Consider the following 44826-nt stretch of genomic DNA (forward strand, 5'->3'; position numbering starts at 1 on the left):
GAAATAAAACGACTAACAACAGGTATTTAAGAAAAAGTGTCAGAAGTAATAAATTTAGCTTTTAAAATTGCACTTCTTCTTAAATACCCCGAAGTCAAACTGTCGAAAAACCCCAAAAAGACTTTGAAAATTCCATATTTTTAAATTTTTGTCAGATAATAAGTCCGAATAGAAAAACTCATAACGAAGATTTTTAGACAAACTGACGTTACCGCTCATAACTAAAAAACGCTCCTACTGGTTTTAAACGTTGTGCACTATCTAGATATGGTAGCACCCGAGCGATAAACTAACGTAGTAAATCCGAGCTATCTTTAAGACCTTTGCTGTTTTCCCAAAGAATTCCTATTTGAACGCTTTAAATTTACTAGCAATATGGTACTAGAAAAATACAACCCTATCTGGATTAACCATTTCAACGCGATAAAAAAAGTAATAGAACAAATGCTGGGAAAAAACCAATATGAAATAGAACATATCGGTAGCACAGCAGTTCCAAACTTAGATGCAAAACCCATTATCGATATTGATATTATTTATAACGACCTCAACGATTTGGCATTCATACAATCGAGATTAGAAACAATAGGGTATTACCACAATGGTAACCAAGGCATTGAAGATCGTGAGGTTTTCAAAAGAAATCAAGATGCAACACATCCAATTTTGGACAGCCTAAAACACCATCTTTATGTGTGTTCTGCTGAAAGTAAAGCTCTTCAAAGACATATTTTAAGTCGGAATTATCTAAGAAAAATCGACGAGGCTCGCCTTCACTATCAGCAGCTAAAGTACGAATGTGCTGAGCGCGCGAATCAAGACAGAAAGATGTATCAACTTCTAAAAGAACAACTAGTAAATGAGTTTATAGACGATATCATTGCAAAAGAAAAAAAGGAATCCACTAAATATTGACCACAAAAAAAGCCCAACGTACTGTTGGGCTTTTTGCTTTTTTAATTATTTCGATTACCAAATTTTAACACGCTTTTCTGGTGCTAAATACAAGGAATCTTTAGGTTGTACCTTAAACGCTTCGTAGAATTCAGGTAGGTTACGCACCACACCGTTTACTCTAAATTTAGCTGGCGAATGTGGATCCGTGGCGATTTGGTTGCGTAAAGAAGCTTCACGCGATTTCTCCAACCACACTTGTCCCCAACCCAAAAACACACGTTGAACACCAGTAAAACCATCCATCACTGGAGCTTCCTTGCCGTTTAGCGACATTTTGTACGCTTTTAAGGCAATGGTTAATCCACCCAAATCTCCAATATTTTCTCCCAAAGTAAACGCTCCGTTTACATTCAAATCTGGAAAAACTTTGAAGGTATTGTATTGTGCTACTAAAGCATTGGTTTTGGCTTTGAATGCAGCCAAATCAGCTGGCGTCCACCAGTTTTTCATCACACCATCTCCGTCGAAAGTGCTTCCTTGATCGTCAAATCCGTGACCAATTTCGTGACCGATTACAGCCCCGATTCCACCATAATTTACGGCATCATCAGCTTCTAAATTAAAGAAAGGCGCTTGCAAAATAGCCGCTGGAAATACAATCTCATTTAGCGTTGGATTGTAATAAGCGTTTACCGTTTGTGGTGTCATTCCCCACTCGGTTCTGTCTACAGGTTTGCCTAATTTGGCAATCATTCTGTTGTATTCAAAGGCTTTTGCGCGGGCACGATTGCCATACAAATCATTCTTCGCTACTTTCATAGAAGAATAATCTTTCCATTGGTCTGGATAACCAATTTTAATCATAAATTTATCCACTTTAGCCAAGGCTTCTTTTTTGGTTTTGGCACTCATCCAATCCAAATTTTTAATGCTTTCGGCATAGGCTTTCAACAAGTTTTTCACCAATTCGGTCATACGTTCTTTGGCTTCAGGTGTAAAGTGTTTTTTCACATACACTTTCCCGATGATTTCGCCCAAACCACCATTTACAGCATTCACAGCTCTTTTCCAATCCTCTTCTTGCTCTGGTGTGCCGTATAAAACTTTGTCATAAAACTCAAAATCCTCTTTATCCAATGCTGTGGTCAAACTACTCGCACTCTTATTGATCAATCCCCATTTCAAATAAGTTTTCCAAGTATCAATTGGTGTATTTTTGATCAAGCCGTTCAAGTTTTTAGTATAAGCCACCTGCGATAACACAAGGCTTTTTTCTTTATCCATTCCCGCTTTTTTGAGCATCGCCGACCAATCAAAATCTGGCATCACAGTTTTCAAGTCTTTGATGGCGTATTTGTTGTACAAAGCTGCGGTATTTCTTGTTTCTTCTTTGGTCATTTGGATCTTCGCGATAGCCGTTTCCAAAGCCATAATTTTTGCTGCATTTTCTGTTGGATTAGCAATACCGCCTAATTGTAACATTTTCTCAATATGCGCCACATATTTCTTACGAATATCCGCTGTTTTGGCATCGCTTTGAAGATAATATTCACGCTCTGGTAAGCCCAAGCCACCTTGCCAAGTCATCAAAGTGTATTGTTTTGGATCCTTAAAATCCTCGGTAACTGCAATCGAAAACGGCACAGAAAGCCCCGTTCTATTGGCTTCTCCAAAATAAGCCGCCAAATCCGAATAGGTAGCAATCGCGTCTATGGCTTTTAATTCGGGTTGAAGTGGTGTAATCCCTTTGGCGTCTCGGTCTTTTCGGTTCAAAAATGAATTGTAGAAGTCACCGATTTTTTGCTCATCCGAACCTTCAGAAAAATTCCCTTTCGAAGCTTCTTCGATAATCGCTTTTACGTCTTTTTGAGCTTGTTCGTACAGCATATAACCCGCACCATAATTGGATTTATCGGCAGGAATTTTGGTGTTTTTTACCCAAGTTCCGTTAACATAAGCCGCAAAATTGTCTCCCGGTTTCACTAAAGTATCCATATTTTTTTGGATTATTCCCGAAACCAGCTCTGGTTTTTTATCGCAAGAAGCCAAAATCAATGTGGCCGCCAAAAGCGATAGTTTGATGTTTTTCATAAAGTGTTTTTTTGATTAAGGCTAATCTAATGGTTATTTAATTATTGGTATTGGTATGCTTTCCTAACGATTTGTTACATTATTTTGAAAATGAAAGCCTTGAATTGGTTTTTGTAACAAAAAATTACTTTTTTCCGTATTCCGAAGCGATTAGATTCGCTACCAATCGACCGGATTTCATTGCGGCATTGATGGAACCGTTAAGCAAATAATCCCCACAACAGTATAGATTGAGAGCCAATTTCAGTTCCGATTCCGAAACCTCATCTTGGAGTACCGGTAACTTCGGTAACGCATACGCAATGGTATAAGTTTTCAAATGCGACCAATTTTCGACTTGATTTCCAAACCAAGGTCGCAATTCTTCTTTGATATTTTGAGACCATTCGGCATCGCTGAAATCATTAGCTCCATTGCAAGACACCGAAATCAAAACCTTCCCTTCAGGAGCATAGGCTTTGCTTATGTTGGTCATCACCGTGAGGTTATTCACCCATTGTTTGTTTTCAGAAGCATTCAAAATAACCACCGCTTGATCAGAAGGCGCTACCGTAGCTTGAAAATAGACATTGGTTACCGAATGATGTTCTGTAATTGCATTTTCTTTATGTTTCGAAAGCAAAGCATTGGCCTCAGTCGCAATCACAATAACATCCGATGTGATCTCCAAACCTTCACTGGTCACGATTGTAGTATCTTGAATAGCAGTGACATTGGTATGAAACATAAAAGCATCCGAAGGCAATTGACCCGTCAATTGTTTTGAAATTTCCTCCATACCCAAGGCCGGAATAGCCGCATCGCCCTCGGAAAACATTTTCATTACAAAATCAAACATTCGGTTGGGTGTCGAAAGTTCGTTTTCTAGAAAAATCCCAGAGAAAAACGGTTTATAAAAACGACTGATCATTTTGGCACTGAAACCGTAGTCCGAAAGTTGCGCCAAACTGGATTGTTGCTCTTGCGAAAAAATCTTCTGAATCGATTTGCCTAGCAATTTTTGCTTCAATACAAAAGTGTTGATTTTATCTTTAAGCGAACCCACAGGAGCCAAAACCGTTGAGATGGCAGCCGACGGTCTTCTGAACGGATCCGCAAGGTCAAATTGACCACCGTCATACAAAACGGTAGCGCCCGGCAAAAAAGTTTTGAGCTGCAACGCCTCATAATTCAAAAGACTTTGAGCCTCTGGATAAGAAGTTAGCAAGACCTGAAACCCGCGATCTAGCCTAAATCCCTCCACCATATCCGTCTTGATGCGTCCGCCGGGTCGATCACTAGCCTCTATAATTTTTACTGAAAATCCTTGACGGTGCAAATGCAAAGCTGCGGAAAGCCCCGAAATTCCTGCTCCAATAATGATTACCTTTGGTTTCATATTATGTAAAGTTATTTGTTTGCGGTCCTGTATGTAATGTTTCGCCAATTCGCTTCGCTCGGGTCGCCTTTTATTTATAGCTGTTTGTTTGCAACAAAGCTGTTGTTAATGGCGATTTCATAGTGCTGAATCTATTGATGTCCTCACAAAACTACGGTTTAATTTATTCGATCACAATAGTTTCGGCGGAACAAAAAAGTCAAGTTATTACTGCCACGAAAAGCATCCTACTGAAAAAATAAATGGGTCGACTAGACTCCAAAAATAGCAGTATTGGTCATAGCATTTGGAGCACACGAACGGTCTTTACCACACAACTCCTCCCGTGATCCGCTATATCTTTGCTGCCGAACCCCGTCAGCAAAGGATGCCGCTCCTCCCGGGGCTAATCGTGACGTATCGTTTTCATAACGCATAGTGTAAGCTACAAACCTAGCTCCTGCAAGGTTTTGAAAACCTTGCAGGTGTTTTAGTATTTGCTTATAAACTGCTATAAAGTAAACAGTTAAATTATGATTTGCAGGAATAATTAAATATATTTGAAAAACAATTAAGCGAAATAAAACTTCCCTTATCCTCCCGATTATTAGGTGTATACACGAAGGTTTTTTCGTATATATACTAGTTAGCAGATATTTTAGAGAAAAAATGAAAAATCCGACAAAATTGAACGATAAACCAACACACGAAGAAATTTATGAAAAATTGTCTTCTCTTTTTAATGTAAAATTTAAAGTTCAATTAAAAGATAGTCCAATTGTTTTTGACAATTTTTTGCAAGTGAAAAATGTCGTTTTAAAAAATGAAAATTATGTTATTCTATTTCGAAGTGAAAAAGAGATTTTAAAATTTAAAGACCGAAATGATTTCATTGATAATTTTATAAACTTTATTGACATTAAAATTAAAGAATTTGAGGAAGAATTTGAGGAATTGCAAAATTTTGAAAGAAGATCTATGGGAATTAAATATGATGAAAATGAGGTTTATATGCGACACGAAAGTATTGGTCATGGAACTATGAAACTTAATCAAATTAGAAATAAACTTATAAACTTAAAATAAAAAATGTCAAAATCAGAAACATCAAAACCAAAAGTATTCATCATTGAAAGTTTAGATTTTAAAGATGAAGAAAAAAATCGCTTTGAAGGTCACATTATATCTAATATTCTACAATTGAGTAAGATTGAAACCAAATATTACTACGTACGCACAAAAAGTGAATTTAAAGAAGTAATAAGCAAATTCTATGATAGTGATTATAGATATTTACACATTTCTTGTCATGGTGGTCAAAATCAAGATTCAATTTGGACAACTCTTGATGAAATTCACTTTGACGAACTCGCTGAAATTCTTGATGGTAATTTGTATAAGAAAAGACTTTTTATGTCATCTTGTTCCGTAGTTAACAATAAACTTGCAGAATCTGTAATTCCAAAAACAAATTGCTATTCAATAATTGGTCCAAAAAAAGACATAGAATTCAGAGATGCAGCAATTATGTGGGCTTCATTTTATCATTTAATGTTCAAAAAAAATAAAAGAAATATGTTTAGAGATGGACTTATAGAAAATATGCAGAAAGTTGTTGACACATTTGGACAACCATTAAACTACTTTTCAATTAGTCGCAGACAAGGATTTACTAACAAAACAATTTTGCCAAATAAATATATTGGACCAGAAGAACAATTGGAATAAAAACATCTGCTAACAGCAGTTACACAAGATGCAAGGATTTAGTGGAATTGCAGTTTCGCATTGAACTTTTTACTTAATTAGAAAATATGCAGTCACGATGCCTTGCCCCCCGCTAGTGCGAGCGTCACGCTCGTACTCTCTCATCGCTAGCGCGAGCATCTTGCTCGTGCCCGTAAAGTGTAAGTACTGAAATTAAACTAAAAGTACTACATTGTAGTTTAATTTTTATGTTTTATAAAAATGAGTAGAAAATATAAATTTGCAGAAAAAGACGGCGCATATTTTATCTCTTTTGCTACAGTTTATTGGATAGATGTTTTTACAAGAGAAGCCTATTTTGATACGATAATAGAATCATTAGATTTTTGTAGAAAAAATAAGGGAATGGAGATTTATGGATACTGCATAATGCCAAGTCATATTCATCTAATTTTCCGTTCATCACTTGGAGACCCCTCTGGCTTGATTAGAGATTTTAAGGGTTTTACATCCCGGAAAATGCTTAAACTAATTGAAGAAAACCAGCAAGAAAGCAGAAAGGATTGGATGCTTTGGATGTTTGAAAGAGCTGGAAAGAAAAATAGCAATGTCAAGGAAAAACAGTTCTGGCAACAAAATAATCAGCCAATTGAAATTTGGTCGCTAAAGGTATTTGAACAAAAATTGAATTACCTTCATAATAATCCTGTAGTAACTGGTTTTGTTACCGATGCTATCGATTGGAAATATAGTAGTGCCAGAAATTATGGTAATAATGACCAAACTATTTTAGAAATTGATATAAATTAGTTGCGGGCACGAGCGTGACGCTCGCGCTAGCGGGTGGGAGCACGAGCCAGAGGCATCGCGCTAGCGGGGAAATTAAAATAAAAAACATGAATGAGGAATTAGAAAATCAATTATATTTTCTTCGCAATTTTGTAGTTGAGGGTTTTGAAAATTACTCGTTAGATAAAATATTAACTTGTGAAAATTTAAAAACTAAATCTGTAATATTTGTATATCTAAAAATTTATGAAAAGAATTGGCAAAAATATTTTCTTGATGCTGGAGCTGGATTTTGGGAAGATACCAAAACAATAAATTATTCAGATTTAGGAGATATCGAAGATGATGAAAACTTCATATTTAAAGATTACTCAAACAAATTTAACATTAAAGACAATGAAATATCTAAAATATTTTGTGAACAAAAACAGAAAAATTCTCAAATAGTAATTGAACTTAAAAATAGAAAAAAAATAATTTTGAGATGTAAAAACTCAGAAGTATTTGATAGTGAATGTGAAATAGTACTTGAATAAAAAAAGCACACAACAAGCGTTTGTCAAGATTGCGAATTTTGTAAAAATCACGTTTACACATCGCCACAAATTTTATCTTTGATAGAAAATAATCGGTTCCGAAACCCGCAACCTCGCCAAGCACTAGAACGCCAAACTGTCTAAAACCTTAATCAAGTATCTGATAATTGATTATTTGTGATTTTTAAAAGATAGGAGTCCAAATATAAAAATTAATAATGAAGGTTTTGAGACAAACTGACGTTACCAGCAATTGGATAACCGAACGAATTAAATACTTGCAAAATGAAGTTAAACTTTCTTAAAATGAAAATTATATTTTGGTCTTTCATAACAGCTTTATTATTTATAAACTGCGATAGAAAAACTGATTTAGATAATCAAATTACTATAAAAGTAAATTCAATAGATAGTAAAACTAAACAACCTAGAAGAAATTTGTTTGATACTATTGATGTTAGAATAGAGTCAATAGGGTTTCCAATGAAGCAATTCCCTAAAATAGCGGAATATGTAACCGATTGTTCAGGATCGGTTAAAATTAAAATAAATCGTACCGAAAATTATATATTATTACTCGGCGCACCATATGTTTATGGTTCCGAAGACATAATTGGAGAGAAATTGAAAGACGGCCAAGAAGTAACTATAAAAGTAATTCATCTTGAATAATCTAAACAAGCAACTGCTACTGCTACAACGAATTTTAGCATTTGGCTTAATGGAAAGTTGGTTTTGTATTTGGCACTTTAGTGATAACCGAAAAATAAATCCTAATTTAGTTCCCAATCACGACTTATTAACAGAACGTTAGGCAAAAGTTTAAAAAAAATGGAAACAAAAGAAGTTAAAATATGGATTTATGACAAAAGAGAGAAATCTACAACTACTTTCTATGTAGAACAGTTATCTTATAATACATTCAGAATGACCGATAATGATATCTTCAATTGTAGCTTAACTAAAGGAACTGAATTTAAAACTAGGATAAATGATGATGGACATCATGAAATCATCAAAATTTTAAAAGATTCAGATTTTTTAACTAGACGCTTTTTTTTATCACCACAATACAAAGAATCAGATTACAGAGTATTGGGAGAAGAATTAACCAAGCGTGGTGGATTTTGGCAAATTGACTTTGGCGGAATAGCAACAGTAAATATTCCGAAAGACTTTGAATTTAATATTGACCAAGTTATGAAAGAATTAGGCTTAAATCTAACCGAAATAGTTGATTAAATATGAATTTTGAAATACAACAATTAATAGTTCCAAAAGACTGTCAAGTAATTAAAAATGATTTCACAACTTATGATCCAGAAACTGAATATTCTGAAAAACGAAGTCTATATAATCTAGCTGAAGATCTTTTACAAATTGAATTTAGAAATTCAAATATAGTTGTTGATTTAGGATGGTACGGAGATTTTGAAACAAATGATGGATGCTTCAAAATTATTGTTCTTAAAAATGATGATTGGGATAGTCCGTTAAGAATAGAAACCTCAAAATCTCAAAGAATCATTACAGAAAAATTAGAACAAATTTTAATAGGAATTAATAAAATGGAAATATAAAGCCAGAACCTAACAGGTACTACAACGGATTTAGGCAATAGGTTTAATGAGAAGTTAGTTTTGTATTTGGATCCCGAAACCTCGGGATGGAAATCCTAAAATAGGGTAAAGTTTAGTCCCAAACCACTAGTAGAAAGAGAACGTCAAACTGTATAAAAAACTGACGTTTGCATAATTAAAAATGAAAGAAACAACACATTTGACAAATGACTTGCAAGTTGAGCTTGATAAAATAGGCTCAACTGTTAGACTGAAGACCGAAAACAATTCTTTCATTAAAATGAACTATAAAGATTGGGCTGGGGCAATAGTAAATTCAAGATTTATTGAGGTATCTACTTATGTAGGCTTAAATGACAAACATTTGCAATTAGAAGAAAGGGGAATAATTGCTTGTAATTCTTATACGAATGACATCGTAGAAATTGCAACTATTATTGACAAATGGCTTGGCAAACAGCTTGACATATTTCAGTTGGCCGAACAACATAAAAGCATTAAAATCAACAAAACTTATCAGGACTTAAAAACACTGTCGGTTGATGAAATTCTTAAACATCGGTGGAAATATTTTAGCGAAGAAATTGCTAAAGGAACATTATGCTTTAAACTAGACGTTTTTGAAGAATTCAGAAAACACTTTTATCATCTATATCCGACTTTTAGTCACGACAATTTAATATTTAGCAATGTAATTGAACAAATAAATGATGACTTTAAATCACCAATTGTATTTTGCGACAAAGACGTAATTTGGATTGGTTTTTTTAAAGACAATTCTGAAGAAGAAGGTGAAAAAACATTTAAAACAAAAGACATTAAACAAGCAATAGAAATGACAAAAAAACTTTTACCAAAAGGCAAACACAAAATAATAAATCCGTGGACAAATTAACCACACCTAACAGCTAGAATTTCCAACGCTAATACTAGCTTCAAGTTCGTACACTCACAATCATTTACAAACAAACAATAAGCTCCTCGCAATAACGACGCTCTTGCTGTTTCACACCTGACAGGTTTTAAAAACCGGTCAGGTGTAAAGTTGCAGTATTTATAATCTCAAGAAACAGCAATAGTATCAAAACGATATTGCTGCTTTTTTTGTTATGAAAACAAAAAGTCCTCGCCTAGCCCCGATTGTAGTGGAAATCCTTATGGTCCGGGGTTCGGGGCATAAGATTGTAACGGAAAGCGGGACAACTCGTGTGGTACGCAAAGAAGTGCTGCTCCTAAAAAAATAAACACGAATGACACGAATGGGCACGAATTCGTAGTCAAATGGTAGTTCCTTCTCGTAAACCTTTCAGAAATTTGATAAAAAAAAGTCTAGCTTTCACTAGACTTTTTAAGGTATTTCGAAAAAATTATTTCACCTCCAAAATGTTGTTGGCGGGTTTTACATCGGCTAGTAAACCACTAGGATCGATGGTGATTTTTTTGATGGCTGATTTGGGTTTGCCAATCGTCAACTCATAGGTGGGATACGCCCAAGCCCAATCTTTGGCCACCGTTCTTTTGATGGCTGGCGTAGGATTTTCTTTTTCAAAACTCATCATTCGCAACGGAATATAGAAGCTTTCGGTAGTACCATCGGTGTATTCTACATACAAATCTATAGGCATTGGCATACGCCCGATACGTTCTAAAGTCACAACAGTTTTGTCGGCGGCGTCTTTGGCTTCTTTTACGCCATAATCAATTGTGTTGGTAGTTTGGGTCCAGTCGGTCAAATACCAGTCCAAATTGGCGCCAGAAATGCGTTCTGCGCTTCTTTTGATGTCATTTGGCGTTGGATGTTTGAATTGAAAGTCTTGATAGTACTTTTTTAGGGTTTTCAATAAGTTGTCTTTCCCAATCAAATAAATCAATTGCGTTAAGAAAACTTCGCCTTTGCTGTAAGAGGTAATGCTGTACCAACGGTTTTTGTCGAAACGATCGGCGTGCGTGCTTTGCGGCTGCTCTTCACCAGAATTGGCCATAGCAAGATAACCTTTATAGGCATTGATAAAAGGATTTTCAACGGGTTTATCGGAAATGGCATTCAGACCATAATCTTCTAAAAACGAAGTGAAACCTTCGTCCATCCATCCGTGCTTAGATTCGTTAGACGCTAAAACGTGTTGGAACCAAGAATGCGCCATTTCGTGACCGGTAACTCCCAATAATCCCTCGAAAGTTCCTTCGCCTAAAATCAAAGTACACATGGCGTATTCCATTCCGCCATCGCCACCCTGAATTACAGAATATTGCTTGTAAGGATAGTTGCCAACGGTTTCATTGTAGATTTCCATAAGCTTTGCCGTCTTGGGTTGCAAGGCTTTCCAATTGGCAATAATCTTTGGATTGTTTTTGTATAAAAAGTGCAAATCGACGTTGTTCGGTCCTTTTATCACATCGTGCAAATACTCTTTATCGGCAGCCCAAGTAAAATCGTGCACCTCAGGAGCATAAAAATGCCAAGTCAGCGTTTTGGCTTTTTTGTTGACTGGCACCGTAACGCCAGCATCTTGATAGCCATAGCCAATGCTGTTTTTGTTTTGCAAATAACCCGAGCCACCCAAAACGTAGGCTTTGTCAATCGTAATTTTCACATCAAAATTTCCCCAAACACCGTGAAATTCACGAGCGATATAAGGATCGGCGTGCCAACCTTCAAAATCGAATTCGGCCATTTTTGGGTACCATTGCGTCATCGATAATTCGACACCTTCTTTGTTATTGCGTCCAGAACGACGAATTTGAACCGGAACTTGTCCTTCAAAATCTAGTGTGAAAATCGTTTTTGCACCTGGTAATAAAGGCTTAGCCAAAGTAACTTCGAGTATCGTTCCTACTTCTTTCGCCGTAGCAGCTACGCCATCTTGTTTAAAATTAGCAATATGCAAAAAACCAATTTCGTTGGGTTTCAAATCTTTGATGCGGCTTTGTTTGGTTTCCACTCCATTTACCGTGGCTTTGTGCACCATACGTGCATCAGGATCTTTGATGCTCTGGATTCTCGCATCCATTTCGCTTCCAGGTGAAAAAGCATTGGGATACAAATGATAGAAAACTCTAGTCAAGGTCTCAGGCGAATTATTGGTGTACATCAATTCTTGTTTCCCTTTGTATTGATAGGTTTTCACATCCATCGTCACATCCATTTTGTAATCGACGTGCTGTTGCCAATAACTAGTATTTTGGGCGGAAAGCCATCCAAAATTGGAAAGTAAAATGGAGACTAAAACTATTTTTTTTATTCGCATAACTATATATTACATTAATTACTGAAAGGTTTTACCCTTGTATTGTCATTTTCGCTTTTGGGTTTTTACTCAATTGCTCTGCCATTTTATAAGCATTATAAGCATTAACCATAGCAGCTGATTTGCCTACTTCGGTAGCGTTTTTCAATTCTTTCTTTTCGCCAACAACTACTTTTGATGGTAACGGTGTTCCAGAACTCATCAAGATTTGTTTTACTTGTTTGGCTGATAATTTTGGGAAATAAGAACGAATCATTGCCGCTACACCCGCTACATTTGGAGAAGCCATTGAAGTTCCTTGCAAATATTTGTATTTGTTATTCGGGATGGTAGCATAGATTTCTTCCCCTGGAGCAAAAACATCTACATTAAAAGCACCATAATTAGAAAAACCAGCAATTACCTCTTCGCCATAGTTATAGTTTAAAGCACCAACCGTGATTACATTCGAAGCAAATTCTATTTTGTTATCGTCTGAATCATTCGGGAAATTAGCATTTTCGGCTAAATCTATATTAAGTCCATCATTGCCCGCTGCGTGTACAAAAAGCACATCTTTTTTCTCAGCATATTTGATAGCGTCATACACCCATTGTTTGTGTGGTGAAAAACTTTTTCCAAAACTTCCGTTAATGACTTTAGCGCCATTGTCTACTGCATAACGAATAGCCAAAGCAATGTCTTTGTCATATTCATCTCCGTCTGGAACGGCACGAATGGTCATAATTTCAACATTGTTAGCAATCCCATCTCCACCTAAATTATTGTTTCGTGATTGTGCAACAATCCCCGCAACGTGAGTCCCGTGTAAGGCCTCTTCTTTATCTGGACCAAAAACAATATTGTTCCCATATTTGATGTTTTTGATATCTTCTGGATTGTCTCCGACAACTTTACGTCCGTCCAACTCCAAATTCAAATTGTAGTTCAATTGATCGTACACATACTTACGGTATTCTTCGATTTGATCCTTAAAGTTCCCTCCAGCATTGGCCAAAATTTGAGTCATCACAGCTTTCGCATTGGTCAACTCAGGCGCTGTAGTTGAGATGGCTTTTACTTCATCTAGCGTATACACCTCTTTTTGCAAGTGTTTTTGCACCACTTTGTCAACATTGATAATAAAATCAACTTGTTGCTTGCCTTGCATCGCCTCTGCATATTTTTTATCATAGGCTGCTTTGGCTTGTTTGTAGGTAGCTGAACCATCGTCGCCTTTTTTCACAATACGCGTCATTTCAAGGGTTTCGTGTAAATCGTTGCCCAAGAAATTCCAACCGTGTACATCGTCGATATAACCATTTTTGTCGTCATCAATACCGTTACCAGCAATTTCTTTTTTGTTGGTCCAAAGCACTGATTTCAAGTCTTCGTGCTCGATATCCACTCCAGAATCGATAATACCTACGATAACTTTATTGCCTTTTTTATCTTTGATTAACTCCGCATACATTTTGTCAACACTCATACCAGGAATACTATCTGTAGCCAAATCTAAATGCGACCAACGTAGTAATTGTTGTTCGGTTAATTTTCCTTTTTTACCCGTAAATGTTTTGGCAGTTTGTGCATTACCCGATAAACAAAAAGCCAATGCCAATACTAATGCCCATTGGGTGTATTTTATTTTTTTCATTCGATGATCTATTTGAATTAGTTTTTCTGTCCAAAAATAAGAGAAGTGAATTAGATAGCGTACAATTGTTAACTGTTTTTTGTGATAAAGACGGATGTAAAGCCTATAAAATTTACAAAACAAAAAAATTGTTATTATCAATCAATTAATTAGTTAAAACAAAAGGGTTTTCATAAACTTGCAGTACTTTATTACAAAATACATTTTTAATATGAAAACAAAATTACTTTTGATGTTTTTGTTTTTGACGATTACCTTGCAAGCCCAAACCAGTTTGGTGCCCAATGGTAATTTCGAAAACTGGGCATCCTCCTCTCAACCAGATAATTGGTTTAGATATTTTAACGGATTAGTATTCCAAAGCACTTCGGCACAAAATGGAAGCTCGAGTACTAAAATGCAAATTACTAGTGGAACGTTTAATTACATCAATAGCGAATTTTTTCCGGTTGTAGCGGGCAAAACGTATCGCATTACGATGTATCACAAACTCGTTACAGGTTCTTTTTCGGCCATTGACTTAAGTTTGTATCACAAGCCAGGCACTTTTAAAACAGAAATTACCAAAAAAACAGATGCTGTAACTTCTAGTAGCGAATGGCGAAAAATAGAATTTGACTACACACCAACAGTAAGCGAATCTATTGAAGTAGATATCTGGACAACAGGTACGCTGAACTCAGAAATCTTGGTAGACAATGTTTCTGTGGTTGATGTTTCGTCTCTAGGATCACAATATACCTTGATCCCTGACCTTAATTTTGAGAAACAATTAATCGCTCTTAAATATGATTCAGGTGCTCCTGATGGTAAAGTATTGACAAACAACATTGATAAAGTGACAGATTTGAATGTTTCAATAAGTAATATTGCTGATTTAACAGGGATTCAGGGTTTTGTTGCGTTAAAAACTTTAAGTTGTTATAGTAATCAAATAACCTCTCTTGATCTTTCTAAAAATGTACTTTTAGAAACTTTAAACTGTAATTTCAATAAAATCAATAATATAGATATTTCTAAATGTACTTTATTGACTAATTTAACTTGTCGAATAAACAAAATAAATGCAATTGATCTTTCAAAAAACACATTACTTACATCTGTAGATTTATACAGTAACGAATTAACTGTTTTAAATCTTTCAACAAATTCAGCTTTAATAAATCTAGATTGTTCTTTAAACAAATTATCATCAATTGATGTCTCCAATAACCTGAATTTATCTGTTTTAAATCTTAACACAAATCTTATTAGTGTCTTAAATATTACAAAAAATACTGCTTTAACAAAATTAGATTTTGAGTATAATAAAGTCCAGACTTTAGACGTAAGTAATAATTTAAACCTTACTGGTTTATATTGTACTGCAAATCAATTAAAAAGTCTTGATGTAACATTAAATACAAATCTGCAATATTTGAATTGTGGTAATAATGGAGGTACAAACAAATATATTTTTTTAGATCTTTCAAAAAATACGAAACTTGAACAACTAAATATTAGAGACGTTAATTTATCCAATATCGATTTAACTAATAATATTCTTTTAAAATATTTAGATTGTAGCTATAATAACTTGACAACATTAGATCTGTCAAAAAACAAAGATCTTGAAAGTTTATTATGTTACAACAACAAAATAACTAACCTAGACGTAAGTATCAATAAATTACTAAAATATTTAGTTTGTAATAATAACCAAATTACACAACTTGATGTAAGTAACAACAATGCTTTACAAATATTAAACTGTCAATTCAATAAATTGACTAGTTTAAATTTAAAAAATAATAACAATAATTTTTTATTATCATCAGCTAACGTAGGTTATAAAAATATATATGGAAATTCTTTAGGTATCCCTTTTACGACATCTTTCTTAAATAACATGGATCTTCGATGCATTGCTGTTGATGATTTAACTTATTCCAACACGAATTGGGCAACTAAAAAAGATGCTTCAGCATTTTATTCCTCTTATGACTGCTCTTCAGTGACACAAATTCCAGATGCTAAATTTGAAGACAAACTAATTGCATTAGGCATTGATACAGACGGTAAAAATGGTTTAGTATTAAATTCAAGTATTGCAACTATTACAGCATTAGACGTTTCTAATAGCACTATTACCGATTTGAAAGGAATTGAAGGATTTGTAGCATTAGCTACTTTAAATAGCTCTGGAAATCAATTGAAAAAATTAGATCTTTCAAAAAATACGGCAATTACGACTTTAAACTGCTCTAATAATCCAACATTAGTTTGTATACAAGTTGCAAATCTTACTACAGCTGCTAGTTGGACGACTACCAAAGATGCTATAGCTAGTTTTAGTTTGGATTGTACTATTTATACGCTTATTCCAGATGCTAAATTCGAAGACAAATTAATTGCTCTAGGTATTGATAGAGATGGCAAAAACGGTAAAGTTGTTACAGAAAGTATAGCTACGATAACCTCACTTGATGTATCTTCTAGTTCAATAACGGACTTAACAGGAATACAGGATTTCATTGCTTTAACTACTTTAAACTGTTACAACAACCAACTAACCACTTTAGATGTTTCTAAAAATTTAGCTTTGAATTACCTAGATTGTGAAATTAACAAATTATCTACACTAGATCTTTCTAAAAATTTGGCTTTGAATTCTTTAATTTGTAATAACAACCTATTAACTACTTTAGATGTTTCTAAAAATTTAGCTTTAAAATATTTAAGTTGTTCCAACAACAAATTAAACTCTCTAGATGTTTCTAAAAATATTGATTTGAGGCATTTAGGATGTATCTCTACTCAATTAACTACTCTAGATGTTTCTAAAAATATAGCTTTAAATTATTTAAATTGTTCCAACAACCAATTAAACTCACTAGATGTTTCTAAAAATATAGCGCTGAACCAATTTTATTGTACTTCCAATAAACTATCTAGTTTGAATCTTAAAAATGGTAAAAACACCTTAATAGTAACCAATGCAATTAATCTTACTGGAAACTCAAATCTAAAATGTATTTTGGTTGATGATGAGACGTATGCTAATACCAATTGGTCTACTAGAAAAGATGCAACCGCTTCTTTTAATGCAACTGATTGTACCTCATATACTTTAATTCCAGACGAAAGTTTTGAGGATCAATTAATTTTACTAGGCATCGATACCGATGGTAAAAACGGAAAAGTAAAAAGTGCAAGTATAGAATTGCTTACTGATCTTAGTATTATGAATGCTGGGATTAAAGACCTAACGGGAATTCAAGATTTTAAATCCTTAAAAACATTAATATGCAGTTCTAACGAGCTCACGACCATCGATCTTAGTAAAAACATAGCTTTAACAGAGTTGTATTGTGACAATAATTTAATTACCACGCTTGATGTTTCTAAAAACATAAACCTTTCTTATTTGGCTTGTTTTGACAATCAGATAGCAGCTTTAGATGTCAGCAAGAATGTACTGCTCAAAACACTAAGCTGCAGAAATAATAAAATTGCTAGTTTAGACCTTTCTAAGAATGTACTTTTAGAAACACTTATTTGCAAGGACAATGTGCTGACTACATTGAACTTAAAAAATGGTAAAAATACATTATTGTCTATGCTGGATACAAGAAACAATAGTGCTCTTTCTTGTATTTTAGTGGATGATGTTGCTTATGCCGTAGCCAATTTTACACAAAAAGATACAACATCTGACTATTCTTTAAACTGCTCTTCTACTGTTGTTTATACCACTATTCCTGATGTTAAATTTGAAGAAAAATTAATTGCTTTAGGGATTGATAATGACGGTAAAAACGGAAAGGTAAAAACTACCAGTGTCGAATACTTAAAAGCTATTAATTTACAATTTTCGGAAATTAAAGATTTGACTGGAATTCAAGATTTTAAAAATTTAGAGGTACTTGATTGTGGTATCAATAGTTTAACACAGTTGGATGTCACTAAAAATTTAAAACTAACTGAACTCTACTGCCATTTTAATAATTTAACCTCTTTGGACGTTAGCAAGAACATCTTACTAACTATCATTCAGGCCAATAAAAATAGTTTACAAAAATTTGATGTCTCTACCAATAAAGTACTTGCAGACTTAAATGTGAAAGACAATCTTTTGACTATTTTGAATTTAAAAAATGGATACAACAATAACGCTCTTTACTATTTAACCAAAGGAAATCCTAATTTAACTTGTATTCAAGTAGATAGCAAAACGTATGCTGATGCCAATTGGTCTTTTAGTAAAGATGCCACTGCTTCTTATTCTGAATCTTGTGCTAATCTATCTACTTCGGATATTGTCTTTGAAAAACTAAGTGTGTATCCTAATCCAACTAAAGGATCTATTTTTATTGAAAACGTCACAGTTATCAAAGTGGTGGTATATGATGCTTTAGGTAAGCTAATGAACGTTCCATTTAGTAGTAATGGCACTAGTACTACCGCTAATTTGGAGCAATTCCCAAAAGGAATTTACTATATGTACATAGAAAGTGAAGGCGAAACTACTGTTAGAAAAGTAATAGTGGAATAAATAGAAAACCTCACTAATCTTAATTTTAAAAGCCCCTTTTCTCTACAAGAAAAGGGGCTTTTTTATACATATTAACAGTCTTTTATAAAACCTCCTCACATGTAAAAACCTCTTTTAATCGAACACCTTTTTCGGTGTGTTGTACCGTAATGATTTCGTTATGGGCATCGTGTTCTAAGAACAAAAAGTGGTTGTGATCGGCAGCAGCGGTGAGCACTTTATTTTTTTCTGGCATAGTCAACAACGGGCGAGTATCATAACCCATCACATAAGGCAATGGGATGTGACCTGCCGTAGCGAGCAAATCGGCACAAAAAACGATGATTTTTCCGTTGTAAGAAATGTGGGGTAGCATTTGCTTTTCGGTGTGGCCGTCGGCGTAGAAAATATCAAAACCCATTTCCGTTGATGCACCAAAATCGCCTTCGGGTCGCTGGATAAAATTCAATTGCCCACTTTCTTGCATGGGCAAAATATTTTCGGACAGAAACGATGCTTTTTCACGCGCATTGGGTTGTGTGGCCCATTGCCAGTGGTTTTCGTTGGTCCAGAATTTAGCATTTTTGAAAGCGGGTTCATAGCCCGTTTTGTCTTTATTCCACTGAATGCTTCCACCGCAATGGTCAAAATGCAAATGGGTCATAAAAATATCGGTAATATCTTCGCGATAGAAACCGTGCTTTGCTAAGGAAGCATCCAAAGAATGACTGCCCCAAAGCGAATAGTATCCAAAAAACTTCTCGGATTGTTTGTTGCCCATTCCTGTATCGATCAAGATCAAACGATTACCTTCCTCGATTAACAAGCAACGTGCGGCAATGTCTATCAAATTATTGGTATCTGCGGGATTAGTTTTGTTCCAAATGGTTTTGGGTACCACGCCAAACATAGCGCCTCCGTCGAGCTTAAAATTTCCGGTTTCTATAGCGTATAACTTCATTATTGATTTTTATTTCAAAAATATGATTTATTGTGAAGAAAAATGAAAATTATAAGTTAAGATCAGGATTCGCGTGAGGGCAATGTCATTAAATTAAGAGGGAAAAGAAAAAATAGCACGCAGATTCAGCAGATTTTCATTCATTTTTCTGCATAAATCTGCGTGAAAACAAAAAGAGCAATTCGTTAACTTAATGACATTGTGCGTGAGGGATGGTAGTGGAGCTCTTTTTAGTAAAGGCATTTTTCTTGCCTTTACTAAAAAAGCGGGAACGTACAGCCCGACCCGAAGTTTTTCACGTAGGGACACGCCCAAATTAAAAATTCTCATCTAAATCGCTTCAAACAATTTCCCTGGTAAAGGACGAATAACTCCTTTGAGTTCCATATTCAAGAGTAAACTTGAAAGTTTGAAAGTAGGCAATTGACAATCTATTGCAATACTATCGAGCATTTCTTTGCCAGATTGTAGCAAGTAGTCATAAATCTTTTGCTCCTCGGGATCTAAAGAAACGAACAATTGTTTTTGAACCGATTTGGTTTCAGTTTTCAAGTCCCAATTGAGGTGATATACCAAATCGGCAGCGCTGGTGAGCAGTTGGGCTTTTTGGGTTTTGATTAAAGTGTTGCAACCTTGACTGTATTTATCGGTAACGCGACCTGGAACGGCAAAAACATCTCGGTTGTAATCGTTGGCCATGTTGGCGGTGATTAACGAACCGCCTTTTTCAGCCGATTCTATGACAATGGTAGCTTCGCTCATTCCGGCCACAATACGATTCCGACGCACAAAGTTTTCTTTGTCAGGATTGGAGCTGCTCCAAAACTCGGTCAAAAAACCGCCATTTTGCTCCATTTTAGCCATATATTTTTTGTGGGTTTTGGGATAGATTTGATTTAAGCCATGTGCCAAAACACCAATGGTTTGTAAGCCGAATTCCATTGCCAATTGATGCGCTACAATATCCACTCCATAGGCAAAACCGCTTACAATAACTGGGTTTAGAGGGACCAATTCTTCTATGAATTTTTTACAAAACTCAGTTCCGTTGGAAGTGATTTGTCGCGTACCGACGATACTAATGATTTTCTGCTGACTCAAATTGATGTTACCCGCAGAAAACAACAACAATGGGCTATCGAAGCAATGCTTCAATCTTTCAGGGTAGATTTCGTCTTGAAAATAAGCAACCGAAATGCCGTTATTTTGAATAAAATTCATTTCACTTTCGGCTTTCTGATAAATACTGGAGTCTTTAATATTCTTGAGCAAAATGGCTCCTATTCCGTCAATAGCTGCCAATTGATGGGATTTGGCTTGGAGAACAGACTCTGCGTCACCAAAATGATGGATTAATTTTTTTGCGAGGATATCGCCTACTCCTTCTACACTTTGAAGGGCTAACAGAGAAAATAATGCGGTTTCGGTCATGCGTATACTTTTGATTTTGGCGTGTAAAAAATAAAATAACTGTTTCTTTTTATTTGGAAGTACCATTTTAAAACAAGATTTAACTTTAAATCTAAAAGCCAATCATTGCTTTTAGAAGAAGTTGAAATCGTTGCATTTAAATTATAATTCACTAAGTAATTGAAAGTGAAAAATATAAAATTTAATCCAATTTGTTAATAAAAATTGTGAATAAAATTTTGATAACTATTTTGGATAGCTAACTTTGTTAACATGAAAATCGAACAATACATCTCTCAGCTTTTGTACCGTTACCAATGTGTAGCTGTACCAGGATTTGGTGCTTTTTTAACCGAAACGCAGTCCGCACAATTGCAAGAAAGTACTACTTCATTTTTTCCACCCAAAAAAATGATTTCGTTTAATGCGAATTTAAAAAACAATGATGGTTTATTAGCCCATCATATTGCCCAAGCGGAAAAAACTTCTTATGATTATGCCGTAAGTGCTATTCAATTTGAAGTTTTTAATTGGAAAAAAAGATTGGAAACACATGGTGTTCTTTCCTTCAAAAACATTGGTACGTTTCGATTAAATGCCGATGCTAACTTAGTATTCACTGCCGAAGACAACAACAATTACTTGACGACTTCTTTTGGATTGAGTCCTTTTGTTTCTCCTATCGTAAAAAGAGAATTGTTTGAAAAAGCAGTAGAGGCCAAAACTCTAGTCCAAGAACCAGTTATTAAACACACCCTTGCTGTAACCACTGAAGAGGAAGAAACAAGTGGTCAACGCTATCCGTTTTTGCGTTATGCAGCCATTTTTGTTTTAGGTTTGGGTATAACCTCTAGTGTAGGCTATAGTATATATCAAAAACAAATTGAAAACGAGACTCTTTTGGTAGAGACTTCAGTACAGAAAAAGGTACAAAATAAGATTCAAGAAGCCACTTTTTTTATAGAAAGTCCTATTACAAACGTGACCCTTGCAGTGAACACAACTCCAAAGAAAGAAGTAGTGTCTCTTAAATATCATATCATGGCAGGATCTTACAGAAGTGAAGAAAATGCTAATAAAGAACTTAGAGCCTTAAAGAAACTGGGTTACGATGCCAGAAGAATTCCTGAAAACAAAAACGGTCTTTATCCAGTAGTTTATGGAAGTTATGCAACATTTGCTGAAGCTCAAAAAGCTCAAAAAGAAATCATTGAATATGAGAATCCTGATGCTTGGATTTTGATTCAGACCCTATAACAAACGAAACCTATTCCTAAAAGAATAGGTTTTTTTATAAGTATTCAGCACCTTTTAGGAATTCCAACTAGCTTTAAACATCCTTAATTCTTCCCAAGTAAAAGTATCGCCATGTTTCTCTTTTAATGGCGCTAAAGATTCTTCTTGATAGCCAAAGAAAGCCTCGGTTAAAGCGGAAATTTTTTCCTCAGATAAAACGGTATTTATTTGTATTTTTTGCTCAGCAATTAATTTAGTCAAATGAAGCATCACCGTTTCTTTGGTAATCATTCGCATTAAAGCAATTTCAGTAATCGATTTCTTCTGCAACCAAAGTTCGTAAGTTTGCTCAACGGTAGTTTTCTTTTTCTCTTTTGGCCCTTTTTTGGAAGTAGAATAGCGAACAATTTGTGCTTCTTCTTCGAGTAAAGAAGTGTTTTGTTCGTTAAAAGCAGCCTTTACTTTTTCTATTTTGTTACTTATGTAATTCTTTATTTCTGGTGAAGTTAGTTTTTCTTTTGAAATAGGTTCTCCTGGAACCACCGTAGCGACCAAAAGCTGGGCTTTCATGAGCTTTAAAACCGCTTTGGTTTGTAGTTCTTCTAATTGAGACAATTCTTCGAAAAAACCTTTGGCCTTTTTGCTGTGTTGAGTTTCTTCTAACTTCCAAAGCAATTCTTCCACCAAGGCATCCATCGGTTTCCAAAAATAGGCAAATGCTGCATTTATTCGTTCTAAAACGTAATTCAAATCAACGGTTTCAGTAGCAAATAATTTTTTCAAATGAAGAACAAATTTAGAGGCAGGATCTAAAAGTTGTTCCATAGTTTGAGCTTGCAATTTGGCCCATTGCGCATGTTTCGATTTTATAGAAGCTTCGGATACTTCGCCATAACTAAAAAAATGATTGCGCCATTCTTGTGCTAAATCCTTCCAATCGAATGTAGTACACAAATAATCTAAGATAAAATTCTTTGTTTCGAAATGCAATGCGGATTGTAAATACGTTTCGCTGGCTTTATTTTGAGCATAGTCCATTACTTCTTGATCGTTCGAAATACCATTCATCCGTAGCGGAGAAAGCAAAATAAGGCCATTTAACGAACGTAAACGCGACAGAGCAACATATGCTTGTCCAGGAAGAAAAACTTGCGACACATCAAGCGCAGCTTTGTCAAACGTTAATCCTTGACTTTTGTGAACCGTAATCGCCCATGCTAATTTGATGGGATACTGCACATACGTTCCCAAAACTTCTTCTTCAATTTCCTTGGTCAAAGGATCAACTTTATAACGAATATTTTGCCATTCATACTTTTCAACTTCGATAGTTTTATTTTCTTCAGCAAAATGTACCCGAATTTCTTTATCGGTTAATGAAGCAATTGTTCCCATTTTTCCATTAAAATATTGTTTATCAAATGATAAATCATTTTTGACAAACATAATTTGGGCTCCTACTTTAAGTTCTAATTGAGACTCCAATGGATAAATCTTCTCTGGAAAATCTCCCGTAATTTCAGGATAAAAACGATATAATTTCCCCGTTAATTCTTTTATAGATTCAGTATTAATAGCATCTGCTTTGACATTATGTGTCGTTAAACAGATATACCCTTCATTAGTTTTTAGATCAAAATTAGGCTGAACATATTGATTTAAAATTTCGATATCTTCTTTTGTTATTTCATTGTTTCTCAAGTGATTTAAAACAGAAATAAAACGATCATCTGTTTGGCGGTAAATATGAGATAACTCTATGTACAATGGAGGTTCTTGAACCAAAACATGCGAATGAAAAAAGAATTTTCCACGATAATAGTTACGCAAAACTCGCCATTCCTCATCTTTGACAACAGGTGGTAATTGTAGTAAATCTCCTATAAATAAAACTTGAGCACCACCAAAAGGCTTTGAATTTTTACGAACGGTTTGCATCATGAAATCCATAGCGTCTAACAAATCAGCGCGTAACATACTAACTTCATCAATAATAAGCAATTCCATATTACGAATAACCGCTTTCTTGAGTCCACCCATTTTAAAATGCCGCTTTAGAGTAGATTTGGTTTCGAACTTAGAATTTTCTAAAAACTGAGGTTCAGAATAATCAGGAATAAAAGCCCCAAAAGGTAATTGGAACATCGAATGAATAGTAACACCATTGGCATTTAGAGCCGCAATACCTGTAGGCGCAACGACCACGGTATTTTTATGCGTAGTTTGAATAATTTTCCTTAATAAAGTGGTTTTTCCGGTTCCTGCTTTTCCCGTTAGAAAAACAGAGCGATTCGTTTGATTAATAAACTGAAGTGTGTAAGCAGCGGCTTGAGAAAGAGTTTGCATAAGGCGTATAAATAAAGAACTAAAGTATTAAAAAATAGTAGAAGTAAACTATTGTAAATCAATAAAAAAATAAAATTATGAGACTTAAACAACAAAAAAACATATCTCATTTATCCAAAAAAAAAGCCTTCAATCTAAATAGATGAAGGCTTTTATAGCATTAAAAAAGCTTATTTCTTAACTTCTTTTTCTTCTTTAGTAGCACCTGCTTTGTACTTTTCATTCAAAGCTTTAATAATATCTTTAGTAATATCAAATTTATCTTCTGCATACAAAATAGAAGCTGCATCACCTGTACCATAGATGTAAGCATAACCTTTTTCTTTTCCGTAAGCTTTAATAAATTTCTTTACACCACTTACTAAAGAATCCATTTCTTTTCCACTTTCCATTTGTAATTGTTGAGATAATGCTTGTTGTGCATATCCTAATTGCTGCTCTCTTTTTTGCAATTCTGCACCTTTCTTCTGAGCCCATTCTTGACCATTAGCTTGTGCTTGTGCTTGAAAATTGGCAGCTTCTTGTTTAAAACGGCTAATTTCAGCTTCTAACTGACGACCTTTTTCTTGTGCTTGGGCTTTATATTTAGCTTCAAGATCTTTTGCTTCGGTATATTCTTTCATTAATTCAGAAGTGTCCACATATGCCGTTTTTACTTCTTTTACTTCTGCTTTTTTATCACAAGACACAAACGCTATTGCGATGGCAAGGATAAGTAATGATTTTTTCATTGGAGTTAATTTTATTTTTTATGATGTATGACAAAAATATAAAAAAATAGTTAGCATCAACAGAAAGTTTGTAAAATGCGTATTTTTAGTTATATCAATTTTTATTATAAGAGAAAACTATTCTATAAAAATACTTGATTAAAATTGAATTCAATAGCTTTAAAATGCGCAATTATTCTAAAAAAAACATGGTTTTGGCTAATCTTGATCAAAATTAACGCTTAAAAAGGCTTTAAATCAATTTTAGCTGTTTTTGAGCACATAAATATGTGAAGAATACTCATTATTTTGACTTCCTTTCCAATTTGAACGTAAACCAATAAAAAAAGCTTTTATAAAATTCATTTTTCCAGTTTTGTACTTTTCAGATAATAAACTCACATAAAAAGAATCAAACTTCATTGGAAGGATTTTCTTTAGCGACATATTCTCTTTTTGAAAAAGCATTTGGATCGATTGTTTTGAAAAATGCCAAAAATGAATCGGTACATCATAAGCCGCCCAAAAATTTTGATAATACTTGGCATCAAAAGATTTAAAATTGGGTACCGCTACAATTAAAGTTCCAGTTGTTTTTAATAAACGCTTTAACTCTTTTATTTGAAAATCCAAATCTGGAACATGTTCCAAAACATGCCACATGGTGATACAATCAAAACTTTTTGAAGCTAATTCGGTTGTATCTTTTACAAAAGAAATTCCTTTTCCTTCTGCAATGGTTTTGGCCTTCTGACTAGGTTCAATTCCAGTAGTCTTCCAACCATCGTTTTGAGCCACTAGCAAAAAATCTCCGGTTCCTGCGCCAATATCCAAAAGTTGTCCTTTTGAAGATTGTTCGGTATTAATTAATTGCAGTTTGTTTTTTAAAGCAATTCCTTTTACAAAATGATATGCTTTTTCAAATAAACTACGTTTTGAATCAGTATGCGAAATATAGTCTACACTTTCATAGTACTTTCCTAAATTGTCTAAACTAGGTTGCGGATGTGTAATCAACATGTCTAAAGCTTCGTCGTGATACAATTCGAAAACCTCTTGAGAAACTGAATAATCTGTTACGGTAAGAAAATGTTTTTTTGATAAAATATTCATGAGTAGGTTAATTTAATAAAAAACTATTCCTCTTTATAAGAGGAATAGTTATATAATACAATTTTTAGTTTCACGTGGAACAAAATAAACGCACATTGAAGATCAAATAAGTTTAGCGACCCATATAAATCAAAAGTACAGAAATATCACTAGGAGACACACCACTAACACGTGAAGCTTGTGAAATAGTAACGGGACGAATTTTTTCTAATTTTTGCCTTGCTTCAATAGACATAGATTTAATCTTCGAATAATCGAAATTTTCTGGGATCTTTACTTCTTCTAAACGAGTAAGCTTATCAGCATTATTTCTTTCTTTCTCGATATATCCTGAATACTTCACTTGAATTTCTGCTTGTTCTAAAATTTCTTGATCTAAATTATTTTGATCAATATAATATTTAACTTTATCAAACTTCAAAATATCCTCTAAATCAATCTGAGGACGAGAGAAAATTTTAAACATTTTATCTCCTTGAGAAATTAATGCTGTTTCTTTAGATTCTAAAATAGGATTTGCTTCTGCTACCGTTACACTAGTTTCTTTGAAAAAAGCAACCATCTTTTCGGATTCATTTAATTTATGCTCCATTCTTCGTAAACGCTTTTCAGAAGCTAAACCAATTTCATAAGATAAAGGCGTTAATCTAAAATCTGCATTATCTTGACGAAGTAACGTTCTATACTCTGCACGAGAAGTAAACATACGATAAGGTTCCTCTGTTCCTTTAGTAATTAAGTCATCAATAAGCACTCCAATATATGCTTCGTCACGTTTTAAAATTAAAGGCGCTTTTTCTTGAATTTTTAAATGGGCATTGATTCCAGCCATTAAACCTTGCGATGCTGCTTCTTCATAACCTGTCGTTCCATTTATCTGCCCAGCAAAATACAAGCCATCAATTAATTTAGTTTCTAAGGTATGTTTAAGTTGAGTAGGTGGAAAATAATCATACTCGATAGCATATCCTGGTCTAAAGAATTTTACATTTTCAAAACCTGCAACAGAACGTAATGCTTTGAATTGAATATCCTCTGGCAAAGAAGTAGAAAAACCATTTACATATACTTCACAAGTATGCCAGCCTTCTGGTTCAATAAAAAGCTGATGTCTTTCTTTATCAGCAAAACGATTAATTTTATCTTCAATAGATGGACAATAACGTGGACCTAGACTTTTAATGCGTCCATTAAACATTGGAGAACGATCAAAGCCTTCTCTTAAAATAGAATGTACTTCATTAGAAGTATACGTCATATAACAAGAGCGTTGATGTACAAGTGGAGAAGTTTCATCTGAATAAGAAAACTTATCTGGCTTTGCATCCCCTTTCTCCTCATTCATTTTCGAATAATCCAAAGAGCGTCCATCCACTCTTGGGGGCGTACCTGTTTTCATTCTTCCTGATTGAAAACCCACTTTAACCAAATCTTCTGTTATACCATAAGCAGCACTTTCACCTGCTCTACCACCACCAAATTGTTTTTCTCCAATATGAATTAAACCATTTAAAAATGTACCATTAGTTAAAACCACAGCCTTTGATCGAATTTCTACACCAAGTGAAGTTCTAATACCTTTGATACTTCCAGACTCAATTATTAAACCGCTAACCATTTCTTGATAAAAATCAAGATTAGGAGTACGCTCTAACATCAATCTCCATTCTTCAGCAAAACGCATACGATCACTTTGAACACGTGGTGACCACATAGCCGGCCCTTTAGATTTATTCAACATTTTGAACTGAATTGCTGTCTTGTCAGAAACAATACCTGAATAACCACCCAATGCATCAATCTCGCGAACTATTTGGCCTTTAGCAATTCCGCCCATTGCAGGATTACATGACATTTGCGCAATATTCTGAAGACTCATGGTAACCAAAAGCGTTTTTGATCCCAAATTAGCAGCCGCAGCCGCAGCCTCAGAACCTGCGTGTCCAGCACCAACAACAATTACATCATACTCGTTTAAAAACATTGTAAAAATTTAAAAGTAAAATAAAATTAAAATATTTAAAGTGAAACAAACAATAAACTTTACAAGGTATAAGTGTTCCACGTGAAACCAAAAATAACTTTTGTAAAGTTTATGATAATTTACAAAAACAACAACCTTTATAAAACTTAAAAATGTTCCACGTGAAACTATAAAAACTTTTATAAATCAAAAGTGTTTCACGTGAAACAAAACAACAACCTTTATGAAAAGTAAAAGTTTCATGTAAAATAAAATGTATTTTTTTATAAAAACACTGTTCCACGTGAAACTATAATGAATTTTAAAAAGGTGTTGAGCTTAAATCTTATTGAAATGCATATTCATCATTGTTTCACGTGAAACAATTTGATCTTTTCATCTTCTTTTGCCCTCATTAATAATTCATCTTCTTCGGTTTTATCTTTATAACCACAATAGTGTAGAATACCGTGAACCATAACTCTTTTTAATTCTTCATCAAAAGACACACTAAAATCTAAAGCGTTATCTTGTACACGTTCTATTGAGATAAAAATATCACCATTCAGTTCATTGCCTAGAGAATAATCAAAACTTATAATATCAGTCAAAGTATCATGGTTTAAATACTCAACATTAATATTGTGAAGATATTCATCATTGCAGAAAACATAAGAAATATCACCTTCCTTCTTGCCTTCGGAAAGAATTACTCTAGACAACCAAGAAGAATACTCTGGTTCATTATCTAAAGTAAAATCTGTTTCAAAATTAAAATCAATCATTTTTATTAAAATATTCTTGAACCTTTTGGTTAAAATTGGAGCGCAAAGGTAGTGATTGTCTATTTAATATTTCAATACTATTTATATATTCCAATAAGTTATTAGGCAATGACTTAGAAGGATTATTAAAAGTTTTAGTATTAGTTTCAGATTGACGTTTTGAATCTTGTCCTTGTTGTTGTAATGCAGTTTCAAGCTTTAATAATTCATGATTTAAATTAAGGATTCTTTGCAGTACTTCATTCTTAAAACCTTTATTCAAAAGTTGCTTCTCGACTTGTTTCATTTGCTCCAAAGCATTATTTCCTTTACCGTTCATGCCCGCTTTATTTAATTCATTTTGCAAAGCATCACGTAAATATTTCTGCTCTTTATAAATCTCCATAATAGCTTTAGCATCCCCTTCACCATCGTTACCTCCATCACCTTGATTACCTTTTGAGTCATTCTTACTACCTGGTTTACTACCTCCAGAACTCTTACCTTCACCTTTTATTTGTTGTTTCATTTTTTCTCCTAAACCTTTTTGTCTGGATATAATGTCTGGTAATTGCATTCCTTGGCCTTGGCCTGGCTTTGGATTACCACTGCTCATACCTGATAAATCCATCTGCATGTTGTGCAAAGATTCACTTAAAAAATCAGCAAGTTTATTAGCTGAAGCAATACTAAATTGTTGATGTGAGACACCTTTAGCAACTATACCATTACCTAATTTATCAATTGCATTGTCTACATTGTATTGAACATTACCAATCTCTTTAGTAACTTCTTCAGCTATTTTAGGATTACGCAGTGACATAGCAAACAAAGAATCATCAACATGTTTAAATTGAATTTTTAAATTTTGCTGAGTTTTTAAATTCTTGTTGTAAGTTGATGAACCCACCTTTGTGGATTTAAATAATTTCATAACATCTTCTTGAGAATTAGAAAAAGCTAATAAATTATCTAGAACTTGGCGTAGCATTTTGATGTCTTCTTGTAATTGTTCTTGTTCACCACTAGCCATAGCTTCTTTTAATTTACTACTCATTTTCTTCATATTCTTGGCAGCATTCTTTTGTGAATTATTAGCTTTCGTTCTACTATTTTTACTTAATTGTTCCTTAGCATTATTTAAATCTTGCTTAATATTTTGTTCTATATCTTTAGTGTTTGGAATATCCATAGGAGATTTTAAACTCTTATTTTCATTTAAAACATCTTTCAACTGTTCTTCTAAAGCATCAAACTCTTTATTAATTTTATCTTGAGATTCAAAATTATTCTCTTTATCATTAGCTAACTTATTTTGCTCGTTAGATAATTTTTCTAGTTTTTCAGCAATCTGTGCAGCCTTTTTGTCAACATAATAACGCTTGGTAAGCTCTACCAATTGTTCTAAAGTCTTTACTTGATTTTTACTAGATTGCTTAAATTGTTGTAGTTTATCTTGAAGATCTTCATTGTTCAATTTATCATTTAACTCTTTAAGATCATCCAATAATTGTTTGTTTTTATCAATAGACTCAGTAACTTTATCCAATCTTTTTTCTAATGTTTGACTAATTTTATCTTTATCAGCAGACTTATCTTTATTTAAATTTTCTTTAATTTTTTCAGAAAAAGATTTCATTAATTGATCTTGCTGTTCTTGCTTTTTAATAAAATCATTAACCAATTGTTGGTCTTTAAATTCCAAATCTTTTTTCTCCTTAGAAACTTTATTTAATTTCTCCAATTCAGAAAATTGCTTGGTTTGCTTTTGTAAAGCCTTTTCTAAGCTATTCAAATTAGAATTTTGTTGTTCGATTAAAGCATCTTCTTTTTCAGATTGAGTGCTAACACGATTACTAAAAATGATAGAACGTGAACTCTTAAAATGATGTATAGCATCATTGTCAAAAACTTCAAAGTAAAATTCATAAGCGGTACCTTCTGCAACTGGCAAATTACCTGGAAAAGAGAAAACAAATTGATCAAAAACACCAGACTTAGTTGGCAATGTTCCACGTTTAGAAGTTAATGGTTTTCCCTTTTCATAGTAAACAATATGCAGTTTAGAAAGACCGTAATCATCACCAATTTTACCGACAAAAAAACTCTTATCAACATTAAGACTATCAGGTGCTTGATTCACCTCTATAGAAGGATATTGATCTTTAATAATATTGAGTTGATAATTTAATCTTTCGAAATTTTTAATAGAACTATTAGAAGTAACAATTTGATAATCTGTATTTTGCAATATATTTCTTTTAAAAACAAAAAAATCATCACCCACTAAGAAAGGAAAAGAAAGGGAATTTGAATTAAAAACAACAGATTCAGTAGAAGAACCTGCGATCTTCCACTCAACAGAAGTACCTTCTGGGACAATTGCATTACCTGTTCCCTTAATAACTTCAGATCTACGTTTTAAATAAGAAGGAAAAGTAAGCATCATTTCAAAACTAGAAATTGAAGGAACATCAATAACATTCAATTGATAATCTTGGGTAACTACGTTATTAGCTTCAAGATGAAAAACAGTAGATGCTGTAGCTGATGAAAATTTATACTGAAAAATACTTGGAGAAACTTGTTCCATAAAATAACTTTCATCACCAATAAAAAGCATAACATTTTCAGGTAACACTGATCCAATTACTTTAACCTTTAGAATAAAATCAGCATTCTCTTGAACAACTAAATTAGAATTTTGAATAATCAATTGGAAAGCTGCAGGTTTAACAAAAGATGCTTTATAATGAATGACTCGGTTTAAACTTTGTGAAATAACATTACTATTTCCTGAAACAAAAAAGAGTAAGAGAAAAACTATAGGAATTAAAGCAATTGGCAAATAACGCTTATTAGCTTTAAAATTAATAGCTTTCCCGAAAGGAATGGGTGCTAAATTTTGAGATTTTTGCTCTATTGAAGCATATAAAAGTTCAGAATTAACATCTGTGTTTTGTGATAACTGAAGAAAATTAAGTAATTTATCACTGACTTCAGGAAAATGACTACCAATAATTCTTGAGGCTTGTAAGTAAGAAATTCCTTCTTTCAATTTCAATAATTTAAATATTGGAAAAGCAATAAAACGAATGATTAAATAAACTTCAACAAGAATAAATGTCCAAAACAAAAAAGTTCTAGCTGCGGGTTGCAACCATAAAAAATACTCAATAAAAAGAGTAAATAGAAAATACAAAAGACCGAAACCAATAAACAACAACGTTCCACGTAAAAGCTCATTAGTGTAAAATTTCTTTATAAAAGCTTCTAATTTCTGATATATGATAGTAGATGTATTCACATTAATTAAAATTGATGATATAACCTATAAAAGTACAATTTTATATGAATTAAAAAGTTAAAAAAATAATCAAAAGGTTGGTAAGTAACAGTACTAAAAGAATAAAGGAGACTAAAATCGTATATTTGCAAAAAAATTTTGAAAAAATGTCAAAACCAGTACGCGTGCGGTTTGCACCAAGTCCAACAGGACCATTACATATTGGTGGTGTAAGAACTGCCCTTTTTAACTATTTATTTGCAAAAAAAAATAATGGAACTTTCTATTTAAGAATAGAAGATACAGATCAAACACGTTTTGTTGAAGGTGCTGAAGAGTATATAATGGAAGCTTTAGAATGGTTAGGAATAGCACCAGAAGAAACCATTGGAAAAAATGAAAAATTTGGGCCCTACAGACAAAGTGAAAGAAAAGAACTATACAAACAATATGCTGATCAATTAATAGCATCAGGTAATGCCTATTATGCTTTTGATACTGCAGAAGCATTAGATACGATAAGAAAACAATACGAAACTGAAGGTAAAACATTTATCTACAATCATACTATTCGTGAAAAACTAGATACATCTCTAGTTATATCAAAAGAAGATACAGCAAAAAGAATAGCTAACAAAGAAGATTATGTTATACGTTTTAAAACACCGATAGATGAAACACTACATCTAAAAGATATCATTCGTGGTGATGTAAAATTTGAAACCAATCTATTAGATGATAAAGTGCTGTTTAAAAGCGATGGTATGCCTACCTATCATTTGGCAAATATTGTAGATGATCATTTAATGGAAACTTCGCACGTAATTAGAGGTGAAGAATGGTTACCATCAATGCCGTTACACGTAATGTTGTATAGAGCCTTTGATTGGGAAGTACCTAAATTTGCACATTTACCGTTGATTCTAAAACCAATTGGAAATGGTAAATTATCTAAAAGAGATGGTGATAAAATGGGCTTTCCAGTATTTCCACTAGAATGGAAAACAACTGAAGGCATCTCATCAGGATACAGAGAAAAAGGATTTTTTCCAGAAGCTGTTGTGAACTTTTTAGCCTTATTGGGATGGAATGATGGTACAGAAAAAGAATTATTTAGTTTAGAAGAATTAGCTGAAACATTTGATTTGAAAAGAGTGCACAAAGCAGGAGCTAAATTTGATCCAGAGAAAAACAAATGGTTCAATCATCAATATTTAATTCATAAATCAGATGAAGAATTAGCCAAACAATTTCAACTAATAGTTGCAAAAAGTACTGGAAAATCTGAAGAAATAGAAATCAATAAGTTAGCAAAAGTCGTTTCTTTAATCAAAGAAAGAGCACATTTTGTAAATGAATTTTGGGATTTAAGTGTTTTCTTTTTTGAAGCACCTAATCAATATGATGAAAAAGCGGCTAAGAATTGGAAAGAAGAAACACCAGGATTAATGCTTGAATTAATAAAAATCTTGGAAAATATCACTGATTTCACATCCAATACAATCGAAACAACCATAAAAGATTGGATGACAGAAAATGAAATTGGAATGGGTAAAATTATGCAACCGTTTAGATTAAGTTTAGTTGGTGCACTAAAAGGCCCTCACCTATTCGATATAGTAGAAATAATTGGAAAAGAAGAATCCATATCAAGGATACAAAAGGCCATTAAAAATTTGTAAAAGATAGCTCTCCAAATGGGGAGCTATTTTTTTTTGTAACATTAAAAGTATTCTAACGTATAAACAGTAACTAATCTTAAAAAAAGAATTATGAATCCTATTTTAATTGTGTTACTAGTCTTCGGATTATTAATTTTATTGTCTTCATTCTTTACTGTGAAACAACAAACAGCAGTAGTTATTGAACGTTTTGGAAAATTTACAAGCATAAGAAACTCAGGTTTACAACTCAAAATTCCAATTATAGACCGAGTTGCAGGAAGAGTAAATCTTAGAATTCAACAATTAGATGTACTGATTGAAACCAAAACAAAGGATAACGTTTTTATCAAAATGAAAGTTTCGGTACAATTCAAAGTAATTCAAGATAAAGTCTATGAAGCATTTTATAAACTAGAATTTCCACACGATCAAATTACAGCGTACGTATTTGATGTAGTACGGGCTGAAGTTCCAAAGCTAATATTGGACGATGTTTTCGTAAGAAAAGATGATATAGCCATAGCAGTAAAAAGAGAATTGAACGAAGCAATGACTACTTACGGATATGATATTATCAACACTTTGGTAACAGATATAGATCCAGATATTCAAGTAAAAAACGCAATGAACAGAATAAATGCAGCAGATAGAGAAAAAACAGCAGCAGAATTTGAATCAGAAGCACAAAGAATAAGGATTGTAGCCAAAGCAAAAGCGGAAGCTGAAAGTAAAAAATTACAAGGACAAGGAATTGCAGATCAAAGAAGAGAGATTGCACGTGGACTAGTAGAAAGTGTAGAAGTTTTGAATAATGTAGGCATTAATTCTCAAGAAGCATCAGCTTTAATTGTTGTTACACAACACTATGATACGCTACAAGCTATTGGAGCAGATGCAAATTCTAACTTAATATTATTACCAAACTCTCCACAAGCTGGAAGTGATATGCTGAATAATATGATTGCCTCCTTCTCTGCTTCAAGTCAAGTGGGAGAAATGATGAAAAAAACAGAACGCGTTAAACCAAAAGAAATTACAAAGCAACAACCACCAGAAGACATACAAGAAGGAAATTCTGATGAAGTATAATCCAAAAAAAGAGGCTTAGCGGCCTCTTTTTCTCTTTATAAACCAACCAATAATGTAGGGAATGGCTGTTTGTATGATTTGAACGTAATTATTTGAGATTGTGGTTTTAAAAGAAGCTAAATAACTGTTGATAATGTTTTGAGGTTCAAAACTCTCTTTGGTCTTTTGAAAAGATAGGAGTAATTTTTGATAATGGATTTCTTTTTCCAATTTCAAAATTTCTAAATCACGATCAATCTCTGCATAAGAGGAATATTTTTTAGACTCCATAATTTAATCGTTAAAAAAGATTTCTGAAAACTTCTCTAAAATTGGTCCTTCAACAATTTTATCTTTAATCATAAATAAACAAAAAGTAATTAAAAGATAAAAAGAGCCAACAGCTAAAAACCCTAAAGCATTACTATTTAAATAATTACCTATAGCTAAAGCAGCTGCAACAGAACAAAATAATAAAACCATAGAAAAGCATAACAATATTAAAGAAAACTTCAAAATCATTGTAGTTGATTTCATAGTCACTTTAAAACCCCAAAGTTTATAATAGGCAACGTTGCTTTCAATGTAAGCTTGAAGTTGTTCTTGTATATCTTCTGTTTTCTCTTTTAGTTCATCTAAAGCCATAATTAAAAATTATTTTTGAAATTTGGCATTTTTTAATTTTAGTGCCGCAAGCTTTTCTTCAAGATAAGTAATAACATCTTCTGTTTTATGACTTGCATTAGAAACAAACTTATCTAAATTTTCTTCAAAGTCATCTTTAGTCAAAAAAGCTTTATCAATTAATTTTTCAGAAACTTCAGAAAACTTTTCATTTAAATTCTCTTTAGCTTCATCAACTCCTTCACGAATTTTTCTTCTTGTATTAGTTCCTTTGTCCGGAGCAAATAAAATTCCAATTCCTGCTCCAATAGCAGCACCTGTTAAAATTGCTAAAATGGTATTTCCTGTATTACTTGACATGATAGTTGAAATTTAGTGATTACTACTTATAAAGATACTACTTTATTAACAAAACAAAGTTAATAACATGAAAAACTATCAAAAAAAGGAAGTTAAAATTAAAATAAAGCCTCTATTTAAAAGAAAATTTAAAAGACGTAAATTGAGTCGAAGAAATAAAAAAATTGTCTTAAAATTAATTTATGAGAGTCATTTTTAATAATAAAAAATAATTATTTTTAAAAAAACAATAGAAATTTATAATAATAAGAAAGCATCCCGATAAAGGATGCTTCTCATAAGTAAAATTGATAATTAAAAAAATTAGATTAAAGCTTGAAATTGATCCAAATGTATGGGGTCAATTTGTAAATTTTCAGTAACAATGTCTCTTACTAAAGAAGATTGACTTTTTAAAGACATAGTATACAATTTTTGTAAAGAATCTGTAGCAATATCTTTAAATGAAATCTTACCTGAATATTTCAGAATTAAATTTGAAAACAATAAGGCGTTATTATCATTTTTAATATTCTTACTAACCGTTTGAGTTAATAAACTATAATTGTCAATACTTTCGATATTACTAACAATTGAACTTAATAAAGCAGAAGCTAAGTCTGCATCTTTTTCTTTAACGTATTTATTAATTTCTTTTTGAGTATTCATCAAAAGATTCGCTTCTTTCTTGTCTTTCTCCTCCCAAGCATCTTTCAAACCAACCGTTTTGTTAAATATTAATTTTGTAGCAGTTGCATCTTTATCAACAGAAAAATAACCTAATCTTTGAAATTGATAATGAGTACCAGAAACCGCTTCCTGTAAACTTGGTTCCACATAACCCGTTACAATTTGCAAAGATGATGGATTTACAAATTCTAAGAAACTTTTCTCTTTATGACTATCAGGTGCTTCATCTGTAAATAAACGGTCATACAAACGAACTTCTGCTTCAATAGCGTGATTAATAGCAACCCAATGAAGCGTTCCAGCTACTTTACGTTTGCTGGCTTCACTCCCACTTCCACTCAAAGAATCCGTGTCATAAGTAACGTGGATTTCTTTTATCGAACCGTCAGAATTCTTAACAACAGACTCACCCTTAATAATATAGCCATTTTTTAAACGTACTTCATTACCAATGCTTAATCTGAAGAATTTAGCTGGAGCCACTTCAAGAAAATCTTCTTTTTCAATGTATAATTCACGTGAAAAAGGCACTTTTCTAAAACCAGCAGCTTCATCTTCTTGATTATTTTCGGCGTCTAACCATTCCACTTTGTCTTCTGGATAATTGGTAATAACCAATTTAACAGCATCCAAAACAGCCATTACTCTAGGTGCTTTTTTATTCAAATCTTCTCGTAAACAGAAGTCCAATAAAGAAATATCAATGATGTTTTCACGCTTAGCAACACCAATAGTATCACAAAATTTACGAATAGAAGCAGCGGTATACCCTCTTCTACGTAAACCTGAAATAGTAGGCATTCTTGGATCATCCCAACCATTAACTACTTTATCTTGAACCAATTGTAATAATTTTCGTTTGCTCATAACGGTATAATTCAAGTTCAAACGAGCAAATTCATATTGATGTGGTCTAACTTTATTGGTATCATAAATTTGATCCAAAAACCAGTCATACAATTCACGATGCATTACAAATTCCAAAGTACAAATAGAGTGAGAAATTTGTTCCAAATAATCGCTTTCACCATGAGCATAATCATACATAGGGTAAATATTCCAGTCATTACCTGTACGATGATGATGGCGATGTAAAATTCTGTACATCAATGGATCACGCATCAACATATTAGTAGAAGCCATATCTATTTTGGCTCTCAAAACATGACTTCCTTCCGGAAAATCACCATTTTTCATTCCTTCAAATAACTGAAGATTTTCTTCTATAGTACGATTTCTATAAGGTCCATCAACACCAGGTTGCGTTGGAGTTCCTTTTTGAGCAGCCATTTCTTCTGAAGTTTGGCTATCTACATAAGCTTTTCCTTTTTTAATCAAAAGAATAGCCCAATCATACAATTGCTGAAAATAATCCGAAGAATACAATTCTTCAGACCAATTAAAACCTAACCATTTTACATCTTCTTTGATAGCATCTACGTATTCTTGCTCTTCTTTTGCAGGATTCGTATCATCAAATCGAAGATTAACTGGGGCATTATATTTTAAACCTAAACCAAAATTGAGACAAATAGATTTGGCATGGCCAATGTGTAAATAACCGTTAGGTTCGGGTGGAAAACGGAAGCGTAATTGCTCTTTAGGAAAACCATTAGCAATACTATCTTCAATGATTTGTTCTATAAAATGAAGTGATTTTTCTTCTGCAGCCATTATATTGAAATTTGAACGGCAAAGTTATCAAAATTGTTGAGCAATCTAGGTATAATAGGGTTCTTTATTTATTTATTCCATTAAAAAAAACAATAGAATTTGTACTTTTAACGCAAGAAAAAAATACTTTATTTCATCAAATAATGGGCAAAATTAAACTAAAAAATATACGCACCTTTTCTTATCATGGTTGTCTGATTGAAGAATCAAAAATAGGTTCAGATTACCGAGTAGATTTAGAAATTGAAACCGATTTAACACAATCAGCACTATCAGACAAATTAAATGATACCGTAGATTATGTATTATTGAACCGAATTGTATTTGAAGAAATGGCAATTAGATCGGAATTATTGGAAAATGTAGCTCATAGAATCATTGTTCGTGCTATGAATGAAGCTCCAACTATTACAAAAATTGAGGTTGAAGTTTCAAAAATAAATCCTCCTATTGGTGGTGACGTAGAAGCAGTTACAATTATAATGAGTGAAACTAAAAAGTAAATTTAAAAAACTAAAAAAAGGTATTCTCTTTTTATTTGGAATTTGAAATTTGCTTTTTGGAATTTTTGTATTACATTTGCAATCCGTTTAAACAATGGCGTCGTGGCCGAGCGGCTAGGCTGGGCTCTGCAAAAGCTCCTACTCCGGTTCGAATCCGGACGATGCCTCTGAAACCTTCAAGGAAACTTGGAGGTTTTTTTATGGATATTTTTAAGAAAAATTAGATAAAGAAAAGGTTCGAATCCAGAAGATGCTTTATAAATCTTCAAGGAAAATTGGAGTTTTTTTTATGGATATTTTTAAGAAAAATTAGATAAAGAAAAGGTTCGAATCCAGAAGATGCTTTACAAACCTTCAAGGAAAATTGGAGTTTTTTTTATGTTTACTTTTTAAGAAAAATTAGATAAATAAACAGTTCGAATTCGGACGATGACTTTAATGCCTTCAAGGAAACTTGGAGGTTTTTTTATGGCTAATTTTTAAGAAAAATTAGATAAAGAAACAATTCGAATTCGGACGATGACTCAAAAGAGATGCATAAATGTATCTCTTTTTTTATCATTATTGTAACTACTCAGCTTGTCTTACTTTCAATTGCCTCCAGCTTTAGCTGGAGTTATGATGGAGATTGATTGCATTGGCTTTAGCCAAATAAAAGCAATAAATTTTGGCTAAAGCCTTTAAAAATTTCATTTCTCCAACTAAAGTTGGAGGCAATTAATGTCAAAAAAATACCTGATTAGTTACTCATTATTTTATAAAATATGATAGTATAGAATACTAAATAAAGTGTAGTTAAACAAAAAAAGCTTCTGAAATTCAGAAGCTTTTTTATCTTTTTTTGAATAGAAATGGCTTCTACTCTATCTTTTCTAAGGCATTTTTTACCATTTCTTTTTTACCTGGAAAAACACCTTGTGCTATTAAAACAATTCCAAAAATCATTAAAACTACAGCAATTCCTTTTTTAATTTTATGAATGTTAGTAGGTGTCATTTTTGATTTTAATTTTTTAGCCAAAACAATTTTAATACAATCAATTAACAAATAAGAAAGGATAACCGATGTGAAAAAAGTAAGCATTCTAGAAGTTTGCATGTCCATTTTAGGACCAACAGAAATGATAACGGCTAACCAAAAACCCAACACACCAATATTGATAATATTCAGGAAAAAGCCTTTCATAAATAAACTTCCGTAGTTCTTTTTTAGGATTTCATCTTGTAAAATTTCTTCTGGAGATTTCTCTGTATTTCGCAATTTGATAAAAGAAATTATACCATAAGCCAACATCACAATTCCACCAAAAATAAATAAAGAAGGTTCGTCTTTAAGACTAGTTATCAAACGATAACTTCCTAAATAAGCGATAGAAATAAATACAATATCACCAAAAATAACACCTAAATCAAATACCATTGCGGCTCTAAATCCTTTACTAATACTAGTTTCTAGTAAAATAAAGAACACTGGGCCAATCATAAAACTTAAAAAAATTCCCCAAGGAATTCCAGCTAAAATATCATTAATCATTATAAATTTTAAAACGTTTATTTCGTGAATAATAAAATTAGTGCTAACAACTAATCACTAAGTACTACTTTTCAATTATAGTCCCACCAAGGATGGTCTCTTGATTGATTTGTTTTGGTTTACCATAAATGTAAATAGAGCCTCCAGCCTTCACTTTTGCATCAACTAAGGTTGTAGCGTGTATTTCGGCTTTTCCTCCAGCAGAAACGTTTACAGTAGTTTGAGAACTGATTAAATCTTTAGCTTCTAAAACACCACCAGAAGCAATCGTAATCGTTTGATTGTTGGTTTTTCCTGTCAAGTCTAAAATACCTCCAGAAACTGCTCTAATAGTAGCTTTTTCGGTATCAAATTCTACTTTTATTTGTGCTCCTTCTTTGGCGTTTACAGATAAAATAGTTTGTTTGAATGGAAAATCACTAGACACATAACTGCCTTCGCTAGCATCGATACTTTCTATTTTTTTGAAATACAATTGTATTTTAATATCATTACCTGAAAGTAATTTTGGGAAAGGCATACGTAATTTTACTTCACCATTTTTATTGATTACTTCAACTTCATTCGCTCTAGTTCCAGTTATACTTACTTTATTTTCATTAGATGGAACTAATTTAACGGTAAGTTTATCGAATACTTTTACGCTATCAAAATCACCTAAATTCTTGGTGACTTGCGCTTGTAAATAACTCGTTAAAAACAATGTAACTACCACTACTATCTTCTTCATAACTTATTTTTTATTAATTATTACTTCTAATAAAATGAAAATCCAATTGTTTTTTAACCAAATCAGCATTCTTAACTTTTACATAAATTTCGTCTCCTAATTGTAATAAATTATGGGAAGTAGCTCCTACCAAAGCATATTGTTTCTCGTCAAAAGTATAATAATCTTCTTTAATATCTCGAATTCTTACCATACCCTCACACTTATTTTCGATGATTTCAACATAGATTCCCCACTCCGTTACTCCTGAAATTACACCCAAAAATTCTTGATCTTGATGGTTTTGCATGTATTTAACCTGCATGTATTTGATAGAATCACGTTCTGCATTTGTGGCCAAACCTTCCATAGTCGAAGAATGTAAACATTTTGTTTCATAGGTTTCTTCATCTACCGATTTTCCTCCATCGAGGTAAAACTGTAACAATCTATGCACCATTACATCTGGATACCTACGAATGGGTGATGTAAAATGAGAATAATAATCAAAAGCTAATCCATAGTGACCAATATTATCCGTTGAATATTTGGCTTTACTCATCGAACGAATGGCTAAAGTATCAATCAAATTTTGTTCTTTTTTACCACTCACCTCCTCCATCAAAGCATTCAATGATTTGGAGATATCGCCTTTGTTTCTAAAGTCAATTTTGTATCCAAATTTAGCAATCACATTTTGCATTGCAATTAGCTTATCTTCATTAGGTTCATCGTGAATTCTGTAAATAAACGTTTTCTTTTGTTTTCCAATATATTCAGCTACTTTTCTGTTGGCCAAAAGCATGAATTCTTCAATTAAATGATTGGCATCTTTGGCTATTTTGAAGTACACGCCTTCAGGTTCTCCTTCTTGATCTAAATTGAATTTTACTTCGACTTTATCAAAAGAAATAGCACCTTCATTCATTCTATTTCTTCTTAAAATTTTGGCTAACTCATCCATTTTGAGCGTAGCTTCAACAATTTCGTCGGCAACAACATAGCTACTTCCTGTGATTGAAGTTGCTATTGGAATGGTATTATCTTTGGTTTCAATTATGTATTGTGCTTCTTCATACGCAAATCGTTGGTCTGAAAAAATAACGGTTCTTCCAAACCATTGGTTAACTACTTTGGCTTTGGCATCCAATTCAAAAATAGCCGAAAACGTATATTTCTCTTCCTGTGGTCGTAACGAACAAGCAAAATTTGATAAAACTTCAGGTAACATAGGTACTACCCTATCTACCAAATACACCGAAGTGGCGCGTTGATAGGCTTCGTCATCGAGTATTGTACCTTCTTCTAAATAATACGAAACATCGGCAATATGAACCCCAATTTCGAAATTACCATTCTCTAATTTTTTGAAAGACAAGGCATCATCAAAATCTTTAGCATCTTTTGGATCTATGGTAAAAGTGAGTGTGTCTCGCATATCGCGACGTTTGGCTATTTCACTTTCTTGAATCGTAGTATCAATTTTTTGAGCAAAGGTTTCTACTTCGATAGGAAACTCAGAAGGCAAACCATATTCCGCCAAAATAGCGTGAATTTCTGTATCGTGTTCTCCAGGTTTTCCTAATACTTTTTCTACTCTACCAAAAGGGCTATCGGCTCTTTTAGGCCAATCTTCGATATGAACCAGAACGACATCTCCTTGCTCTGCCTCTCCTATTTTATCTTTTGGAATAAAAATATCGGTGTACATTTTAGGGTTGGCAGTAGAAACAAAGGCAAAATTCTTTTGAATGTCAATTACACCCACAAAATCAGTTTTGGCTCTTTCGACTACTTCAATGACTTCACCTTCAGGACGTTTTCCTTTTCTACGATTATAAACATAGACTTTTACTTTGTCTTTGTCTAAAGCTCTATTCAGATTATTGGTTGGAATAAAAACATCTTCTTCAAAATCAGGACAAATAAAATAAGCCGTCTTACGACCCGTCATATCGATGGTTCCTTCGTAATAATCTTGGCTTATGGCTTTTACAAGATATTTTCCTGGTTCGCTTTCAATTATTTTTTTGGCAGCAGCCAAAAGTTTCAAATCCTTAATAATTTGATTTCTACTTTGAGTATCATCTAGTTCGAGCGTAGCTCCTATTTGTTTGTAGTTAAACCCTTTATTAGGGTTTTGAGCCAATATTTTTAAAATTTTATCGCTAAAATCTTTTTCTTTTTTGATTGGCTTTCTTAATCTTTTACGCATATATCTTTTCTAATAAAGTTTAAAATTACAAAATAGTTAACGGTAAACAGTAAATGTCCTTTAGTTTTAAATAAAATATAACTTTAAATATTTTATTTATCTTTATAAAAACAACCCTCATGGAAGATTTTAAAACTATAGCAGTCTTTACTTATCCACATGAAATAGTGGTTTTAAAACACATTTTAGAGCTAGAAAAAATCCCTTTTTTCTTTGAAAACGAAATCACTCTCTCAGTAGCTCCTTTTTACACCAATGCGCTGGGCGGAATCAAACTCAAAGTACATCCCAACGATTTCGAAACTGTTCAAACCATTTTAGACAATCTCAATAACCATTTGAAAATTGTCTAACAGCTCCTACCCTACTTTTTCAAAATTCAAAGTTGTCAACATTCATTAAAATAATAAAAAAGAAAATTTAAAATTTAAATATTTTTTAATGGTTATTATAGCTTGTTAATAATGGCAATAATTTTTTTAGAAAATGTTTAAATATGGAGTTTTACTTTTTTATTTAGAGTTATTAACATCTTTTTTAATACTTAATTACTTTGTTTTAAGGCTATTTTAAATTGTAATTAACAACTGTTAATAACCAAATTTTAATTCAAAATGTAAATAAGTAATTTCAAAAAACTTGTTAATAAACTATCACTAGCTATTGATAAGTATTCTAAAAATTACACAAACTTTTTTTGTTTTATTCATTCCTATTTTGGATTACATTTTTTTTAATTACTATCTAAAAAAACTTCTAATTTTCTTTCCATACTTATTAACATTCAGTGTTAATTTAAAGTTAACTGAATATCAAGTAATTATGTTTTGGTGTTAACAATGCAAAAAATTAACATTTAATATAGTATTAATTATTTGATTTTTAGTGTTTTATAAAAATATGAAAATTGTGTATAATGACTAAAGTACTAGTTTTATGTGAGTTAATCGTGCTCTACTTTTTTTGTAATTTTTAATTAAATTGGCACTTAATATAAGCCGTTGCAAAAGTAAAATTTATCATCAAAACTCAATTTGTTTGTTTAAATTTGCGCACTCACAACTAAATACATTGACTAATGAAAATTTCTATCGGAAACGATCACGCAGGACCAGATTATAAAAAAGCAATTGTTCACTATTTGGAATCAAAAGGACATCAGGTTACGAATTATGGAACAGATTCTGTAGATTCTGTAGATTACCCAGATTTTGGACATCCTGTTGCTAACGATGTAGAACAAGGTAAAGCTGATTTTGGAATTGTAATTTGTGGAAGTGGAAATGGAATTGCAATGACAGTAAACAAACATGCTGGAGTAAGAGCGGGTCTTTGTTGGACCAAAGAAATAGCTTATTTAACTCGTTTGCACAATGATGCTAATGTTCTTAGTATTCCAGCGCGATATACTTCTATTCAACAAGCTGTTGAAATAGTAGAAACCTTTTTAACGACAGATTTTGAAGGTGGAAGACACCAGAATAGAGTGAATAAAATCGCTTGTCAATAAAAATTTTTTCGAGGTGCTTCGCACCATTTTGTCTAGTCCTGAAAAAGTGATACAGGATTAATAAAAAATAAAAGTACAATTTTAGACAGTAGCAAGCTCAGGTTTGCTACTGTTTTTTGTTTTATAGGTTCTCATTTTAATTTTGTTTTGGTGA

The 44826-nt window shown here is 32.9% G+C and carries 37 protein-coding genes and 1 tRNA gene (1 of these 38 running past the window's edge); 18 read left to right on the plus strand and 20 right to left on the minus strand.

Annotated features, from left to right (window positions below; genetic code table 11):
* Both yiaA and WFZ86_RS12290 read left to right on the plus strand, forming a co-directional pair.
* On the plus strand, position 1 holds a 1-nt sliver of the coding sequence (yiaA, locus tag WFZ86_RS12285; RefSeq protein WP_315170491.1) for an inner membrane protein YiaA. 398 nt of this gene lie to the left of the window's left edge; a 1-nt sliver of its 399-nt coding sequence is all that appears in the window; the start codon falls outside the window, past its left edge; only part of the stop codon is in view: it crosses the left edge, with 1 base visible at position 1.
* A gap of 374 nt (positions 2 to 375) precedes the next feature.
* Positions 376 to 915 carry a GrpB family protein gene (locus WFZ86_RS12290; RefSeq protein ID WP_342692187.1) on the plus strand — a complete coding sequence of 180 codons (540 nt, stop codon included), beginning with the start codon at positions 376 to 378 and terminating at the stop codon, positions 913 to 915.
* A gap of 54 nt (positions 916 to 969) precedes the next feature.
* Here the strand turns inward: WFZ86_RS12290 and WFZ86_RS12295 are convergent, their stop codons facing one another.
* The 3 genes from WFZ86_RS12295 to WFZ86_RS12305 form a co-directional block, all read right to left on the minus strand.
* Complete coding sequence (locus WFZ86_RS12295) at positions 970 to 2988, minus strand: M13 family metallopeptidase (RefSeq protein WP_342692188.1); 2019 nt, start codon at positions 2986 to 2988, stop codon at positions 970 to 972.
* Between the two features lie 124 nt (positions 2989 to 3112).
* Positions 3113 to 4414, minus strand: coding sequence for a protoporphyrinogen/coproporphyrinogen oxidase (locus WFZ86_RS12300; RefSeq protein ID WP_342692189.1), 1302 nt, complete (start codon positions 4412 to 4414; stop codon positions 3113 to 3115).
* 203 nt (positions 4415 to 4617) lie between these two features.
* A complete protein-coding gene (locus WFZ86_RS12305; RefSeq protein ID WP_342692190.1) occupies positions 4618 to 4782 on the minus strand; it encodes a hypothetical protein in 165 nt (54 codons plus the stop codon).
* Between the two features lie 232 nt (positions 4783 to 5014).
* On the opposite strand from WFZ86_RS12305, the gene WFZ86_RS12310 reads away from it, so the two are divergent.
* From WFZ86_RS12310 to WFZ86_RS12345, 8 genes are all read left to right on the plus strand, one after another.
* Positions 5015 to 5431: a hypothetical protein gene (locus WFZ86_RS12310; RefSeq protein ID WP_342692191.1), complete on the plus strand. Its 417-nt coding sequence runs from the start codon at positions 5015 to 5017 to the stop codon at positions 5429 to 5431.
* A gap of 3 nt (positions 5432 to 5434) precedes the next feature.
* Entirely contained in the window at positions 5435 to 6073 is a 639-nt protein-coding gene (locus WFZ86_RS12315) for a hypothetical protein (protein WP_342692192.1), read from the plus strand.
* A gap of 240 nt (positions 6074 to 6313) precedes the next feature.
* The gene (locus tag WFZ86_RS12320; RefSeq protein ID WP_342692193.1) at positions 6314 to 6862 is read left to right on the plus strand and encodes an REP-associated tyrosine transposase; all 549 of its coding nucleotides are present in this window, start codon (positions 6314 to 6316) and stop codon (positions 6860 to 6862) included.
* Between the two features lie 86 nt (positions 6863 to 6948).
* Positions 6949 to 7377: a hypothetical protein gene (locus WFZ86_RS12325; protein WP_342692194.1), complete on the plus strand. Its 429-nt coding sequence runs from the start codon at positions 6949 to 6951 to the stop codon at positions 7375 to 7377.
* A gap of 306 nt (positions 7378 to 7683) precedes the next feature.
* A complete protein-coding gene (locus WFZ86_RS12330) occupies positions 7684 to 8049 on the plus strand; it encodes a hypothetical protein (RefSeq protein ID WP_342692195.1) in 366 nt (121 codons plus the stop codon).
* Between the two features lie 159 nt (positions 8050 to 8208).
* Positions 8209 to 8619, plus strand: coding sequence for a hypothetical protein (locus tag WFZ86_RS12335; protein WP_342692196.1), 411 nt, complete (start codon positions 8209 to 8211; stop codon positions 8617 to 8619).
* A gap of 2 nt (positions 8620 to 8621) precedes the next feature.
* Entirely contained in the window at positions 8622 to 8957 is a 336-nt protein-coding gene (locus WFZ86_RS12340) for a hypothetical protein (protein ID WP_342692197.1), read from the plus strand.
* A gap of 181 nt (positions 8958 to 9138) precedes the next feature.
* Entirely contained in the window at positions 9139 to 9852 is a 714-nt protein-coding gene (locus WFZ86_RS12345) for a hypothetical protein (RefSeq protein WP_342692198.1), read from the plus strand.
* Between the two features lie 472 nt (positions 9853 to 10324).
* On the opposite strand, the gene WFZ86_RS12350 is transcribed toward WFZ86_RS12345, so the two are convergent.
* Entirely contained in the window at positions 10325 to 12205 is a 1881-nt protein-coding gene (locus WFZ86_RS12350) for a M1 family metallopeptidase (RefSeq protein ID WP_425402876.1), read from the minus strand.
* Positions 12206 to 12236: 31 nt separating this feature from the next.
* The gene (locus tag WFZ86_RS12355; protein ID WP_342692199.1) at positions 12237 to 13841 is read right to left on the minus strand and encodes a S8 family peptidase; all 1605 of its coding nucleotides are present in this window, start codon (positions 13839 to 13841) and stop codon (positions 12237 to 12239) included.
* Positions 13842 to 14052: 211 nt separating this feature from the next.
* Here WFZ86_RS12355 and WFZ86_RS12360 point away from each other — a divergent pair, with 211 nt between their 5' ends.
* Positions 14053 to 18375, plus strand: a complete 4323-nt coding sequence (locus WFZ86_RS12360; protein WP_342692200.1) for a T9SS type A sorting domain-containing protein — start codon at positions 14053 to 14055, stop codon at positions 18373 to 18375.
* An 82-nt stretch (positions 18376 to 18457) separates the two neighbouring features.
* Here the strand turns inward: WFZ86_RS12360 and WFZ86_RS12365 are convergent, their stop codons facing one another.
* Both WFZ86_RS12365 and dprA read right to left on the minus strand, forming a co-directional pair.
* The gene (locus tag WFZ86_RS12365) at positions 18458 to 19315 is read right to left on the minus strand and encodes an MBL fold metallo-hydrolase (RefSeq protein ID WP_342692201.1); all 858 of its coding nucleotides are present in this window, start codon (positions 19313 to 19315) and stop codon (positions 18458 to 18460) included.
* A 330-nt stretch (positions 19316 to 19645) separates the two neighbouring features.
* The gene (gene dprA, locus WFZ86_RS12370; RefSeq protein WP_342692202.1) at positions 19646 to 20746 is read right to left on the minus strand and encodes a DNA-processing protein DprA; all 1101 of its coding nucleotides are present in this window, start codon (positions 20744 to 20746) and stop codon (positions 19646 to 19648) included.
* 252 nt (positions 20747 to 20998) lie between these two features.
* Between dprA and WFZ86_RS12375 the strand changes: the two genes are divergently transcribed.
* Positions 20999 to 21982, plus strand: coding sequence for an HU domain-containing protein (locus tag WFZ86_RS12375; RefSeq protein ID WP_342692203.1), 984 nt, complete (start codon positions 20999 to 21001; stop codon positions 21980 to 21982).
* Between the two features lie 54 nt (positions 21983 to 22036).
* Here WFZ86_RS12375 and WFZ86_RS12380 read toward each other — a convergent pair whose 3' ends face one another.
* The 6 genes from WFZ86_RS12380 to WFZ86_RS12405 all read right to left on the minus strand — a co-directional run bounded on the left by WFZ86_RS12380 (position 22037) and on the right by WFZ86_RS12405 (position 32164).
* Positions 22037 to 24307, minus strand: a complete 2271-nt coding sequence (locus WFZ86_RS12380) for a helix-turn-helix domain-containing protein (protein ID WP_342692204.1) — start codon at positions 24305 to 24307, stop codon at positions 22037 to 22039.
* A gap of 170 nt (positions 24308 to 24477) precedes the next feature.
* Positions 24478 to 25038 carry an OmpH/Skp family outer membrane protein gene (locus tag WFZ86_RS12385; RefSeq protein WP_342692205.1) on the minus strand — a complete coding sequence of 187 codons (561 nt, stop codon included), beginning with the start codon at positions 25036 to 25038 and terminating at the stop codon, positions 24478 to 24480.
* 243 nt (positions 25039 to 25281) lie between these two features.
* Positions 25282 to 26130 (minus strand): class I SAM-dependent methyltransferase, encoded by an 849-nt coding sequence (locus WFZ86_RS12390; RefSeq protein ID WP_342692206.1) that lies wholly within the window; start codon positions 26128 to 26130, stop codon positions 25282 to 25284.
* A 112-nt stretch (positions 26131 to 26242) separates the two neighbouring features.
* Positions 26243 to 28114 (minus strand): tRNA uridine-5-carboxymethylaminomethyl(34) synthesis enzyme MnmG, encoded by a 1872-nt coding sequence (gene mnmG / locus WFZ86_RS12395; protein ID WP_342692207.1) that lies wholly within the window; start codon positions 28112 to 28114, stop codon positions 26243 to 26245.
* 344 nt (positions 28115 to 28458) lie between these two features.
* Entirely contained in the window at positions 28459 to 28878 is a 420-nt protein-coding gene (ybeY, locus tag WFZ86_RS12400) for an rRNA maturation RNase YbeY (RefSeq protein WP_342692208.1), read from the minus strand.
* Positions 28871 to 32164 (minus strand): hypothetical protein, encoded by a 3294-nt coding sequence (locus WFZ86_RS12405; RefSeq protein ID WP_342692209.1) that lies wholly within the window; start codon positions 32162 to 32164, stop codon positions 28871 to 28873. Before WFZ86_RS12405 ends, ybeY begins: the two co-directional genes overlap by 8 nt.
* Positions 32165 to 32310: 146 nt before the next feature.
* Between WFZ86_RS12405 and gltX the strand changes: the two genes are divergently transcribed.
* The gene (gene gltX, locus WFZ86_RS12410; protein ID WP_342692210.1) at positions 32311 to 33825 is read left to right on the plus strand and encodes a glutamate--tRNA ligase; all 1515 of its coding nucleotides are present in this window, start codon (positions 32311 to 32313) and stop codon (positions 33823 to 33825) included.
* A 90-nt stretch (positions 33826 to 33915) separates the two neighbouring features.
* Entirely contained in the window at positions 33916 to 34896 is a 981-nt protein-coding gene (locus WFZ86_RS12415) for an SPFH domain-containing protein (RefSeq protein WP_342692211.1), read from the plus strand.
* Positions 34897 to 34911: 15 nt separating this feature from the next.
* On the opposite strand, the gene WFZ86_RS12420 is transcribed toward WFZ86_RS12415, so the two are convergent.
* The 4 genes from WFZ86_RS12420 to WFZ86_RS12435 all read right to left on the minus strand — a co-directional run bounded on the left by WFZ86_RS12420 (position 34912) and on the right by WFZ86_RS12435 (position 38202).
* Positions 34912 to 35166 carry a DUF6327 family protein gene (locus WFZ86_RS12420; RefSeq protein WP_342692212.1) on the minus strand — a complete coding sequence of 85 codons (255 nt, stop codon included), beginning with the start codon at positions 35164 to 35166 and terminating at the stop codon, positions 34912 to 34914.
* 3 nt (positions 35167 to 35169) lie between these two features.
* Positions 35170 to 35520 carry a competence protein gene (locus WFZ86_RS12425; RefSeq protein WP_342692213.1) on the minus strand — a complete coding sequence of 117 codons (351 nt, stop codon included), beginning with the start codon at positions 35518 to 35520 and terminating at the stop codon, positions 35170 to 35172.
* A gap of 9 nt (positions 35521 to 35529) precedes the next feature.
* Positions 35530 to 35859 (minus strand): YtxH domain-containing protein, encoded by a 330-nt coding sequence (locus WFZ86_RS12430; RefSeq protein WP_342692214.1) that lies wholly within the window; start codon positions 35857 to 35859, stop codon positions 35530 to 35532.
* A 303-nt stretch (positions 35860 to 36162) separates the two neighbouring features.
* Positions 36163 to 38202 carry a glutamine--tRNA ligase/YqeY domain fusion protein gene (locus WFZ86_RS12435; protein WP_342692215.1) on the minus strand — a complete coding sequence of 680 codons (2040 nt, stop codon included), beginning with the start codon at positions 38200 to 38202 and terminating at the stop codon, positions 36163 to 36165.
* A 143-nt stretch (positions 38203 to 38345) separates the two neighbouring features.
* On the opposite strand from WFZ86_RS12435, the gene folB reads away from it, so the two are divergent.
* Positions 38346 to 38705 carry a dihydroneopterin aldolase gene (folB, locus tag WFZ86_RS12440; RefSeq protein ID WP_342692223.1) on the plus strand — a complete coding sequence of 120 codons (360 nt, stop codon included), beginning with the start codon at positions 38346 to 38348 and terminating at the stop codon, positions 38703 to 38705.
* A gap of 96 nt (positions 38706 to 38801) precedes the next feature.
* A tRNA-Cys gene (locus WFZ86_RS12445) sits at positions 38802 to 38872 on the plus strand.
* Positions 38873 to 39563: 691 nt separating this feature from the next.
* Here WFZ86_RS12445 and WFZ86_RS12450 read toward each other — a convergent pair.
* The 3 genes from WFZ86_RS12450 to rnr all read right to left on the minus strand — a co-directional run bounded on the left by WFZ86_RS12450 (position 39564) and on the right by rnr (position 43162).
* Entirely contained in the window at positions 39564 to 40238 is a 675-nt protein-coding gene (locus WFZ86_RS12450) for a LysE family translocator (protein ID WP_159688790.1), read from the minus strand.
* Between the two features lie 64 nt (positions 40239 to 40302).
* Positions 40303 to 40968 (minus strand): head GIN domain-containing protein, encoded by a 666-nt coding sequence (locus WFZ86_RS12455; RefSeq protein ID WP_342692216.1) that lies wholly within the window; start codon positions 40966 to 40968, stop codon positions 40303 to 40305.
* Between the two features lie 13 nt (positions 40969 to 40981).
* Positions 40982 to 43162: a ribonuclease R gene (gene rnr / locus WFZ86_RS12460; RefSeq protein ID WP_342692217.1), complete on the minus strand. Its 2181-nt coding sequence runs from the start codon at positions 43160 to 43162 to the stop codon at positions 40982 to 40984.
* Positions 43163 to 43281: 119 nt separating this feature from the next.
* Here rnr and WFZ86_RS12465 point away from each other — a divergent pair, with 119 nt between their 5' ends.
* Together WFZ86_RS12465 and rpiB are read left to right on the plus strand one after the other, a co-directional pair.
* A complete protein-coding gene (locus tag WFZ86_RS12465) occupies positions 43282 to 43515 on the plus strand; it encodes a DUF2007 domain-containing protein (protein WP_159688800.1) in 234 nt (77 codons plus the stop codon).
* 725 nt (positions 43516 to 44240) lie between these two features.
* A complete protein-coding gene (gene rpiB / locus WFZ86_RS12470; RefSeq protein WP_342692218.1) occupies positions 44241 to 44672 on the plus strand; it encodes a ribose 5-phosphate isomerase B in 432 nt (143 codons plus the stop codon).
* Positions 44673 to 44826 lie beyond the last annotated feature (154 nt).

The sequence above is a fragment of the Flavobacterium polysaccharolyticum genome, assembly GCF_038739875.1.
GTDB classification, from domain to species: Bacteria; Bacteroidota; Bacteroidia; order Flavobacteriales; family Flavobacteriaceae; genus Flavobacterium; species Flavobacterium polysaccharolyticum.

Coding starts and splice junctions, on each gene's coding strand:
- WFZ86_RS12290 (WP_342692187.1), top strand. CDS start 376: ATGGTACTAGAAAAATACAACCCTATCTGGATTAACCATTTCAACGCG.
- WFZ86_RS12295 (WP_342692188.1), bottom strand. CDS start 2,988: ATGAAAAACATCAAACTATCGCTTTTGGCGGCCACATTGATTTTGGCT.
- WFZ86_RS12305 (WP_342692190.1), bottom strand. CDS start 4,782: ATGCGTTATGAAAACGATACGTCACGATTAGCCCCGGGAGGAGCGGCA.
- WFZ86_RS12310 (WP_342692191.1), top strand. CDS start 5,015: ATGAAAAATCCGACAAAATTGAACGATAAACCAACACACGAAGAAATT.
- WFZ86_RS12315 (WP_342692192.1), top strand. CDS start 5,435: ATGTCAAAATCAGAAACATCAAAACCAAAAGTATTCATCATTGAAAGT.
- WFZ86_RS12320 (WP_342692193.1), top strand. CDS start 6,314: ATGAGTAGAAAATATAAATTTGCAGAAAAAGACGGCGCATATTTTATC.
- WFZ86_RS12325 (WP_342692194.1), top strand. CDS start 6,949: ATGAATGAGGAATTAGAAAATCAATTATATTTTCTTCGCAATTTTGTA.
- WFZ86_RS12330 (WP_342692195.1), top strand. CDS start 7,684: ATGAAAATTATATTTTGGTCTTTCATAACAGCTTTATTATTTATAAAC.
- WFZ86_RS12335 (WP_342692196.1), top strand. CDS start 8,209: ATGGAAACAAAAGAAGTTAAAATATGGATTTATGACAAAAGAGAGAAA.
- WFZ86_RS12340 (WP_342692197.1), top strand. CDS start 8,622: ATGAATTTTGAAATACAACAATTAATAGTTCCAAAAGACTGTCAAGTA.
- WFZ86_RS12345 (WP_342692198.1), top strand. CDS start 9,139: ATGAAAGAAACAACACATTTGACAAATGACTTGCAAGTTGAGCTTGAT.
- WFZ86_RS12350 (WP_425402876.1), bottom strand. CDS start 12,205: ATGCGAATAAAAAAAATAGTTTTAGTCTCCATTTTACTTTCCAATTTT.
- WFZ86_RS12355 (WP_342692199.1), bottom strand. CDS start 13,841: ATGAAAAAAATAAAATACACCCAATGGGCATTAGTATTGGCATTGGCT.
- WFZ86_RS12360 (WP_342692200.1), top strand. CDS start 14,053: ATGAAAACAAAATTACTTTTGATGTTTTTGTTTTTGACGATTACCTTG.
- WFZ86_RS12365 (WP_342692201.1), bottom strand. CDS start 19,315: ATGAAGTTATACGCTATAGAAACCGGAAATTTTAAGCTCGACGGAGGC.
- dprA (WP_342692202.1), bottom strand. CDS start 20,746: ATGACCGAAACCGCATTATTTTCTCTGTTAGCCCTTCAAAGTGTAGAA.
- WFZ86_RS12375 (WP_342692203.1), top strand. CDS start 20,999: ATGAAAATCGAACAATACATCTCTCAGCTTTTGTACCGTTACCAATGT.
- WFZ86_RS12380 (WP_342692204.1), bottom strand. CDS start 24,307: ATGCAAACTCTTTCTCAAGCCGCTGCTTACACACTTCAGTTTATTAAT.
- WFZ86_RS12385 (WP_342692205.1), bottom strand. CDS start 25,038: ATGAAAAAATCATTACTTATCCTTGCCATCGCAATAGCGTTTGTGTCT.
- WFZ86_RS12390 (WP_342692206.1), bottom strand. CDS start 26,130: ATGAATATTTTATCAAAAAAACATTTTCTTACCGTAACAGATTATTCA.
- mnmG (WP_342692207.1), bottom strand. CDS start 28,114: ATGTTTTTAAACGAGTATGATGTAATTGTTGTTGGTGCTGGACACGCA.
- ybeY (WP_342692208.1), bottom strand. CDS start 28,878: ATGATTGATTTTAATTTTGAAACAGATTTTACTTTAGATAATGAACCA.
- gltX (WP_342692210.1), top strand. CDS start 32,311: ATGTCAAAACCAGTACGCGTGCGGTTTGCACCAAGTCCAACAGGACCA.
- WFZ86_RS12415 (WP_342692211.1), top strand. CDS start 33,916: ATGAATCCTATTTTAATTGTGTTACTAGTCTTCGGATTATTAATTTTA.
- WFZ86_RS12420 (WP_342692212.1), bottom strand. CDS start 35,166: ATGGAGTCTAAAAAATATTCCTCTTATGCAGAGATTGATCGTGATTTA.
- WFZ86_RS12425 (WP_342692213.1), bottom strand. CDS start 35,520: ATGGCTTTAGATGAACTAAAAGAGAAAACAGAAGATATACAAGAACAA.
- WFZ86_RS12430 (WP_342692214.1), bottom strand. CDS start 35,859: ATGTCAAGTAATACAGGAAATACCATTTTAGCAATTTTAACAGGTGCT.
- WFZ86_RS12435 (WP_342692215.1), bottom strand. CDS start 38,202: ATGGCTGCAGAAGAAAAATCACTTCATTTTATAGAACAAATCATTGAA.
- folB (WP_342692223.1), top strand. CDS start 38,346: ATGGGCAAAATTAAACTAAAAAATATACGCACCTTTTCTTATCATGGT.
- WFZ86_RS12450 (WP_159688790.1), bottom strand. CDS start 40,238: ATGATTAATGATATTTTAGCTGGAATTCCTTGGGGAATTTTTTTAAGT.
- WFZ86_RS12455 (WP_342692216.1), bottom strand. CDS start 40,968: ATGAAGAAGATAGTAGTGGTAGTTACATTGTTTTTAACGAGTTATTTA.
- rnr (WP_342692217.1), bottom strand. CDS start 43,162: ATGCGTAAAAGATTAAGAAAGCCAATCAAAAAAGAAAAAGATTTTAGC.
- WFZ86_RS12465 (WP_159688800.1), top strand. CDS start 43,282: ATGGAAGATTTTAAAACTATAGCAGTCTTTACTTATCCACATGAAATA.
- rpiB (WP_342692218.1), top strand. CDS start 44,241: ATGAAAATTTCTATCGGAAACGATCACGCAGGACCAGATTATAAAAAA.